49 protein-coding genes (1 of these 49 cut by a window edge) are annotated in these 54,631 nt (G+C 33.6%); 4 read left to right on the plus strand and 45 right to left on the minus strand.

Annotated elements, in window-relative coordinates; genetic code table 11:
• Together rfbB and ROY99_15265 are read right to left on the minus strand one after the other, a co-directional pair.
• Nucleotides 1-284: the beginning of a dTDP-glucose 4,6-dehydratase gene (rfbB, locus tag ROY99_15260; GenBank protein ID MDT3697732.1), read on the minus strand. Its footprint begins 733 nt before the window's first position; only the first 284 of its 1,017 coding nucleotides appear in the window; it begins with the start codon at nt 282-284; the stop codon falls past the left edge of the window.
• A gap of 2 nt (nt 285-286) precedes the next feature.
• The gene (locus ROY99_15265) at nt 287-1,012 is read right to left on the minus strand and encodes a hypothetical protein (protein ID MDT3697733.1); all 726 of its coding nucleotides are present in this window, start codon (nt 1,010-1,012) and stop codon (nt 287-289) included.
• A 127-nt stretch (nt 1,013-1,139) separates the two neighbouring features.
• Here ROY99_15265 and ROY99_15270 point away from each other — a divergent pair, with 127 nt between their 5' ends.
• Nucleotides 1,140-2,009 carry an NAD(P)-dependent oxidoreductase gene (locus ROY99_15270; protein MDT3697734.1) on the plus strand — a complete coding sequence of 290 codons (870 nt, stop codon included), beginning with the start codon at nt 1,140-1,142 and terminating at the stop codon, nt 2,007-2,009.
• Nucleotides 2,010-2,240: 231 nt separating this feature from the next.
• Here ROY99_15270 and ROY99_15275 read toward each other — a convergent pair whose 3' ends face one another.
• From ROY99_15275 to ROY99_15335, 13 genes are all read right to left on the minus strand, one after another.
• On the minus strand, nt 2,241-3,785 hold the full coding sequence (locus tag ROY99_15275; GenBank protein ID MDT3697735.1) for a choice-of-anchor Q domain-containing protein: 1,545 nt from the start codon (nt 3,783-3,785) through the stop codon (nt 2,241-2,243).
• Nucleotides 3,786-3,796: 11 nt separating this feature from the next.
• Nucleotides 3,797-5,359 (minus strand): right-handed parallel beta-helix repeat-containing protein, encoded by a 1,563-nt coding sequence (locus ROY99_15280; protein ID MDT3697736.1) that lies wholly within the window; start codon nt 5,357-5,359, stop codon nt 3,797-3,799.
• 247 nt (nt 5,360-5,606) lie between these two features.
• Nucleotides 5,607-6,857, minus strand: a complete 1,251-nt coding sequence (locus ROY99_15285) for a YCF48-related protein (protein ID MDT3697737.1) — start codon at nt 6,855-6,857, stop codon at nt 5,607-5,609.
• A gap of 108 nt (nt 6,858-6,965) precedes the next feature.
• Nucleotides 6,966-8,693: a T9SS type A sorting domain-containing protein gene (locus ROY99_15290; GenBank protein ID MDT3697738.1), complete on the minus strand. Its 1,728-nt coding sequence runs from the start codon at nt 8,691-8,693 to the stop codon at nt 6,966-6,968.
• Nucleotides 8,694-8,739: 46 nt separating this feature from the next.
• Entirely contained in the window at nt 8,740-11,724 is a 2,985-nt protein-coding gene (locus tag ROY99_15295; protein ID MDT3697739.1) for a T9SS type A sorting domain-containing protein, read from the minus strand.
• Between the two features lie 327 nt (nt 11,725-12,051).
• Nucleotides 12,052-12,696, minus strand: a complete 645-nt coding sequence (locus ROY99_15300) for a response regulator transcription factor (GenBank protein ID MDT3697740.1) — start codon at nt 12,694-12,696, stop codon at nt 12,052-12,054.
• Nucleotides 12,697-12,750: 54 nt separating this feature from the next.
• Nucleotides 12,751-15,993, minus strand: a complete 3,243-nt coding sequence (locus ROY99_15305) for a two-component regulator propeller domain-containing protein (protein ID MDT3697741.1) — start codon at nt 15,991-15,993, stop codon at nt 12,751-12,753.
• Nucleotides 15,994-16,150: 157 nt separating this feature from the next.
• On the minus strand, nt 16,151-16,999 hold the full coding sequence (locus ROY99_15310) for a DUF1460 domain-containing protein (protein ID MDT3697742.1): 849 nt from the start codon (nt 16,997-16,999) through the stop codon (nt 16,151-16,153).
• Between the two features lie 18 nt (nt 17,000-17,017).
• Nucleotides 17,018-18,460, minus strand: coding sequence for a replicative DNA helicase (gene dnaB / locus ROY99_15315; protein ID MDT3697743.1), 1,443 nt, complete (start codon nt 18,458-18,460; stop codon nt 17,018-17,020).
• 720 nt (nt 18,461-19,180) lie between these two features.
• On the minus strand, nt 19,181-19,399 hold the full coding sequence (locus ROY99_15320) for a hypothetical protein (protein ID MDT3697744.1): 219 nt from the start codon (nt 19,397-19,399) through the stop codon (nt 19,181-19,183).
• A 267-nt stretch (nt 19,400-19,666) separates the two neighbouring features.
• Nucleotides 19,667-20,353, minus strand: coding sequence for a hypothetical protein (locus tag ROY99_15325; protein MDT3697745.1), 687 nt, complete (start codon nt 20,351-20,353; stop codon nt 19,667-19,669).
• A 243-nt stretch (nt 20,354-20,596) separates the two neighbouring features.
• Nucleotides 20,597-21,001 (minus strand): PIN domain nuclease, encoded by a 405-nt coding sequence (locus ROY99_15330; protein ID MDT3697746.1) that lies wholly within the window; start codon nt 20,999-21,001, stop codon nt 20,597-20,599.
• Nucleotides 20,998-21,192, minus strand: a complete 195-nt coding sequence (locus tag ROY99_15335) for a type II toxin-antitoxin system VapB family antitoxin (GenBank protein ID MDT3697747.1) — start codon at nt 21,190-21,192, stop codon at nt 20,998-21,000. Before ROY99_15335 ends, ROY99_15330 begins: the two co-directional genes overlap by 4 nt.
• 531 nt (nt 21,193-21,723) lie before the next feature.
• Here ROY99_15335 and ROY99_15340 point away from each other — a divergent pair.
• The gene (locus ROY99_15340; protein MDT3697748.1) at nt 21,724-22,296 is read left to right on the plus strand and encodes a hypothetical protein; all 573 of its coding nucleotides are present in this window, start codon (nt 21,724-21,726) and stop codon (nt 22,294-22,296) included.
• Between the two features lie 20 nt (nt 22,297-22,316).
• Here the strand turns inward: ROY99_15340 and ROY99_15345 are convergent, their stop codons facing one another.
• The 23 genes from ROY99_15345 to ROY99_15455 form a co-directional block, all read right to left on the minus strand.
• Complete coding sequence (locus ROY99_15345) at nt 22,317-22,661, minus strand: hypothetical protein (protein MDT3697749.1); 345 nt, start codon at nt 22,659-22,661, stop codon at nt 22,317-22,319.
• Nucleotide 22,662: 1 nt separating this feature from the next.
• Nucleotides 22,663-26,241 carry a RecQ family ATP-dependent DNA helicase gene (locus ROY99_15350; GenBank protein ID MDT3697750.1) on the minus strand — a complete coding sequence of 1,193 codons (3,579 nt, stop codon included), beginning with the start codon at nt 26,239-26,241 and terminating at the stop codon, nt 22,663-22,665.
• A 12-nt stretch (nt 26,242-26,253) separates the two neighbouring features.
• The gene (locus ROY99_15355; protein ID MDT3697751.1) at nt 26,254-26,400 is read right to left on the minus strand and encodes a hypothetical protein; all 147 of its coding nucleotides are present in this window, start codon (nt 26,398-26,400) and stop codon (nt 26,254-26,256) included.
• 120 nt (nt 26,401-26,520) lie between these two features.
• On the minus strand, nt 26,521-27,117 hold the full coding sequence (locus tag ROY99_15360) for a hypothetical protein (GenBank protein ID MDT3697752.1): 597 nt from the start codon (nt 27,115-27,117) through the stop codon (nt 26,521-26,523).
• A 15-nt stretch (nt 27,118-27,132) separates the two neighbouring features.
• Nucleotides 27,133-27,918, minus strand: coding sequence for a hypothetical protein (locus tag ROY99_15365; GenBank protein MDT3697753.1), 786 nt, complete (start codon nt 27,916-27,918; stop codon nt 27,133-27,135).
• A 35-nt stretch (nt 27,919-27,953) separates the two neighbouring features.
• Complete coding sequence (locus ROY99_15370; protein ID MDT3697754.1) at nt 27,954-28,373, minus strand: hypothetical protein; 420 nt, start codon at nt 28,371-28,373, stop codon at nt 27,954-27,956.
• Nucleotides 28,374-28,394: 21 nt separating this feature from the next.
• Nucleotides 28,395-28,703, minus strand: a complete 309-nt coding sequence (locus ROY99_15375) for a hypothetical protein (GenBank protein ID MDT3697755.1) — start codon at nt 28,701-28,703, stop codon at nt 28,395-28,397.
• A gap of 458 nt (nt 28,704-29,161) precedes the next feature.
• Nucleotides 29,162-29,572 carry a carboxypeptidase-like regulatory domain-containing protein gene (locus ROY99_15380; GenBank protein MDT3697756.1) on the minus strand — a complete coding sequence of 137 codons (411 nt, stop codon included), beginning with the start codon at nt 29,570-29,572 and terminating at the stop codon, nt 29,162-29,164.
• Nucleotides 29,573-30,116: 544 nt separating this feature from the next.
• Complete coding sequence (locus tag ROY99_15385; GenBank protein ID MDT3697757.1) at nt 30,117-30,542, minus strand: hypothetical protein; 426 nt, start codon at nt 30,540-30,542, stop codon at nt 30,117-30,119.
• Between the two features lie 107 nt (nt 30,543-30,649).
• Nucleotides 30,650-31,426, minus strand: coding sequence for a uracil-DNA glycosylase (locus ROY99_15390; protein ID MDT3697758.1), 777 nt, complete (start codon nt 31,424-31,426; stop codon nt 30,650-30,652).
• A 108-nt stretch (nt 31,427-31,534) separates the two neighbouring features.
• On the minus strand, nt 31,535-31,825 hold the full coding sequence (gene rpoZ / locus ROY99_15395; protein ID MDT3697759.1) for a DNA-directed RNA polymerase subunit omega: 291 nt from the start codon (nt 31,823-31,825) through the stop codon (nt 31,535-31,537).
• 5 nt (nt 31,826-31,830) lie between these two features.
• Entirely contained in the window at nt 31,831-32,403 is a 573-nt protein-coding gene (gene gmk, locus ROY99_15400; protein ID MDT3697760.1) for a guanylate kinase, read from the minus strand.
• A 2-nt stretch (nt 32,404-32,405) separates the two neighbouring features.
• Nucleotides 32,406-33,284: a YicC/YloC family endoribonuclease gene (locus ROY99_15405; GenBank protein MDT3697761.1), complete on the minus strand. Its 879-nt coding sequence runs from the start codon at nt 33,282-33,284 to the stop codon at nt 32,406-32,408.
• Nucleotides 33,285-33,370: 86 nt separating this feature from the next.
• Nucleotides 33,371-35,410, minus strand: coding sequence for a BamA/TamA family outer membrane protein (locus tag ROY99_15410; GenBank protein ID MDT3697762.1), 2,040 nt, complete (start codon nt 35,408-35,410; stop codon nt 33,371-33,373).
• A gap of 68 nt (nt 35,411-35,478) precedes the next feature.
• A complete protein-coding gene (locus ROY99_15415; protein ID MDT3697763.1) occupies nt 35,479-36,093 on the minus strand; it encodes a hypothetical protein in 615 nt (204 codons plus the stop codon).
• Complete coding sequence (locus tag ROY99_15420) at nt 36,080-36,760, minus strand: L,D-transpeptidase (GenBank protein MDT3697764.1); 681 nt, start codon at nt 36,758-36,760, stop codon at nt 36,080-36,082. Before ROY99_15420 ends, ROY99_15415 begins: the two co-directional genes overlap by 14 nt.
• Nucleotides 36,761-36,869: 109 nt before the next feature.
• Nucleotides 36,870-37,424 (minus strand): ribosome recycling factor, encoded by a 555-nt coding sequence (gene frr, locus ROY99_15425; protein MDT3697765.1) that lies wholly within the window; start codon nt 37,422-37,424, stop codon nt 36,870-36,872.
• Nucleotides 37,425-37,453: 29 nt separating this feature from the next.
• Nucleotides 37,454-38,170, minus strand: a complete 717-nt coding sequence (gene pyrH, locus ROY99_15430; GenBank protein MDT3697766.1) for a UMP kinase — start codon at nt 38,168-38,170, stop codon at nt 37,454-37,456.
• Nucleotides 38,171-38,238: 68 nt separating this feature from the next.
• Nucleotides 38,239-39,102, minus strand: a complete 864-nt coding sequence (gene tsf, locus ROY99_15435; protein ID MDT3697767.1) for a translation elongation factor Ts — start codon at nt 39,100-39,102, stop codon at nt 38,239-38,241.
• Between the two features lie 40 nt (nt 39,103-39,142).
• A complete protein-coding gene (gene rpsB / locus ROY99_15440) occupies nt 39,143-39,979 on the minus strand; it encodes a 30S ribosomal protein S2 (protein ID MDT3697768.1) in 837 nt (278 codons plus the stop codon).
• Nucleotides 39,980-40,141: 162 nt separating this feature from the next.
• Nucleotides 40,142-40,528 (minus strand): 30S ribosomal protein S9, encoded by a 387-nt coding sequence (gene rpsI, locus ROY99_15445; GenBank protein MDT3697769.1) that lies wholly within the window; start codon nt 40,526-40,528, stop codon nt 40,142-40,144.
• Nucleotides 40,528-40,977, minus strand: a complete 450-nt coding sequence (gene rplM / locus ROY99_15450; GenBank protein ID MDT3697770.1) for a 50S ribosomal protein L13 — start codon at nt 40,975-40,977, stop codon at nt 40,528-40,530. Before rplM ends, rpsI begins: the two co-directional genes overlap by 1 nt.
• 142 nt (nt 40,978-41,119) lie before the next feature.
• On the minus strand, nt 41,120-41,836 hold the full coding sequence (locus tag ROY99_15455) for a hypothetical protein (GenBank protein ID MDT3697771.1): 717 nt from the start codon (nt 41,834-41,836) through the stop codon (nt 41,120-41,122).
• A gap of 70 nt (nt 41,837-41,906) precedes the next feature.
• Between ROY99_15455 and ROY99_15460 the strand changes: the two genes are divergently transcribed.
• A complete protein-coding gene (locus ROY99_15460; GenBank protein ID MDT3697772.1) occupies nt 41,907-42,944 on the plus strand; it encodes an NAD-dependent epimerase/dehydratase family protein in 1,038 nt (345 codons plus the stop codon).
• Between the two features lie 72 nt (nt 42,945-43,016).
• Nucleotides 43,017-44,060, plus strand: a complete 1,044-nt coding sequence (locus tag ROY99_15465; protein ID MDT3697773.1) for a deoxyhypusine synthase — start codon at nt 43,017-43,019, stop codon at nt 44,058-44,060.
• A 33-nt stretch (nt 44,061-44,093) separates the two neighbouring features.
• Here ROY99_15465 and ROY99_15470 read toward each other — a convergent pair whose 3' ends face one another.
• From ROY99_15470 to ROY99_15500, 7 genes are all read right to left on the minus strand, one after another.
• The gene (locus ROY99_15470) at nt 44,094-44,720 is read right to left on the minus strand and encodes a T9SS type A sorting domain-containing protein (protein ID MDT3697774.1); all 627 of its coding nucleotides are present in this window, start codon (nt 44,718-44,720) and stop codon (nt 44,094-44,096) included.
• 135 nt (nt 44,721-44,855) lie between these two features.
• Entirely contained in the window at nt 44,856-47,021 is a 2,166-nt protein-coding gene (locus tag ROY99_15475; GenBank protein ID MDT3697775.1) for a hypothetical protein, read from the minus strand.
• 28 nt (nt 47,022-47,049) lie between these two features.
• Nucleotides 47,050-49,401, minus strand: a complete 2,352-nt coding sequence (locus ROY99_15480) for a hypothetical protein (GenBank protein MDT3697776.1) — start codon at nt 49,399-49,401, stop codon at nt 47,050-47,052.
• Nucleotides 49,402-49,794: 393 nt separating this feature from the next.
• The gene (locus ROY99_15485) at nt 49,795-50,421 is read right to left on the minus strand and encodes a T9SS type A sorting domain-containing protein (GenBank protein MDT3697777.1); all 627 of its coding nucleotides are present in this window, start codon (nt 50,419-50,421) and stop codon (nt 49,795-49,797) included.
• A 135-nt stretch (nt 50,422-50,556) separates the two neighbouring features.
• Complete coding sequence (locus tag ROY99_15490; GenBank protein MDT3697778.1) at nt 50,557-52,455, minus strand: hypothetical protein; 1,899 nt, start codon at nt 52,453-52,455, stop codon at nt 50,557-50,559.
• A 19-nt stretch (nt 52,456-52,474) separates the two neighbouring features.
• Nucleotides 52,475-53,926, minus strand: a complete 1,452-nt coding sequence (locus ROY99_15495; GenBank protein MDT3697779.1) for a hypothetical protein — start codon at nt 53,924-53,926, stop codon at nt 52,475-52,477.
• A gap of 264 nt (nt 53,927-54,190) precedes the next feature.
• Nucleotides 54,191-54,631 (minus strand): hypothetical protein (locus ROY99_15500; GenBank protein MDT3697780.1); only part of this gene is annotated, 441 nt, incomplete at its 5' end.

Consider the following 54,631-nt stretch of genomic DNA (forward strand, 5'->3'; position numbering starts at 1 on the left):
GAACCCAAGATACTTCTATCAACATGTGATTCGGCAGCAAAATTAATTACGTATTTGATTTTATACTTTTCAAAGATGAAATTAATTAATTCAGCATTTACTATATCACCTTTGACAAAAGTATAATTTTTTTTTGATTCAACTTCTTTTAGGTTCTCAAGGTTTCCGGCATAAGTAAGTTTATCAAGATTGACGATAAAATAATCGTCTCTTTTATTAAGAATGTAATTAATAAAATTACTGCCAATAAATCCTGCTCCGCCTGTTACTAAAATATTTTTCATAATTAAAACGCAAAAAATCCGGCAAGGATGCCAGCCTGAATAAAAAATCCATCTGATTTCAGATCAGAAGGGATACCAGATATTGATTGGTCATTTTCAGTTTTCCAGGAATTTCCAATTGATAATTGATAACCGGTACCTATCCGAAAAGCTAAAAATCTATAGAATGGAATTTCAACATTGAGCGTTGGTGAAAAGATCCAAAAATGATTTTCTAATCTTCTTGAAACATTTGAGGTAGATCCATTATTGATCTCATTCCAGATATTACTCCAGCTAAAATTTCCATCGTTATGATAAAGTTCAATACTCAAACTTCCGGCAGCTAATGTTCCGCCGATTGATACACCAATATTTTTAACAAATGGAAGTGTATATTCAATTGTTATTCCACCCCCTCCAATAGAATAGATTACTTCCCTATTAATACCATTTATTGAGGAGGACTTTGAAGTTGAACCGCCAAATCCCATTCCACCAACTCTAAGATTTTTCACAAATCCAATATAGAGAAATCCTGCTCCACCAGTTGTAAATAACCCGCCGGAAGAAAATTCTGGAATACCAACCTCTTTTAGCTTTGTATTAAGTTGGTCAACATTTGGAATTTGCCAACCTGCAATAAATCCGCCGCCTCCACCAAAAGGTGCATCAAAATATCTATTAGTCTGAGAATAAGAAAAAACACTAATTGTAAATATTAAAACAAGAGTTAAAAAATATTTCATAATTCTTTCATAATTTCTTGATAAATTTACCAAAGTAAGTAAGATTTTCAAAAGGATACTATATGATGAATGTGAAAATAAAAAGCAAATAGAAATATTTTAGTGTAATTATAAATCAATAAAATTTATGAAGATATTAATTACTGGTGGAAGCGGATTACTTGGGCAATATCTTAATGTTCAATTGTCGAAACAGCATAATATTTTTACAATTTACAACTCAAATTCGGGCAATTGTAAAAAATATAATTCAGCTAGGATAAACATTTTAAACTACGATGAGCTTAAAAATATTTTTGAAATTCAAAAACCTGATATTGTTGTTCATACAGCAGCTATAACATCAACAACTCCCAATAAAAATATATCTACAAAATTATTTTACAACCTTAATGTTAATGCAACTGCAAAAATTGCCGAGTTCTGTGATACTTATAAAGCAAAACTAATTTATACATCAACAGATTTGGTTTATGCAGGCTATCGTGGTTCAATGCTGAAAGAAGATGCAAAACTTATCCCTGTTTCTATTTACGCAGAAACAAAACTGATGGGCGAAGTAAAGATTCAGCAAACTTTTGATAATTATTTAATACTTCGGACGGCTTTGTTATTTGGAATTGGACTGAACCATTCACAAAATTACTTTCATAAAATGCTTAATGATTTAAAAGACAAAAAAAGAGTAAAGCTGTTTACTGATCAGTATCGCACTCCTCTTTCTCTTAAAGAAGCTGCAAGAATTATTAGTGAGTTGATAGCTAAAGGTATTAAATCGGAAACAATAAACTTCGGCGGACCTGAAAGAGTATCTCGTTATGAGCTTGGAATAAGACTGTGTGAGCTTTACAATCTTGATAAAAGATTATTAGTTAAAATTACATTGGATGATGTACCCGGTTTACCAAAAGTTGAAGATGTGTCTATGAATACAGATAAGCTGAAATCTTTTAAGATAAATCATAAAGGATTAGATGAGATGATTTTAGAGATCTAACCTGAGCCTCAAATATTTCACCAATTCTTCAATTAGAATTTACATTGAGTATTATTTTTTTTTAAACAGATCTGCATTCTTTAGTAATAGCAGTCTTTTCAGTTTTCTTTTGATAACTAATTCTGAGGTTTTGTACATAAACCAATATAACACAGAATTTAACTCATCAGAATTTTTGTTTAATCTAAAATTAGATTTTGTATTACTGTAAAAACTCCTATAATTCTGTTCTTACTTTATTAATAACATCTTCTTCGTTTGAATAAATTTTCCCGCTTTCAACTGATAAAAATAAATTCCGGTTGCCGGATATTTGATACTGGATTCTGGTGAAAATTCAACTTCATAACTTCCTGCAGGTAAATATTCATCAACTAAAGTTGCAATCTCGTTTCCGAGTATATCATATACTTTAAGAGATACATGCGAGATGCTGGATACTTGGTACTGAATTATGGTAGAAGGATTAAACGGATTTGGATAATTCTGAAATAACTGAAATGATTCCGGATTATTTGTTTCAGTAACTCCTGAAGCATTGTTGAATTCATAACACCCAATATCAAAATCATTTCCTTGCGGACGGACAACACCATCTTTATCAATATTCGGAGCTTCATCCCCAATTCCTGCATCAATTGCCGGACTTGTAGCATTCAGGTGATAATCACCGTTACCTCCTGTTGTATTTACAAAGTAAGTTGAAGCATTGTTCATTGTGATCTCAATATTATGATCTGCTGTATATCCGCCGGTGAGTGAGAAATCAGTAGCAATATTGTTTCTAACAATTACTCCCGATGAAGGTGTACCGTTTTTATGATTATTCACCATAATCCAGGGATCCGGATTGGGGCTATTATTATTATCAATAACCGTATTATTAATTATTTTACAATTGATAGCTCCATAAAATGAAATTCCATGCCAGTGATCAGTGATGATTAAATTATTTTCAACAACCCAGTTCTCAAACATACCATCGAACAATCCGATTCCCTGCAAATTACCTCTATAAGGTTGATTGGGATCTTCAAAATTTATAATTGTATTCCCGCGAAGTGTTACATTTTTCACTGTTCCTGTTCCAACTCCACCGCTGCCATAAGACCACGACTGGAATCCATCATCATGATTTTCATCAACATCATACTCATTCTTGATTGTGTTATACTCATAAACATTATCATCACCTAATCCTCGAATACCATCGCCGCGAAAATTTACAATGAGATTGTGAGATACTAATGAATTATTTGCGCTGCAAGCTATCCCATGATCGATGGCAGTAATTGTATTATTAAGTGCTTTTATATTCGATCCATCCATAATAATTCCATTGCCCGTTCGCTCCACCCAATCTATTGCTGTCCAGCCTGAAATATCATCAGAATAATTTATGGTACAATTCTCAACTGTAAGATAACTGCCATCCAGATCAACAGCTTCTGTACCGTCTGCACCACTGGAATATCTTGGTTTAATATCAAATCCAAATAATCGCCAATAGCTGCTGTTATGAATACTTACACTCGAAAAAACAGGTATCGCTCCAGGGTAAGCACGAATTGTAACTAAAGAATTATTATTTTTACCGGAGATTGTAAGATTACCATAACTACCACTAAGCAGACTAATTGTATCTCCACCTTGAACATTATTTATTGCATTTTGTAATTCTGTTGAATTGGATACAATGATTTCAGTAGCAGCAGCTGACTGCAAAAAGACAAAGATTATAATTCCGATAAAGTAAATTATTACTGATTTTTTCATCTTCATTCCTCCTATTTAATCAATATCATTGATTTTGTCTGTGCATAGTTTCCAGCTTGTAATCTGTAAAAATAAATTCCGGATGCTGGATACTTGATACTGGATCCTGGTGAAAATTCAACTTCATAACTTCCCGCTGGAAGATATTCATTAACCAATGTTGCAATTTCATTTCCCAGCACATCATATACTTTAAGAGATACTTGCGAGATGATGGATATCTGATACTGGATTCTGGTAGAAGGATTAAACGGATTTGGATAGTTCTGATGCAAATGAAATAATTGCGGAATAACTTTTTCATCAACTGAGACTGCATTCGTGAATTCATAACATCCAATATCGAATCCACTTCCCTGCGGTCGTGAAATATTGTCAAGATCTTCATAAACTATTGGAAGGACTAAATTTGTTCCGGCATTAACCGTCTGTGCATTTTGCAGAAGATGATAATTGTTATTCGTGTAATCAACAAAAATTTGTTCCTCAGGATTAGCTACCATCGAATGTAAATCATAACCAAGTGACTGCCATTGAGCTAAACTCATATTAGAATTTCCATCATCATTACTTAACCGGTTTACAAGAATATTGTAATCGCTGACAAATCCATTTGCTGAAGCAGCATCAATAGAAATGCTTCCACGAAAACCGTGATGATTAATTAAAATATTATTATAAATAGTATTCCCGGTTGAACCGTCAACAGAAATTATGCACCATCTCCCATCAGATGGCTGTATAATCGTGTTGTTGAAAACTTTATTATTCTTTGATGCATCACCACCATCGATCTGAAACATTGCAATTCCGGTTGCATGATTGTTATAAATAAGGTTGTTATATATATCAGAATTTTGAACACCATCCATATTTATTGCTGAACCACCGCCATAACCATTATCGTGTAAAATATTTCCTTCAACCGAAGCTTTGCTGATAATTCCATCACTGCCCATTGAAATGTCTCCATTCATATGAATTCCACATCCATTATTGTTGAATGAATGATTGTTTCTTATGATTGGTCTATCACTGCTATTGGATACATAAATTCCGTGCTCATCGGCACTAAACGAACAGGTATTATTTTCGACAATTAAATCATCTGTAAATCCAGTGAAGATTCCCCACCGCTGATTGTTATGGCAGTAATTGTTTTTTATAGTTACAAAATCAGATACAGCAGCACGAATTCCGGCACGAGGCTGATCTTTAACTTCAAATCCATCAATCACAATCCAGGAAGCATTCTCGATATTGATTCCATCAGGTGTAACAGAATTCCGTTCATCAATTACAACATTATTTTCTATTGCTTTAAAGACTATTGGGAGAATTTGAGTTCCATTGGTACGGATATCAAACCCGGCATAATTTCCAGCAAGAACTAAAACCGAATCTCCTGCTGCAACAATATCAGCTGCATGCTGAAGAGTGGCAAAAGCAGTTTGAGCTGTTAAACCATTATTGCCATTGTTCCCTGTTTCGGAAACATAGTAAGTTGTTTGTGCAGTTATTTGAAAACAGAATATTAATCCAACCAAAGTTAAAAGAGTAAGAAGTTTTATCATTTCATTTACTCCTGAAATATTTTTTATGTTACGTTTTTTTGCTGCAATTAAAATACCAGCGAAATGAAGATATGAAATGCATTTAACATCAGTAATGACATAGTTGAAGTGTTTAAATGTGAAAATTCTGACAGTCAACAGGTAATTTTTGGCTTTAGGGATCTTGCCCTAGATGACGGAATTATTAAAATAAAAAACTCCCAACTCATTTTATTGCCGGGAGTTTTTTGAAAAGATAAATGAAAAATTATTTCATAAGTATCATCTTCTTTGTTTCAACAAAAAAACCAGCGGTTAGTTTATAGATATAAATTCCACTAGAGAGATTCCGACCTTCGCCGGAATGACTGCTGAATTCTGTTTCATAAGTTCCTGCTGGTAAATATTCATCAACTAAAGCTGCAACTTCATTCCCAAGCACATCATAAATCTTTAATGTTTGCCAACTGCTTACTGGTGACTGCCAACTGATCTTTGTTGTTGGGTTAAATGGATTGGGGTAGTTTTGTGCCAAATTATAATCATCAGGATTGATTTCATTTTTATTTTCCTCAACAAATGTAACCCCACCGTTTGTTGTTTTTAGAATTGTTCCTTGATAGCCCACAGCCCAACCAGTTAGTTCATCTGTGAAAAAAACTGAGCTTAATGTATTTATAATTCCGGCTATTTGTGTGAACCAATCTGTTCCTCCGTTTGTTGTTTTTAAAATTTTCCCATAGATCCCCGCTGCTTGACCCACTGCATAGCCTATATTGGAACTGGTAAAAAAAATTGATTCCAGGCTCGCCGCCTGACTGATTGACTGCGTAAACCAGTCTGATCCTCCATCTGCTGTTTTAATAATTGTTCCATACTGTCCTGCTGCCCAGCCAATATTTTCGTCGATAAAGAAGACTGAATTCAGCCTGCCTATGGTATCACTTGTCGTAGAAGTCCAATCTGTTCCGCCATTGGTTGTTTTAAGGATTGTTCCTGGATCATATATTTGTCCGCCTACAACCCAGCCTGTGTTTTCATCGATAAAATAAACTTCCATCAGATCAACCAAAGTACCGCTTGACTGTGGCGACCAATAGTTCCCATTTGTTGTCTTTATAATTCTTCCTCCAGATCCAACAGCCCAGCCGGTGCTATCACTGATAAAAAAGACTGAATACAAAGAATACCCTCCACCCGATGAAACCCAATTTTCTCCACCGTTAGTTGTCTTTAGAATTTGCCCACCCTCTCCTACAATCCACCCGGCATTTTCATCAATAAAATGAACGGATGCTAAATGGTTCATTGTTCCACTAATTTGTGGATTCCAGGTTGTTCCTCCGTCTCCGGTTTTAAGAATTGTTCCAAAAGTCCCCACAACCCAGCCGATACTGCCGTTAATAAAATAAACATCAGTTAAAGAATTTGTGGTCCCGCTGTTTCGCGGTATCCATTGTGCCTGATTTGCCTGCACTAAGATTAAAGAAGCAGCAATTAATAGCAAGATCTTTTGCATAATTTATTACTCCTTTTATTCATTTCAAGGTGGAATTCATCAGTTAAAAAAATTTTTGTTTAGCGTACACCTTAATCATAAAATTTTTTAGATTTTATTAAATTGAAATTATCGGATAAGCATCATCTTCTTTGTTTGAACAAAATTTCCTGTCCGTAAAATGTAGAAATATACGCCGGAGGCGTATCCGTCTCTGGCGGAAATTCCGCTAGAGAGATTCTGACCTCCGTCAGAATGACTGCTGAATTCTGTTTCATAAGTTCCTGCTGGTAAATATTCATCAACTAAAGCTGCAACTTCATTCCCAAGCACATCATAAATCTTTAATGTTTGCCAACTGCTTACTGGTGACTGCCAACTGATCATTGTTGTTGGATTAAACGGATTGGGATAATTTTGAAAAAGCTCAAATGTTTCAGGAAGATTTTTCTGAGTATCAACATAAACAGATGTACCTACCAATCTGCCGCTTGTGTCAACCATGGAAGCATAAATATCATAGTCTCCTGTCCGGCGGTCCTGCCAGGTAGTAATAATATTATTATTGACAGTAAAAATTAATTGTGGTAAAGTTTGGCTTAATGCAGGTACACTGATAGGAACTCCATTTGGTGTCCAGTTTAAATTTCCATTACTCATAACTCGCTGAGCATAAATATCATCTTGAGAACCGATACGATGATCCTGCCAAACTATAATAGCACCACCTGTTCCATCGCTTACAATGTCAGGTTCCTTCTGTTCATTAACAGCTTCACACACGCTTACACCATTCAACGCCCAAAGAGCGTTTCCGTTTGAACTGATACGCTGGGAATAAATATCAGCATCTCCGCTAACATTACGATAATCCCTCCAGCAAATAATCGCACCGCCATTCAAATCGGAAGTTATCTGAGGAAAAACCTGATCCTCAGCTGACTGACAAACAGCAACTCCACTTGTATCCCATAATCTGAATCCATCCTCATTAATTCTTTGAGCATAAATATCCACATTACTTGCATTACGGATATCGTGCCAGACGAGTATCGCCCCGTTTGCATTATCATTTATTAATTGACAATTCAATTGGTCGTTGGCTTCCGTACAAACCCGTACGCCGTTGTTAGCCCAAAGTATGTTACCATTATTGTCTATCTTTTGAGCATAGATGTCAAATGCACTATATCTTTTATCCTGCCATGCAATGATTGCTCCTTCACTGCTGTCAGCAATTATCTGAGGATAAGACTGTTCATTTACAGCCGAACAAATTGCAATGCCATCAACAGCCCAGATAATATTACCATTCGCATCAACACGTTGTGCATAAATATCATAGCCCAGACCACTGCGATAATCTTTCCAGACTATTATTCCTCCACCGTTTCCATCGCTGATAATTTTGGGCTCAAACTGTTGGTTAGTTGCTGTACAAATTGGTATTCCATCTGCCGTCCATTGGTTAATGCCGTTGTTATCAATTCTCTGCGCATATATATCAGCATTACCTGTACGATGATCCTGCCATACAACAATAGCACCGCCGCTTCCATCAATTGCAATTTGAGGAGTAACCTGATCATCTGTAGCAGAACACACCGCGACACCATCAATCGTCCAGGCTGGATATCCATCTGAACTAATTAACTGTGCATAAATATTGTCATCATTAAAGAAACGGCTGTCTTCCCACACAATAATAGCTCCACCACTACCGTCATCAACAAGCTGAGGAGCCTGTTGATAACCGGAAGCGGTACAGATCGGATTATTGATAGTCGAATCAGATGACCACTGTGCCTGTAAATTTGTTATAAACAACAATATCAGAATCATTAATAAAGTTTTCATTATTTCACTTTTAAGAAAAATATTTTCATTTTCTATTTCATCAAGGCTATCTGACTAAAACCATTTTTTTAGTCTGGTAAAATGATCCGGTACTGATGCTATAAAAGTAAATTCCGCTTGCAAGATTATTAGCATTAAACTGATACTCATGCTGCCCGGCTTTAAGTTCGGTATCTACCAGCGTACTAACTTCTTCACCAATTATGTTGAAAATCTTCAGAGTAACATTAGCTTCTTCAGGTAATTCAAACCGTATAGTTGTTGATGGATTAAACGGATTAGGATAATTCTGTGAGAGAGAAAAATTCTCAGGAATTTGCTGGAAAGTTTCCTCACCGATAGCAGAGATGTTTCCTGTACTATAAAGAACAAACAGAGAGTCATTACCACTATTATCTGTTGCTATAATCGCAAGATCTGTTTTTCCATCAAGGTCAAAATCTGATGAAACAACACCACGCGGTATTCCTGTTGCAATTGATTGGAAACAATTTAGTTCAGGAGTAAAATTACCTGTACCATCGTTAAGGAAAACAGTCAATCCATGATTTTCTAAAGCCCAATTAACACTTGCAAAATCCAGGTCATCATCATTGTCGTAGTCAAGTCTAGCAAATCCTCTTCCATTTTCAACAGCCATAGGTTCAGGCTGGAAGTTGAAGTTTCCTTCATTGCGTAAAAGGTTACATTCATTATCCGAAAAGCCCGTTGTAATAAGATCATTGTCTGAATCATCGTCAAAATCACCTAAGATCACACTGTTTTGATATAAATAATTCCCTCCTACTCCATCTATTTGATGAAATGGGTTCCAACGTTCAAAGTAATAATGATCGCAGGCACTCGGGAAGACAGTAAATATGTTGAAAAACTCCCAACTCGTGAACCGTCCTGTTGGGTGTAAGCCTGCAATATCCACCAAATTATCTCCACCGATATCGTCAACAACAATCGACCAGGGACCCCAGGGAATAGTGTCAATCTCATTGCCGTAATGCTGGTAGTCATAACAGAGTTGTCTGTCTCCAAGATTCATAACAACTCCTATGAATGATGAATAATAAGGAGAAGCATTAGGATGAGCGACAAAGATAACTTTGAGACTATCATATAGCTGATAAGGCTCGGGGACAAGATGATATGTTCGTCCTTGAGTAATAATTTCACTTGATTCAGGAAATCCTCCTACTCCATCACCCCAATAGACTTTAACCAGCGCAGAGTCACCACCAACGATCAGGTCAAGATAACCATCATCATCAAAGTTGCAGAAGGCGAGAGTTGTTGGTTTGAAGCCGACATTCAGAATTCCTGATTGAAGGAAAGATCTTGACTCGGGAAGATTATGGAATAAAAGAACCTGTTCATTTTCATAATCTGCAATTGCTAATCCATCAGCCATAAGATTATCAAACTTGCCGTATGCAATTGAATTACAAATGCTGGGAAGAGAAGTCCTGAAAACATCTTCAAACATTGGATTTGAACGCAGATTTCCTTCATCAGCTCCTCTTGTTGGTTTTGTTAAACTGCGCAAGTCGCCATCAACATCATCCACAATTCCGGGATAAGGAATTCCAACAATTTCCGGATCCTGCGCCTGGCAGTCAGAGAGATGAGGATATTCTTCACCTATGTCAAAATATAATTCCTTGAAAATTGAATTGGAATCCAGACCTGTTGCAGCTTGGTATGAACTAAGACTTGTGTACCGATTAGATCCGACTGCAGCAAGGTACACGGAGCCAGGTTGATTATAATCATAGTAGAATACATTGTAATCAGAAATCACTCCCGATATATTTCCATTTTGTTTGAAGACTACTACAGCTTCAACGATAGGTAAACCTTCGCCGCTGCCGTAATCAAAAACAATGTTGTTCAAGACTTTAGATGAGTCAGAGCCTTGGCCTAGATAAATTCCATAACTTATTTGTACGCGATAAGGGTGCACAATAGTGTTGTGTATAATAGTTGCTTTTGTATTTGCTATGATTCCATAACGTCCTATAACTGGTAATCCCCAGCCTCCAACTGAAGCGCTTCCCGAGATCATGTTGTTCACAATCAACATTGATAATGGGTTACTGCTTAAATTGTCCACTTTGATTGCCCGGAAAGTAACGACTTGACCACTAGAGCCTCCTCCATTCTTGATGATGTTACTCTCGATAAGACCGGAATCGGCATAGACGATTATGCCATTTAGGCTTCCATAACCATTTGCATTATCCAGATAATTACGACGGACAATAGTTTTATGTGCTTTAATATTAATCCAATTTCCATAAGAACTACCGTGGTGATGAGCATCGAGAAATTGATTATCCTCTATAATTACACCGCCACTGCTACCTCCTGCACCACCTATTTCAACAGAATTCATTAATTGTAAGAAAATATTTTGCCGTATTATTATTTCAGCAGTATTAGTACTTCCATTAACACCAGAATCAGTTCCGCGTGTAGCTCCTCCACCTGAATTTGAATTTCCGATAAATCTGCATCCCTCAATAATAATGTCTTCAGTAATCGGATTATAGGAGAAAAATGCATCAATACGAAGAAGGAAATCAGCTCCGAACCCTGTCGAGTCATTATCCTCAAGCGTGATGTTTCGAATCGTAACGTGGTCGATTCTAACAAGCACAAGCGCCGTACTCGAAGAACTTGTCAGGTCAATTCGCAGTATGACATTCTCAACATTACCACCGGCATTTTGATCCGGTTGAAATGTTATGCGATTATCTGCAGAAAGACCGGCAACTGCACTATCAAGAATCATAACTGAACTTACTCCACCATCACGCATATAAATTCCCGGACGAATGTTCATAAAAACCGGACCGGAAACACCTCTTGCATTAAGTGCATCAGCAGCATTTTGCAGTGTGAGAAAATCTGGTGAAGAACCACCAACAGTGTAATTACCGTTTAACGGTTGGGCATTAAGTACGCAAATTGGTATGAGGAAGAAAAGAAGAAATAAATATTTCTTAACTCTCCATTTGAAATTTAAACTGTATTTCATTGCTTAGCCTCCTTGTTTATAGTCAAATTTTTTAATTGAAAAAGGTTCAACAGAGTCAAGAGCAGAGTTAATTATCATCCGCTCTGAATTTCTCTTCAATGTTTTCATAAATACTTCCTTGTTTTGGATTAGATACCCGGTTACTTATTAAATTATTATCAAGTGATTTATTTCAGATTTTATTGTCTGATTTTTATATACGGCTTTTCGTAACAATTGACACCTCTCGAATAATTTAATTGAAATAACTCCGGATAATTTATTTTTTAAGGAATCTGTTTTCAATCACGCAATTGCGTGATTTTTAAAGATAGAGGCTTGAATATTTTAAAGAAGCTTTTCTCTTATTGCTTTGGAAATTGCACTGCTGCGGGAATGAACTTCCAGCTTTGCGTAGATGTTGCGGATATGTGAATCGACAGTATGATGGCTGAGAAATATTTTATCTGCAATTAATTTTTTACTTAAGCCCTCAACCAACAGACTTAAGATTTCTTTTTCTCTTTCAGAAAGACCATAACCATCAGATTTTATATTATGGTCACGGAACATATTAAGCACTTTCTTAGCGATGTGAGAATTCATTGGTGCGCCGCCGTTCATAACTTCACTGATAGAAGATACAATTTTATCTGATGACAGATCTTTCAGCAGATAGCCGGAAGCACCAGCACAAATTGCATTAAATACATTCTCATCATCATCGTGAATAGTTATGATAATTATTTTTGATGATGGAGACAATTTTCTAAGCTCAGGTATTACTTCAATGCCATTCATTCCCGGAAGACCAATATCAAGCAGAATTATATCGGGAACTAACTCTTCCTTTTCAATAAAATCAAGAGCGGCTTCACCAGAACCAAACGAATGCCTGCAGCTGATCTGACCGCTCTTGTTGATAGCCTCCTTAAGCGAATCTCTTAACAGCTCATTATCTTCAATAATAATTACATCGGTTAATGATTTCATTTTATAATTTCTGTATTAATTGTGGTTTGAAAATAATGATTGTTTAAAACGTGTTCAATCACGCAAATGCGTGATATTAGTTATTAATTCAAGCAGCGAACCTATGCCCTGATTACTTTCAATTTTCAATTGTGCATTTATTTCTTTTGCCCGCGATTTTATGTTTTTCAATCCATTACCTGAGCTAATCAGCTCAGTATTAAATCCTTTACCATCATCTTTCATTGAGAGTAAAATAGAATTGCTTTCAATATGGAATTTAATTTCCACACTTTTAGCATCAGCATGTTTTATGATATTGTTCAGAGCTTCTCTGTAGATGAAGAAAATATTTCTTTTTGTTTCGGGTAAAAGATTGATTTCAACCACTTCCTGCGGATAATCAAATTTTAAATTAAATTTTCCAAGAGTATTGTCAGCAACTTCTTTCATTTTAGCAATTAGCTCTTTCAAACTATCGGAAGAAGGATTCGTCAGCCAGACAATATCCCGAATTGATTGAGTTGATCCTTTTGCTACTTTGTGAATACGTTTTATTTTTTCCGAAACTTCCTGATTTATCTTTTCATCAATCTGGATAAGCTCGCTCATCAAGGAGATGCTGCTAAGGTTACTGCCGATTTCATCGTGAAGGTCTTGTGCAATTCTGTTCCTGATTTTTTGATTTTCTAATTCCTTTTCCTGCTCAATATTTTTTGCTTTTAATTCCGCTTCACGTAATCTCGCCTCCTCGCGCTCTCTTCTTAATCTGTCTTCCTCCTTCTTTTCTCTTCTTTTAATTTCTGTAGATCTTATGAAAGTCATAGTACCAAGAAATACGATCGTATAAATTGAATATGCCCACCAGGTTTTCCAGAAAGGTGGATTGATCGTAATAAAAATTTCAGCTACTTGATTACTCCAGACACCATCACTGTTGGTTGCTTTTACCTTAAAAACATATTCACCAGGGTCCAGATTGGTATATGTAACAAATCTCCGCTTGCCACTGTAAATCCAATCCCTGTCAAATCCTTCCATAAAATATGCATACTTATTTTCATCAGGTGCATTGTAATCAAGAGAAGCAAACTGAAAGGATAAATCATTTTGATAATATGAAAGATCAACCGATTCATTATTTAATTCATTCACCACAATTTCAGGGCTGGTATTATTCTCTACAGGCTGATTAAGTATTTCGAAATCAGTTATAATTACCGGAGGATAATAATCTGATTTCGTGATTCTATTCGGGTTGAAAATATTGAGCCCTGCTGTACAGCCCAAAAGTATAATTTCATCAGATAATTTAATTGCTGCACCCGAATTAAAAGAGCTGCCGCTCAAACCATCTGCAGTAGTGTAATTTATAAATTGTTCTTTTCTAATATCAAAAAACGAAACAGCTGAGCTTGTTCCAATCCATAAGTTTCCGTTTTTATCTTCAAGAATACTTTCAACTGAGTTATCATGTAATCCATCTTCTACTGTGTAATATTTAATCTTTACATTCAGCTCAGAACCATTTCTGCTGCCTGAGTCATTAGTTACTTCAAATTTATTCAAACCATTTGCTGTTCCTATCCATAAAATCGAATGATCTTTTTTCTTATTACCTTCAACTGATTCATAAATTGTGAAGATGTTGTTGCTGCTAAGATTCTGTTTACTGCCTTCATCAGCACTCCAGTTGTAAAAATTCTTTTTATCTTCACCTTGATATAAATCCAAACCGCCTCCATTTGTCCCAATCCATATTCTTCCAAATTTATCTTTAAACGTAACCCAAACATCATTATAACTTAAACTTGATGAATTATTTTGTTCATTCCGCCAATGATCAACCTTTGAAGTCTGAGGATTCAGCCTTGATAATCCGGCTCCCCAAAATCCCAACCATATCATTCCATCATTATCTTCAAGAACTGTTTTAACATAGCCAAAAGCAGAAATATTAAAATTCGGATTATTGACTTTCCAGGATTTGATTCGGTTAGTATTAAGATTTAATTCTTTTAAACCTTGTCCGTAAGTGCCAATCCATAGTTTGTCATTATTACTATTATACAAACACCAAACATTTAATGCACTCAGCTCAGCGCTCTTAATTATTGATGATTTTGAATTACTTGTTTGTACGCCAATTAGCCCGACATCTGTTCCAAACCAGATTGATTTATCTTTTGTTTGTGCAATTGCTCTTATATTATTCTCTGATAATTGAGAAACTATTTTTAAAAAATGTTCTGCTGAAATAAGATTATTAAACTTAGAGCGTTTGGGACAATAAAAATTTACAGCATTATCAGTAGCTATCCATATAACACCAGATCTATCAATAAGTAAATCATGAATCTGATTGCTTAGTAACTCCCGCTTCCCCTCATTATTATAAGTGATTCTTTCTGAGTAATCATTTGTTAAATTTATTCTGATAATACCGCCATACGTGCCAACCCATAAAATCTTTTCTCCATAAGCAGCTCCTTCAACAATTGCACTTACACTGTAGCCATATTGCAGATCAAAATTCTGAGGCAGAGGTATCTGAAGAAATATTTCGTCTTCTGTATTAAATTTTATTAAACCGTTTAAAGTGCCAATCCAGATAGTATTGTCATAAAAATCTGATTCGGTAAGATGCCAAACAGAGGTATTGATATGATCAGTAAATCTTTTGAAAGGATTGTCTGGCTGATCAGGAATAAATTTATTTAATCCCTTGTAAGTAGCAATCCAGATATTGAATTTTTTATCTTCAATAATCGAGGTTATATAATTTTCGGAAAGGGATTTAGGATTACCGGGAATATTCTGCCAATGCTCAAATTTATTTTCAGAAGGATTAAATCTATAGACTCCGTTTTTATAAGTCCCGATCCAGATCAAATTTTTACTATCCACATAAAGACATGTTATACTTATTTCTTCTGCATCATTGGAATCAATAGTCCAGTTTTCAAATTTATCAGTCTCAGGATTGTATTTGTTTAATCCGCCGGTTTTTGTTCCAATCCACAAATTTCCCGCATGATCTTCCGCCATTGCCCAGATAATATTTTCTGAAATTGAAAATCTGTCAGCAGGATTATTACGGTAAACTTTAACTTCATATCCATCGAATCTGTTTAATCCGTCATCGGTACCAAACCAGATAAAACCTGTATGATCTTGTATCAGACAATTTATAAAGTTGTTCGATAAACCGTTCATTGCAGTAAACGAACTGAACTTCATTTCCTGTGCAAAGACATCCCTGCAAAAAGAAACGCATAGTAAAACTGATAACAAAAGTTTACAAATTTTCATCTTCATTATAATTGAATCAGATTAGCTCCTGAATAAAATATATATCTCCGATTAAAAAAGAAAAGATACTTTAAAAAATTAATTTCAAAGAAAGCTTAAAAATGAACAGAATTCCTATTCACGGAAAAAACCGTTAAAAGTATTTACAAATTAAGGTATGATTTTAGTTTATTGCCCGTAGAACAATAATACCTGTATGCTTTTTAATTTTCTGTAAGTAATCGTGTAAAGTTTCAGGAGTAATCTGAACTTTAGCACCAACTAAAGGAGCATGCAAAAAATGAATTTTACCATCATCCATTTTAACTGCAATACCAACATGGTTAATATCCAATCCTTTTACAGAAGAGGTGATAGCAATTAAGTCGCCTGTCTTAATTTTATTTTCTACAGATTCAACTTTTGTTTTTGGGATGTAATAATAATTTCTTTTATTTATATCTATTTCCTGTTTACGTATAACTGGTATAAAATCAGGGTTCTCTTCCAGTTGTTTATAGTATTCAGGATTCTCTGTCATAAAACTCAGATCAAACTTTATCTGTTTACCGCCGATTTCTTTTGTTACATCTTTTACAATGTTTTTTTGTTGATTATTAAAAATCCAATCTGAAAAGTAATGTAAACGGGAAGGATATTTATCAATTTTTCCATCCCGGTATCTGACAAAAGTTAATTCGTTCTGATAATCCTGCAGTTTGGTTTTACCCTTTTCAATACAGCGTGCAAGCGTTAATGTAGTTTCTAAAAAAGTAGTGCAGTCAAGTTCTGAAAAATTAATTACCAGTTGTTCATCGCCATCTTTTTCAAGAGTATGGGCAACATATTCTGTTCCTATAAAACTTTTACCGATTTCTGCTATTATTTCATTAATTGGTTTTTTGCCAAGTTCATTTTCATCAGCAAGAGAAATTTTACTGTTAAATATTTTTATATCGTTTTCAGAAAATACCTGGGACTGGATATCCGATGAAATAAAAATAAAAGAAATCAAAATCAAAAATATTTTCATTATATTTTTCAGCATAAGCTATATAATATCTTCCTCAAAATTTGATGCGGCTGCTTGTGAATACTCCTCAAATTGCCTTGCATGTGCAAGATTTTCAAACCGTGCATATTCTTTAATGAATGCGAGTTTTATAGTTCCTGTTGGACCGTTACGCTGCTTGCCGATAATGATTTCAGCAACACCTTCATTTGATTCTCCGTTCTCATCTTTTTCAATTCCATAATATTCAGGACGATTTAAAAATATTACAACATCAGCATCCTGTTCAATGGAGCCTGATTCACGAAGATCAGAAAGCTGCGGGCGTTTATCAGATCTTGTTTCAACAGCGCGGTTTAGCTGAGCAAGTGCAATAACTGGAATGTTCAATTCTTTTGCAAGTGCTTTTAACGATCTTGATATATGTGAGATTTCTCTTTCCCGGCTTTCAGCTCTTGGAGGACCTTGCATTAATTGCAGATAGTCTATAATAATCATTCCAATACTTTTTTCTGCTTTTAATCTTCTGGCCTTTGCACGGATTTCCAGCACCGTTTGTGAAGGTGAATCATCAACATATAAAGGTGCTTCAATTAGTTTGTGTGCATTCTTACTAAGTTTAACACCTTCTTCACTAGGCAATTTTCCGGTTCTTACAAGATGAGCATTTAATCTCCCTTCAGCACAAAGCATACGGATTACTAATTGCATTGTGGACATCTCAAGACTAAAAATACCAATCGGTATTTTGTGATCAATTGCTGCATTGCGTGCTAAAGTCAGCGCAAATGCAGTTTTACCCATTGATGGTCTTGCGGCTACAATTACAAGATCAGATTTCTGAAAACCGCCAAGAATTTCATCAAGTTCATAAAAGCCAGTTGGAACTGAAAACTTTCTTTCTTTTTGAGAGTGAATTGCTTCAATATATTCAAGAGCTTCTTTTACAGCTTTATCCATAGATCGAAAAGATCTTTTAAGATGAGTTTCAGTTATCTCAAATATTTTCTGTTCAGCTTCATCAAGAATTTCAAATGCATCAAGATTTGCCTCATAAGCATTTTGCGCTATTTGATGTGATGATGAGATTAAGCCCCGTAAGATTTGTTTCTCAATCAAAAGTTTGCAATGAAATTCAACATTAGCTGCTGATGTTATATCCTGAGAAAGTTTGCTTAGATAGACAGCTCCGCCAATTTCTTCAACCTGATTGCGTTTTTTTAACTCTTCGTAAACCGTAACAGTATCAATCGGCTCACTAGAATCGAACAAAGATTTCATCGCTTCAAAAATCAGCTGATGCTGGTGAGAATAAAAACTATCTTGAGTTAAAAATTCAATTACTTTTGGAACAGCTTCTTTTTCAATAAGCATGGCACCAAGAACAGCAGCTTCGATTTCGGGTGCTGATGGTGGTTTTACTGCATTTTGTGTAAATGAAGAACTATTTATTGTTTTAGTATTTGCTTTTGTTTTTGCCATTTTTTAATCACTATCCCAAATATTTATCGGGGATGTAAAAGTAACTTTCTTACAGATTATTTACAAGGTTGGATTTAAAGAGTTATTAACTTCAACGGCTGTCATTTTGTTGAGAGAGATTGCGTTGAGTCTATAAGATAATGGCTGAGTGCTTGTTAAAATACACAATTTAATGTTTGCTTACTTTACTTTTATTATTTCTCATTTTTTCTTGATGCTCTATTGAAAAATTAAATTTTTCAACAATTTTTTATAAGCACCAGTTTATCTATCAATTCTGTTTTTGATAATCTTTGCTGATTCAGAAATTGGTAAGAACTGAACAGCTTTTTCTAATTCGGGTAAGATTCAAAGAACTTATTTTACAATCCATAAAATGGATTGAACAATATTTCTATATCCTCTTGACTTTCTACTTATTAAAGAGGTTATATGCGCTTATTAGTTTTTATTAACCACCAATACTACCGAACTTAAAATTAAGAGGAATTGGTAAAACCGTTTCTAATCCAAAATCGGTATAAAAATAATTTTAGTAATCATTGTTGCTTTAATGAACGCACCATATCCAATGAACGCGGATGCTCTGAACGAAATAGGACTGCTTTGCTGATTTAGATGTAGATTAATTCCAATACCACCACCAGTAAATAATTGTAATTTTCTAAACTCTATTGGTTTTGATAAAACCCCAAATTGAGTTTCAAAATAATAATACGGTTACACTCTATTGTTTGAACTGGAAGCTCTCCCAATTGTAATATTATAAAACTTTCCATTTTCTAAATAACCCACGCTAAATTTTGGACTAAAAATAAAATTGCTGTTTAAGTCCCACGAAATACCCATCCCGGGACTCAAATAAACAGATCCATCTTGTGAATAAAATTCTGTAGAAGAAAGTATAAAAACTGTAGTTATTAATAGAACTGTTTTCATAATTATTTAAGCATATAACGACGTTGCTGATAAGCAGCCTCCGAGAACAGCAATGCAGATTAAAATGATAAAGCCAAAGACCTGCCTGCCGGCAGGCAGGTTTAGCAAACTGCATTATCTTTCTTTGCAGCAGAGTTTAAAAGTTAATAAAATAAATAAGAACACTTAGAACAACAAACTTGTAACGGAGTAACCAACCCAAATATTTTATAAAACCCGAATGCTAAAAGGTGGCTGGGTTGAGGCGCTGGTTAGGTGTTATTACTTTTACATTTCATACTTATTTCTTGGTTCAAATCTAAGTGTATCATTTTTGAATATCAGAAATCTTGAATCATATAAGAAATTTTTGTAGTAAAACAATAGTGAATCATCTTTAACAATTGCTAATTCTTTGCCAGTGTAGTCGAAAAGATTTAATAAATATTTCCAAAGAAATAAATCATTTTTATCAATTATGGATTTAGTTAGTTCTGCTGTTGTATCGGAGTTGAATATTAAAGTCTCATTAATCAAGCCAGGATTGCTAAAAACACTTCTAAATCTAGTGTCTGTACGTCTACTCCAAGAAACCTTTTTATAGTCTTTATCCATTTGAGTTATGGGTTCATAAATAAATGGATCATTTACAAGTTTTAGGTAAATATGTTCGTTAGCGTAGTGATTTGCAAAGAAACCAAAAAATAGTGTAAAGAATAAAACGCTAGCTATTACTGAAGGTTTATTATTTGCCTTAATAATTCTGAGCTTATAAATAATTAAAAAGATTAATCGAATAATTAAAAAGAAAAAATATGGAATAAAAAAAATGAGAAATCGACTTAAGTAGTTCCAAAAACCTTGTTCATATTTTTTCTTTGGTAAGAATGGAAAATTAAAATATTGAGAAAAAACAAAAGCAAAAATTAATCCAAAGAAAAACCAGAGTATAAAGTATTTTAATTCTCTTGTCATCATAACATATAACGACGTTGTTTTTAACCCGCCTCAAAGAACAGCAATGCAGATTAAAATGATAAAGCCAAAGACCTGCCTGCCGGCAGGCAGGTTTAGCAAACTGCACTTATATTTCTTTGCAAGTGCAGTTTGCAACAATGTTATTTAATAGAACAACCTTGAACAAAAAACTTTTCACATAACTAACTCGAAAATCTCATAACTGCCGAGTGCGAACTCGCAGACAGCTTCAACCTTTTGTTAGCTGCTTTTTAGAACTAAAGATTGTAATCCTAAATGTTTTTCTAAAGCGAAGAAATCTTTATCATTGTGCAATAGTTGTAGTTCATTCTCAATACAAAATGTAGCTATTACTACATCAATTGTTTTTCGGACTGTTACTCCTTTTTTTCTTAACACTCTATAATTATTAGCAGATTTTATTGCTATTTCTTCTCCACAAATATTCAAACAAGGGAATGATTTAAGTACACCTTTAGCAATATTATAATCATTATCATTTCGAAATCCCTGCAATACTTCGACTAAAACATAATCACCTATTACCACAATCTCTTTTCCTAATATCTCATCAAGCTTTTCGACTTGCCAATTCTTTTTCCCATTAAAGTAGTCTATTAATACCGAAGAATCGACAAATATCATTTATCTTTTCTCATTTCATTCAGGTTGCCTTCCCATTTTAATTTTCCTCTCAATAGCTTGAGCTTTTTTTGATTCTTTACTTTTACTAATAGTTGTAAAGCTTCTTCAACAACTTCTTTTTTGGTAGTCAATCCAGAAGTCTTAAGAGCAATCGACATAAGTTTATCGTCAATTACAATATTTGTTCTCATTTTTTCATTCCTCTTATGTTGTGTATAATTTAGAGCTAATATACACACAATTTATCTTTATTGCATACCTACATACTTAGCGGCTAACGGCGTTGCCGATAACATCAATGCAAATTAAAAAGACAAAGCTAATGTTTTAGTAAACTGCACTTATCTTTCTTTGCAAGAGCAGTTTGCAACAATGTTAATTAATAGAACTACCTTGAACAACAAACTTAAAACGGAACAACCAACCCCATAATCTGAAAACTGCCGAATGCGAAAAGGCGGTCGGGTTGAGTCCACAATGATGGCGTTGCCATCAAGTTTTTATTTAATGAACTTTCGGGTGCACTTAACAAGTAAATGTGACAGACCAGCGCATTGGTGCTTTCCATTGCCCGTGCTTGAGTCTTGTTCCGAAGCTCGTGTAGTTTTTATTGGTGGTAGAAATAGGTTTCTTTCTATTTCTAACCCCGCTTAGCAGCTTACTCTATTTACACCTTCGGACTTGTTAAGACTTTTTATAATTCATTAAAAGGAGTTAACCCGATGGCAAAGCCAAAGAACAAACTTTCTGTTGTTAACAACAATACTGCCGGTATTGATATCGGCTCCAGAAAAATCTTTATAGCAATTGCTGATAAACCCGTTATCTCATTCGGTACTTTTACCAATGATTTTCTCGATGCTGTAACTTACCTAAAAGAAAACAATATTTCATCCGTTGCTATGGAAGCCACGGGTGTTTACTGGGTTTCTCTTTATGACATACTCGATCAATCCGGCTTAACAAACAAAAAGAAAAGATTTAAGCGACATACTTCCGCTGGGCAGGTCTTTCGTCTTGCCGCTCAAGCTATTGCTCAAAGTAAACATCTTGCTCTTACTTCTTTTTATCACAGGATTAAAGCACGGAAAGGTTCTCTTACTGCTATTAAAGCCACTGCAAGAAAAATTGCCGTTATCTTTTATAATGTTATGACCAAAGGGATAGAGTTTGTTGAACAAGGCATCAAACAATACGAACAAAAAATCAAAGAACGACAGTTAAAGTATTTACATAAACAAGCTAAACGTTTCGGACTCACTCTTACTCCTCAACTACAAGAATGTGTTCATTAGCATTGGCTTGTTAGTTGGCGTTACATAAATTTTAAAATAATTACAAAAGCCAAAACGATAATTTGTAATACAATTACAGTAATGAGCAATGTAGTATTTTTTGAAGAAATCTCTTTATTTTCTCTTAATTGTTCTAAAATGGATTTTAGGTTGACCTCAAGTTTTGCCTTCTCAATTTGATCAAAAATACTTTTCCCGCGAGCAATTAATTGTAAAGAATTATTGTTTGCATTGTCAGCAATTTTAGCTGTCTCATTTGATATTTTCTCAAGTTTATCTATCTGTTCATTTGCGGTTCTAATCTTAGATAGCTCATTTAAAAGATTACTTATAGTTTCCTCTACTTTCAAAAAATCATCTGGCATTTTATTTACCTATATAATGTTTGTTATAATTTATCGTGTTTTTTAAGAGAATGGATAATAATATCATTTTGCTATGCTTTGGTAATGAAGGATAAATTAGGCGGGCAATTTTTCTTGATGAGATTAAATCAAGCAACAACTTGCCAAACTCAACATTTATCTGTCCAATTTTTCTTTGATAGATATCAATAATATTGGCAATTATATTCTCTTGAATTTCAAAATCATATTGTTGTCGAATAAAATTAATTCCGGTTCTAAAGTCTTGATTTACAAGTTCAATTTCGTGATTGGGTATTGATAATCTGGCAAATGCACTAAGAATATATAAACCAGAATATTCAGGATAACTTTCCATTGTTCTGCGACAGCCGCCTAGTAGTTGTCTTGCTAAGTCAATGTCTGTTACTTGTTCGAGAACCTCCCACCATTTTGTATGGTCATCAGACTGAACAATTTCTAAAAGAAGATCTGTGAAAATTGATTTTTCCAAATAAGTTAATAATTGCTCACGTATATAATTATTTCTATTATTTGGTGGCATTTGTGAGGAACTTCTTGAAACTTCTAAAATAGTTTTTAAAGCGGTTCTTCGTTTTTTCTCAATTTCATTGTAAGCAAAACGTACAATGTAGCCAAGACAACGTTCAAGCATATTTGCTCCATTTGCGTTAAATATTTGTGTCTCCGCTGTACGAATATAATCGGGAGTTTTATAACGACTTAAATAAGTTTTTAAATTTGTCAAACATTCTTCATCCGATAATCGATTTAAAGTAACACTGTATTGGTTTGCATTCCAATCGATGGTATAATCTGAAATAATTCCAAGAATTGAAAGTCGATAAATCGATTTGTCTAAGTTATCATTTCGTGGAATTATTATTTGATGTGTTTGTCCAAGTTGCAAATTATTGTAAACTGGGTAAATGCTATTTGTTAGCAAGTTGTGAAGATTATTAATTTCGATATCAACCCCTTGAAAAGCATTCATATGAAAAAATAACATTCTATGAATATCGCCTTCTTGTCCAAATTGGGGCCATTGACCTTGTTGTTTTAGAATTCTCAAATCTTGTGCTGAAAGATTAATGTCTAAAAACTGATCTGCAATTGTAGAATTATCGTCAGAAAAAATTATTATACAATAAGAATTATTCCTATCCCTTCCGGCTCTACCAGCTTCTTGATAAAAAGCTTCTAGTGAAGCAGGGATTCCAAAATGTACAGTATATCTAACATTTGGTTTATCAATACCCATTCCGAATGCTTTTGTAGAAACTAAGACAGAAAATTCATTATTCTTAAAATCATTCTGAATTCTTCTTTTTTCTTTATTCCACTCTATTTCGCGTTGAACACGATGCAAATTCGGTTGAAAATATTTTGGTACTGAACCACTAAAAAATCCAACTTGTATATTTAACCTATTTTGTAAATCGTCTCGTACTTGTGAACCGAACACATTGTTTGTCCAAGGGACAAAGACCAAACCAGATTTGGTGTTATTTCGATTCGGTTGAAATAATTCATTTTCATTAGTATTAAGGACTTGCGGAATCGTATTCTGTAACAATCCTAATAAAATGTCTTTTTTGTTTGTGCTTGGTGTAGAATAAATATCGAATTGTAATTCATCTCTGTTAAATGTAGATGGATATATTTTAGCTTCTTCTTCGTCTATTCCAATTTCTCTTTGAACGTCAGTTAAGACAGAATAAGAAGCTGTTCCAGTTAAAGCTAATACAGTAGGTACATAGTTTTGGTATTTGCAATATATTTTTGCGGTCTTAGCTAAATTTAAATAGGACGTTCTGAAATCGTGACCCCACTCTGATACACAATGTGCCTCATCAATTACAAGATAAGGTATAGAAAAAGAAACAGTCATCTGAATTAAGGAATTTCTAAAGTTGTTATCTTGAAATCTTTCGGGTGCAATAAATACTAAATGATATTTCCCATTCGACATTTCATTAACAACTTGCACTCTTTCTTCACTCGTTAATTCGCTATTGATAAAGCTAATATTATCAATAAGGTAATTGTTCATATTATCAGCTTGATCAAACATTAATGATCTTAGGGGATCAACGACTAATGATACGCCAGGCTGTAAAAGTGCAGAAAGTTGGTAAGTTAGAGATTTACCAGCACCAGTAGGCAACAATCCAATAACTGGTTTTAATGCCAGAGAACGTTTAAGGATTTCAATCTGACCTTCCCAATAGTCTTCTTTTCTGAAAATACTTTGCAGTAAAAATAAAAGATTCTTTTCCTTGCTTTCATTTATCTCATAAGGAAAAGGAGTTATAGAATTCACTTTAAAATTATTATCAAAATAGAATCTAGATGTAACGACAAACGCTAAGCAATTAACTTTCTCACGGATTTTTTGTTTTTCTTGAATTGCCCATTTCTTTTTTAATGAGATATAAAACAATATCTCATTGTTACTGTTGGAATTGAAGTCTTCAAGTGATTTTGCAGTTCTATATTGAATTTCTGGTAAAGGTATATTATAAAGTGAACAAAAATTAGACAACCATACTTTTGAATCCTCAACTGCAAATTTTGCGTATGACACATCATCTTCAATGAAACAGAAATTCCAACATTCTTGATTAAAATTTAAGTAGCCTTTTTTTAAAGCCCATAATAACACTTTTTGGAATCTTGCTACAAGTAACGGAATTTGGATTAACTGATCTGAAAGAGATGAAAAAGCAATTGATTGATCTTGATTTAATCGACCCAAATATTCACTATCAAATACTATTTGTTTCAGCGCATTAAGATTTTGATCATTCAAGCCCTCATTAATTTCCAATGCAGTAATTTCAATAACTTTCCATCCATTGTTTCGTAATGAATTCCTTCTCTGATTGTCAAGATTCATTTGAACTTGATCTTGGAAATGTTGTAAGCCATCAATTTCAATAACAACTTTGATATCTACGGTCTCAATTGCAAAATCAACTCTTTGACCAAAATAATTTTGAGCTTCATTAGCCGGAAGCATAGTTTCAATTTTTCTTTGTGGTTCAAAAAGTTGCGAACTATTCAGTCCGATAATATTGGGTAGTATTTGGCAATAAAATTTTTTCTCTTCTTGGCTGACAGTAATATTATTTTCAGAATTATACTTCTTTTCAATTTCTTCAAATACTTTATTGGGATCAAACATTTGATCGGATAATATTAACGAGCCAGTAATGGATTTTATCCATTCAGCTTTATCCCGATTGTTAGAGATGCTATCATTAAACTTTATTGCTCCTTGAACGGTCGATTCTTGAATATCAAAATCATTTCTAATAATTCTTGATAAATCTCTTTCTAAATTAGTTGAACAAAAGGTTGGGAATCCTCTACTTAGCAAATTTTCTAAAACATAGACTAATTGTCTTTCCTTTTGCGATAGATTATTTGTTGGAGAATATGAAGATATTGTTTCTAATTCGAATGCAGATAAGGAACGAAATATATCTTTGTTTTTATAGTGGCTATAATTATCCATTTCTGGCAGTAAATCTTTTATATAGCTTGTTATATAGCCACATTCTAATTTTTCAATCATAAAAATACTATCCTATTTTACAAAGCCAACTAACGGCGTTGCCGATAACCCGCCGCCCATAACAGCAATGCAGATTAAAACGACAAAGCCAAAGACCTGCCTGCCGGCAGGCAGGTTTAGCAAACTGCACTTATCTTTCTTTGCAAGTGCAGTTTGCAACAATGTTAATTAATAGAACAACTTTGAACAACAAACTTAAAACGTAACAACCAACCCATAAATTTTATAAAACCCGAATGCGAAAAGGCAGTCGGGTTGATTGGCTTGTTAGGTAACATTTTAAAACAAATTTGGCAAAGGTTTATAAAACATACTTGATGCTTGACCAAAAAAGTTAAGCAATGATTGATACGAACCATAATCTACACCACCCATTACCATTCCAGTAAGTTGCATAAAAGCAGATTCTTGATCAGTGCCAAGATAACCTAATGCAGACCAGGCATAAATAAGTTCAATACCACAAGTATAAAAATAGTATGCTAATTCAATTTCTTGCACTTCTTTATTATCACCGGTTTGAGCTTTCAATACACGATTGCGAGTAGAAGCCCAATTAAAACCAGCAATTGAATCTATAGATTTGTATTTATTCTCAACAATTGGATGAATATCGCTTCTTGCTATAATATTGCTACGGTCTATTACATATTTATGAGCATCTTGGAAATTATTAAAACTCTTCTTCCCGACATTGAAGAATGATTTCTTATAGGGGCTTTGAATTTCATTCCACATTTTTTCAACAACTAACATTTCATAAAGTAAATTAAAGGCAACTTTGTATGGGTATTCTTGTTTAGAATATCTATCACGCCAAGTAAAAAGTTTTTTTATTTTTATTCCGCTGAGTGTTTCTGAATATCTTTGTTCCATTTTGTCTCCAGATTTTTATGATGGTATCGGTTGGAAAAATGAAGGTCTATGAATAGGGTTTCCAAGCATTTTATTAAAAATCTCTGTCTCCTTTACGATTGCACCAAGTCTTTCTTTATCCATAATACTATTAACTAGGATAAATACATTTTCATTTTTTACAACTTCATAAGCACAATCATAAGAACAATAATTTACTTTTTTTGCTTTGTCATTAGCTGTTTCGTAGCCATACCAATCACCGTTTTGTTGCTTTTGGGAAAGACCGCTTAAAACAAGTTTGTACTTCATCAGATTAATATTTGGGCGTTGATTAAAATTACCATTTATCTTTGTAGTGCTTATAACTGGGATTTTAGTCCAGTTTCTACCATTGCTCTTATATTGTTGATTGCAATACTCACATTTACGATTCTCTCCACCAATTCGGTTAGAAGGAATCGCTATAGGATTAAATACATTCATTTGCTTGAAATTATAAAGCGGATGTTGACCACGAACGAAAACAGATGAATATTCTTGCAAAAATTTATCTTCACAACTTTCGGAGCAAAGGAGATGTTCTGTTGCATTTTCTGCATAAGCAAAAAGATTTGGTTCAACTTCAAAGGTATATTCTAGGCGTTGACCGTTTGATAAAATTGCGATTTGGTTATTTCTATCTACTTTAGAGATCTGAAAGTTTGTCGCATCAATAGAATAAATTATAGAAAATATTACCGAGTAGTATGGTGAAATAACTGAATCACCACAGCGCTCACAATATTTTTTTACTTCTTTGCTTTTATTAAAACCAAACATAAGAAAAGCCCTTCCTTTATGTTTATATAATTTTCTTAATTCATAGCTGCAATTTTTTGAGCAAGAATATCTCTTTCAACATTTTGATTAATACTATCTACAACAATTTTAACTAACTTATCAACAATTGAAGGAGGATAGCCTAAACTTGGGGCTAATGTTTTACATAAATCCATTTCGCTTTCTCTAATCTTTTCATCTATCATCATCATAAAGACTAAATCAAGGAGCTGATAAGCCCTATCTTGATTATTTGTTGGGGGAGTAAATTTAACTTTATGGGGGTTTTTTAGTAAATCTTGAAATTCATTTGGAGAAAGCCCCCAACGAGAAGCAATGTCAAATAACAAATCTTGTTCACGCTTGTCTATGTGTCCATCAGATATAGCCAATGTCATTAAATTAATGATATGACTTTTTCGAATTTTTGTTTTTTCACTATCGAACCAACTCATAATTATACTCCATTTTTTTTATTAAAATTTGCCATAAAAGTTAGTGATGTCAAAAAATATTTTCTTAGAGATTCCGTTTGAAAGTTTAATTTCCATTATATCATAGCTTCTTGAATTTTTATCATATTGCATTTGTTGTTCCAATTCCCAATCACGTCCCTTTGCCCCAAATTTCGATTGGATAAATTCATATTCAGCAGGAATTCCAACTAAAGAACTTGAAGCGTTAATTATTACTGCGTTTTGTTCTGTAGAACCATCGCCACCACCGAACATTTTTGAGTTTAGAGATACTGAATTTTTCTTTTTGAAGAAATCTAATATGCTCATATTATACCTTTCTAATTTTGTTGCCTAACTATTAATTAACCCGCCGATTACAACATTTGTTTGGAATGATATCTACCGGCAAATTGTTTATTTATTTTGTAAAAACTCATTTCTATGCTTGCTATAAACCTAATCTAAATTAAGTTATCTATCGGACTTTTTACACCCATTACTGTTTTCAATGTTCTTGCATAATCCATTGCAATATCAATTAATTGTAAACTTAGAACAATTACAATTGATAATCAATCGTTAATTAGCAAGCATTCGCTTATCTACTCAGCCTTAGGCGGATAATTTTTATATTTGCACAACATCAAACAATACGAACGGAAAATCAAAGAACGACAGTTAAATTATTTACATAAACAAGCCAAACGCTTCGGACTCACTCTTACTCCTCAACTACAAGAATGAGTTCATTAGCAGGCGCTGGTTAGGCTGAACATATAAAAAAATTAAAGAGATATTCCTTTTTGCTCATTTATTAAAGGACCAAATGATCCTTCTTGTAAAAAGAAATCAATTAAATATTGATGTCCTTCCTCAATTTTAATATTAAATAGTATTGCATTATCAAATCCTATATAAGAAGCTTTAATATTATAAGTGCCAGGTAGTATTTTTGAAATTTTATAATTTCCATTAGAATCTGTTACAGTTCCGATCAAAGCTGAATCAATAATTATATTAGCATTAATAAGCGGTTCGTTAGTGTCTTTATAAACAACCCTTCCAAATATTACTGAGTAATCATCAAGATTTACATCAAGCTTACCAGAATAAAGTAAAACTGCTTCAGAATTATTTGCACAACTTGATAAAAATAATAAGCTTGATGTTATTATGAATAAATAAAATTTGATCATCTCTTAGAATGAAATTATTTCTTCAACCTAACGGCTTTGCCGATAACCCGCCGCCAAGAACAGCGATGCAGATTAAATAGGCTACACCAAAGATTTAGCAAACTGCACTTAACTTGCTTTCGCAAGTGCAGTTTGTAAGTTAATTAAATAAATAAGAACACTTAGAACAAAATCCTTAACAAAAAACAACACCTCAATAAATTGTTTAACAAAATTAGAGCGCTAACTAATACCTATCAGCGATTTCGCTCACTTGTTAATGCGTAGAGCCTGAAGCTTTTGATCAAAATATTATTTTTATGTAATAAGATTTTACAAGAACTGTATCTAATATTAACACCGGTTTCATCTTGTCTAAGCATCACCCATCATATAACAAGACCCCCACTCCGATATCACGCCAGTAAATGCTGGAGGGTTAACATAAGTGCGGAAGAAAACTAAACAATTTAGAACTCAAACTCAAGAAAAACTCTGATTATAATAATTCACTTTGGGCAAATAAAACTTACTTCAATAGACTTAAAACTTTATGTTCAGTTTTTTATAACAGGTGAAATCCTAAAGAAAATCCAATGCCCAAATATCCTGTCTTTTCTATGAATGATTTTGCACCTTTAAATAAAACTGCAATTTCATAGTCTGTTAAATTATATCTTAATTCAAATCCTGCTCTGGGAACAAAATGAGTTACAGTTTCATTGTAATCTTTTTGTTTTTGAACTGATGCCCCAACTAAAAAACTAAACCAAAAAACAGATCCCTTTACTGTGTGTTTTGCATAAATATTATAATTGGAAACAGCTTCACTTGAACCGCCGCCGCCTGCATCTAAACTGAGTATTTTAGAATATTCAAAACTAAATCTAACACCTAAATTATAATATTTATTTGCAGATGAATATAAATCAAAATCAGCAAGTCCGCCTATTTCATTTACTACAAGAAAAGATACAGCTTCTGCCTGCACTCCGGTAAATCTTGGATTGAATCTTAAATCATTATCATTATAATTTATTGAATCAGATTGAGGCTGTACAATTATTGGACAAAGTATTACCGTAAAAAAAAGTAATTTTAATTAATTGTCTCATCATAAAGTTTTCTGAATTTCTGAACATCAGCCCAGCAGTCTTTTTTCCAGTTAGGATTACGCAATAAAGCAGCGGGATGGAAAGTAACCATTACTTTAATTCCGTTATAATCAAAAATCTGTCCGCGCAAAGCAGTTAAACTTTCCTTTTTCCTCAACAGACCTTTTGCCGCAGTTAAACCCAAACATAAAATCAGTTTTGGTTTAATCAATTCAATCTGTTTATTTAAATATGGTATGCAGGCATCCATTTCATCAGGCAGCGGTGCGCGGTTATTCGGCGGACGGCATTTTACAATGTTGCCAATATAAACTTCTTCTCTGCTGAATTTGATCGCTTTAAGAATATCGGTTAAAAGCTGTCCGGCTCTTCCAACGAAAGGCAGTCCTTGTTTATCCTCTTCAGCACCGGGTCCTTCGCCAATCACCATTACTTTGGCATTTGGATTTCCAGAGCCAAAAACAAAATTTGTTCTCCCTTTATGCAAGTCGCACTTAGTACAATTACATATCATATTATTTAATTGTTCAAGCGACTCAGCGTCTTCCCAATCAGATTTAGCTTTGTCAAAAAGTTGAGCTGGGTTTTTAACAGGTTCTTTAACTACGGTAACTTTTTTTTCAGGCAGATTATATTCTTTGGGGTGTTGAGAAGGTTTGACAGTTTTATTTTCAATTACAGATTCATCAAACAGATCGTCACCAAAAATGTCCTGCTGATCTTTGAGTGCTTCGATTATTTTTTTCTTTGTTGAATCCATTAGAAATTGAATAATTTAAAAAAACTATAAAATGCTATTTGCTCTGATAAAAAAAGAAATGTCATCCTGCTGCTGCAAGATGACATATAATCCGGTTAAAACAGGGATTTATTTTTTATACTTAAATTTAATCTGACCATCAAGCAATTCATCAAGCGCCTGAAGATGGGGTTTTGGTCTCTTTTCATATTCAAGAGCCATCTTTAACTGAGCCGGGTTTGTTACATCTTCAGCTTCATCGTCGCTGCCTGTAACAGGTATTGTATTTAGAAGAGCATTAAACTCGATTTTATTTTCTGAGTTTATTTGTCTTGCTCTTCTAGCGGCAACAATAATAGCTTCGTAAACATTTTCTGCCCGCTCATCAATTTCTCTTAAATCAATTGGTGATAAGTTCATTATTATTACTCCTTACTTAATATTTTTTTAATTAAACTCTCAACGCTTTTATAAACTTTATTTAATTCATCATTAATGAAAATATAATCAAATTGTGTCTTGTAACTCAATTCCATTTTTGCCCTGTCAATTCTTTTTTGCAAATCTTCTTCACTCTCAGTTTTACGGTTTTTAAGCCGTTTAACCAATTCTTCAAAAGAAGGCGGATCAATATAAATTAAACAGCTGTTATCAGGATATATCTTTTTTAGTGACAAGGCACCTTTAACATCAACCTCAAAAAGTACTGATTTACCTGAAGCAATATTATTATCAACAAAGCTTTTTAAAGTACCGTAATAGTAATCATAAAATCTTTCCCATTCGATAAACTCGTTATTCTTAATTCTTCGTTCAAATTCCTTATCATCAACAAAAAAATAATCTACGCCATCAACTTCATTTTTCCTTTTAGGGCGTGTAGTAACTGAAACAGAAAATATAATCTCAGGAAAATTCTTTAACACCTGTCTTACAACCGAGGTCTTTCCGCCTCCGCTGGGTGATGAGATTGCAATTATCTTTCCTGTTTTCTCCAACTTTATTCAATATTTTGTATTTGTTCTCTGATTCGCTCTATCTCTTCTTTAATATAAACCGAACTGTGCGAAATTGATGTAGAAAGTGTTTTGGCTGAAATCGTATTTGCTTCCCGATTCATCTCCTGACATAGAAAATTTAACTTTCTCCCGGGATCATCATCTTTAGTAATACTTTCGAGAAAAAATTTAATGTGACTTCTCAGCCGCACACATTCTTCGGTGATATCTGCCCGTTCAGCAATCATTGCCAGTTCAGTCTCAAGTCTTTCGTTATTAATTTTTGCATTTTCATCAAGCAGGTTCTTTATTTTTTCTTTATACTTTTTAAAATGCTCACTTACCTCTGATTCAGCTTGTTCTTCAATTGAAGCAAGATATTTGCTGATTGATTTTATTCTTTTCTTCAAATCTTTTTCAAGTACACTGCCTTCAGCTTTTTTCATCTTTATAAGGGAATCAAGTGAAATATTTAATGAGCTTTTTACACTTTCAAATTCTTTTTCGGATATCTCTTCAAGTGGCGCAATTAATATTTCTTTGCTCGTCAGAATATGATCCAGCTTGATCTTATCAGATAATTTAGCTGTCTTTTTAATTTTTTTAATAAGTGCTAAATATTCTTTTAATTTTTCTTCATTGAAAGAAACAGTTTCATTCTCAAAACCGTTTTTCTTAATCTGAATATTAAGATTGAGCTTACCTCTTTTAATTTTAGATTTTACTAATTCCCTGATTTCATATTCTTTTGTTGCCAGAACTGGCGGATATTTAATAAAAACTTCAAGGTATCTGCTGTTTATACTTTTAACTTCGGTATCAACACTCCACTTACTATTTGAAGCAGTGCCTTTACCGTAACCGGTCATACTTAAAATCATAATAATCTTTAATAAAAGGGGTTGAAAGATAGCGATTTACTGAATCCTATAAAAGAATTGATTTTCTAAAAAATTCACAAAAATGCTTAAAATGCTTCACCTATGCCAAACTGGATTGATAAATTATCCCATAGATTTTTTTTAAATATCATTCTTCTATCCGATGGATCAAAAAACTTAGTTCCAAAATCTAATCTGAAAGGTGCAATCGGAGTATATACTCTGATTCCAAGTCCGATAGCTAAAGCAATATCATTAATCTGAATTTCTTTCCAGCCGTTCCAGGTATTACCATAATCAGCAAAAACAGCATATCCAAAAAAATCATTAAGTTTTTTTCTAAACTCAACCGAACCTTCAAACCAAGTAGTGCCTCCGCGAAAATCCTGAGTATTAGTTGTATATCCGGCATAGTTTATTTTGTTAGTTGGAATCAATTCCCGGGCTTTCCATCCTCTAATTGAATTGCTTCCGCCGGCATAAAAAGTTTTATTTGGCGGGATTAATTCTTCTGATGAAAAATCTTCATTATGTGAAGAAGTAAAAGGTTGTGCATAACCAATTCTTATTTTACCGGCAAGCACTGTCATCTTATCGTTTGATATTGAAAGATATGATGAAAACCCTGTTTGAATTCTATAAAAATAGGTATTGCCGATTGATACTGTATCATTCAAACTGACTTCGCTATTAGTTAAGTATTCAGTAATACGATATTCTGTCTGAGAATAAAATAATTCAGGAGTAATGAAAAAGAAATTTCCTTTTGTCGGAAATAATATATCATCTGTTTTAGAAGAGCCCAGTTCAATACCAATACCGGGAGTAAAACTGCTAACTTTAATAGATATTTCATTTGAAGTTGTTAAAGGTACAAATCTTGCTTTTCTTTCAGCAATATCAAATCCGATAAAAGGTCGTAATAAGGTAACGAAAGTATAATACGGCATTTCAAAATCAAATCTTTGTGTACCGCCGTAAGCATTTTCATCCTGTGGAATTGTTTGCGATCTTAAATATAACTCAGTTGATGTTAGTATTGGACTGCCAAACAAAAATGGCTGTTCCATTTTCAGGTTAAGGTCAATAATACCATGGTTTGAATCAAAGATTTTATTAAAATCATAATTTGTTACATCTAATAATCTAAAGGATGTTGATATGGTCAGCTTTCTTGCATCGCCAAAAAAGTTTTTACGTGTGTAGCTTATACCCAAACCTGTATTAAATGTATTGAACTCGTTATCAGCTTTAACCTCTGGTGCTAATTGATTAAGTGAAGTTATAACAGCATTAATTTCAATCGGAATAGTTTTGTTAACAGTATCGGAAATCAATGGATTTATATCGAGAGAGGAAAACAATTCTGTTTTTAGTAATCTCAGTTCGCTTCTGTCAATCTGTGCCTGATCATAATTTTTTCCGGGTTTAAGATCAGCAATTTCTCCAATAAGCCTATTACTTATCTGCTCGATTGATTTGCCGGTTTTGTTAATAATAGTTTCTTTAATTGTATATCTGTCATGCGGATCAAAAAATATTTTGATATTAGTTTTATTAAGCACAGTATCTATTGACACAACAGTGCTGTCATAACTTCCAAAAATATAGCCATGGTTTGAAAGAAATCTTTTAATCGAAGTTATATTTGATTCTATTTCTGTTTCTGAAAACTGCTTAGTAGTATCCAGTTCGATAAGTTCTTTGTTCAAAAGATCTATTTCAAAATCAGGAAGCTTATTCAAGCCAGCATAATCAATCGTGCCATAATAAAACGGTTTGTTTTCATTTATTGTATAATTTAATGTTATTGTTTTATCTGATGTATCGGGACTAAATGAATGCTCAACCTCAGTCAAAAAAAATCCATTTGAATGATAAAGCTCTTTGATTGCCATAATATCAATTGAAATCTTTGAAGAATCAAAGTATATCGGTTCATCTCCAAAGGGTGTAAATGAATTAAGAAAAATCCAAAACCACATTGGTGATTCTTTGCTTTCAATATTTTGTTTTAGGTCGGATTCTGAAAAAAAGGAATTACCTGAAAAATTTATTTTCTTTAATTCATAGTCATAATAAGACTGTGCAATTACAGTCTTGCAGCTTAGTAAGAGTATGATCATCAGGGAAATACTTATTCGGTAATTCATATTAATTTATTATAAGAAAAAGTCGGATATGTAGTAATACACTAATCAAGTATAACATCATCTGTAACTATTTGTAAACCAGGATAATCTTTTTTAAAACTTAATGTAAAGAAATTAACCAACTCTTTACTTTCAGTATTATCAGAGATATAAAGAAAAATAGCTGAGGTAGATTCAACTACAAGATGAGCATAGTAAACCTGTTTCTTTTCCATATCTATCAGGTAAGAAAAAATCTCACCGCCGCCGCTTCCCATAAAATATCCCTGCGAATTATAATAAAGAAGATCATAATCATCAGACACTAATTTTATTTTATCAACAAGACTTTCTTTAAAGGAGCCTTCAAGTAAATCAGTTTCATAAATCAGATTAAACTCTTCTCCGGATTTTTCTACAAACGAAAACCTTATTCCCCATTCTTCTGAATTTTCAAATTCAACTCCATAAGCAATATATTGCTTTCCTCTTTCATCAAACATACCGCCTACAGCAATTGCTGCCTGACTATTGCAATATCTCTGAACAACATCAAGTACTTCTTTTTTACTTTCATAATTTATTGCTGGAATTTTTTCCTGCTTATCTGAGCAGGATGCCACAATAAGAGTTAGTAGAAACAGAAATACAGGTTTTAAAATTTTATTTGATAACAATTTGTGTTCCTGGTTTAATTACTTTAATTATTTCATCAAGATCCTCATTGCTTAATGCAATTGATCCATCGGTCCAATTATAAACAAAGGGCAGATTTTTAAATATAATATTTAATCTTCCAATCCCCTGGATACCAACATTCCCGCCCAGTACTTGATTATAACTGACACATTCTTCATAATAAAATTCAAATTTTATCTGGTTAAATTCTTTTTGCGTAATAAATGATTTTCTTAAAGCATCTGATGCATCATCAAGATTAGGGTAATTAATTTTAACGAACTTATAATAATTTTTATCATCAGATATGCTGCAGATTTTGTATGTACCAACAGGTGTAGCGCCATCATTAAATCTTTTTTTCTTATCTGTCAGATTTCTTCCAAAACTTGCCCGATATGATTTTATCAGTACAGTATCTTCATAAACGCTTAAAGTATAATTCTTCCTTTCGACAACAATGTTTACATCTGCTAATTTTCTGAATCCTTTATTTAACATAGCTTCCTTTAAAGGTATCTCACGAATATTTAAAATAACACCGTAAACAAGAACTCCCGAAAAAAACAGAACAATAGCTCCGATAGTTAACAGGACATTTCTTACAAGAACGCTCTTAAAAATGCCAAGTAAAGCTTTATTATTGTTTTCTTTGTTTGGTTCCATCAAAATAAAATAAATATACCATGCAAAATAATAAATTAAAGAGGCATATATATAATGACAAAAAAAAACCCAACTCATCGGGAGTTGGGCAAAATCAGTATTTCCCTACTTAAACTTCCAAAATTTCTTTTTCTTTATGCTTAAGAATTTCATCTATTTGTTTAATATGCTGATCAGTTAATTTCTGAACTTCATCCTCTGAACTCTTTAATTCATCTTCGGACATTTTTTTATTTTTTTCTTCACGTTTTAAATGATCATTAGCATCGCGTCTGACATTTCTTATTGCAACTTTAGAATCTTCACCAAATTTTTTAACCAATTTAACAAAATCTTTTCGCCTCTCTTCAGTAAGAGCAGGAATCGGAATTTTCAAATTAGTGCCGTCGCTTATAGGGTTAAATCCAAGGTTAGCCTCAAGTATTGCTTTATCAATAACCTGAACCATCGACTTATCCCAGGGCGTTATTGATAATGTATGCGGATCAAGTACAGTTATATTGCCAACCTGATTTATAGGAGTCATAACCCCGTAGTAATCTACTTTTACACTATCAAGCAGAGCGGTTGTAGCTTTTCCGGTTCTTACTTTAGCAAGCTCTAATCTCAATGCTTCAATAGTTTTATCCATTCTGCTATTTGCGTCTTTAATTATTTGATGCATAACAACTCACTTATTATTTAAAAATATTTTTAATTACTAATAGAAGTTCCAACAGCTTCGCCCATAACAAGTTTTAACAGGTTACCCGGAACATCCATATTAAAAACCATCATAGGCAAATTATTTTCCTGACATAAACTGACCGCCGTTAAATCCATAACACGTAAATCTTTTGTAAGAATATCCAGATAAGAAATTTTTTCAAACTTTACAGCGTCTGTGTTTTTTTCAGGATCAGAATCATAAACGCCGTCAACTCTTGTTCCTTTTACAATAATGTCGGCACCAATTTCAACAGCTCTTAAAGAAGCAGCAGTATCAGTGCTAAAATACGGATGACCGGTTCCGGCACCTAAAATAACAACTCTTCCTTTTTCAAGATGTCTTATTGCTCGTCTTCTGATATAAGGCTCGGCTATTTCTTCCATTTTTATTGCACTCATCAATCTTGTTTGTATATCTTTCTTCTCAATAGCATTCTGAAGTGCAAGTGAATTGATCATTGTTGCAAGCATTCCCATTTGATCGCCTGTTGCTCTATCGATACCCTGTTTACTGGCACTTAAACCGCGATAAATATTTCCGCCGCCTATAACAATGCCCAATTGAACTCCGGCATCATGAACTTTTTTAACTTCTTCGGCAAAAAAATCCAGAACTTCGGAAGATATACCAAAACCCTGATCACCTTCTAACGATTCGCCGCTCAATTTTAAAAGTACTCTCTTATATTTTACTTTATTCATTATTCTCCTAAAAAATACGTTTAAATATAAAAAAAGGTCTTAAGAAACTTAAGACCTTAAGAACAAATTCATTTATTCTCATCGCCAAGATGGAAGCGTTTGAACATACTAATTTTAGTTTGTGTACCATTTTTCTTGTTGTAATCATCCATAAGATTTGAAATGGTTTTTGAGCTGGTACTATCCTTAATATAAGTTTGTTCAAACAGACAATTCTCAGCAAAAAATTTATTCAGTTTTCCGGTTGCAATTTTTTCAAGAATATTTTCCGGTTTACCTTCTTTTCTTGCAAGCTCTTTATAGATGTCTATTTCTTTTTCTATTGTGGCAGATGGAACTTCATCTCTATAAACACACATTGGATTCATAGCAGCAACCTGCATCGCAAGATTTTTTCCCAGCTCAATCAACTCATCATTTTTTGCAGGTACATTATCAAACTTAATAATTACGCCAAGTTTGGAACCCATATGTATATAATCTACAATTAATCCATTTTCAGCTTTAACAGTCAAAGTCCGTGATACTTCTATCTTTTCACCAACTTTACCCATTACATCAACTAACATATCATTTAAAGCTTTATCAGAATCCAATAATTGTTTAGCATCAACAGATTCGGAGCTATAAGCAGACTCAAGAACAGCTTTAGCTAATTTTATAAAGTCATCACTTTTTGCAACAAAATCAGTTTCACAATTCACTTCAATAATAACAGCTTTCTTATTATCATCCGAAATCTTTGTAACAACAATTCCTTCATTAGCAGATTTCTCAGCACGTTTGCTGGCAACCGATGCACCTTTTTTTCTCAAGATTTCAATTGCTTTTTCAAAATCACCGTTTGCTTCGGTAAGTGCTTTTTTACAATCCATCATACCAGCACCGGTTTTTTGTCTAAGTTCATTTACTTGTGCAGCTGTAATAGCCATTTATTATTCACTTCCTTTCAAAATTAAATTTATCAGAATACTATTCTTCTGTTTTTTCGTTTGTATCTGTTTGTTCCTTAGCTTCTTTTTTTGCTTTGGACTCCGATTTTTTCTTTGCTTCTTCCTTTCTTTCAGCTTCTTTTTCTTTCTTTACACGCTCTTTTTCTGCAACTTCTTCGGCTTTCTTTTCTTTAAACTTCGATTCTCCTTCAATAACTGCGTCAGCCATAAACTGAGTAATTATTTCAACTGTTTTAACTGCATCATCATTGGCAGGAATTAAATAATCCACTTCATCCGGATCACAATTTGTATCTACAATTGCAAATACAGGAATATTTAATCTATGAGCTTCCTGAACAGCGATAGCTTCTTTTTTAATATCAACAATAAATAAAGCTCCGGGCAATTTATTCATTGACTCAACACCCTCAAGAACTTTTTTCAGTTTATCTTTCTCTCTTGTCAGAAAAAGTCTTTCTTTTTTGGTTATCTTATCAAACGTACCATCAGTTTCCTGCTTTTCGATATTACTCAATCTTTTAACACTTTTTCTAATCGTAGCAAAATTAGTTAGCATACCACCAAGCCATCTTTCGCTAACCCAATTTTGATTACTTCTTCTGGCTTCTGTTTCAATTACATTTTTAGCTTGTTTTTTGGTTCCAACGAAAAGAATTTTTTTACCTTCAGAAGCAAACTTTGATAATTCATCAGCAGCTTCAATCAGATATTTTTGTGTTTTTTTAAGATCAATTATATGAATCCCGTTTTTTTCCATAAAAATATATGGCTTCATCTTAGGATTCCATCGGCGGGTTAAATGACCGAAATGCGCACCAGCTTCTACAAGCTGAGTTAAATCAACTTTTCTCATATATCTCCTGTTTTTCTTCTACTTTCTTCTACTTTACCTTTCCATCCCTTTTTTTGTGGGACACAGGCGGCAAATCAGAAAGTATGATTGATTATTTAATTATATAAAAACAAGTTCAGTAAAAACTGAGCTTGACCGCTATATGCGGATTGAATAAAAAAATTATCTCTTTGAAAATTGAAATCTTTTACGAGCTTTTGGCTGACCATATTTCTTTCTTTCAACCATTCTCGGATCTCTTGTTAAAAGTCCTTCAGTTTTAAGCTTTGCTCTGTAATCAGGATTGATTTCTACTAATGCTCTTGCAATACCTAATCTTACAGATTGAGCCTGACCTGTAGTGCCGCCGCCTTTAACATTAACCTGAACATCATATTTGCCTTCTGTCTCAGTAAGCTTGAATGGTAGTAAGATATCTTCTCTGCTTAAAAGCTGAGGAAAGAATTCCTCAAACTCTTTATTGTTAACAGTAATTTTACCGTTACCATTTTTTAAAATAACTCGTGCAACAGATGTCTTTCTTCTTCCAACAAAAATTTTCTCAGCCATTATTTCTCCGTTAAACTAATTGTTTCAGGTTTTTGTGCAGCATGAGGATGCTCAGTACCGGAATATACTTTAAGTTTTTTTATCAGTTTGTTTCCTAATTTAGTTTTCGGAAGCATTCCTCTTACAGCATTTTCAACCACAAATTCTGGTTTTTTAGCGAGCATCTCTTTAAAAGAAGTTACTGTCTGACCGCCCGGATAACCTGAATGTCTTTTATAATCTTTTAAGTGTTCGCGTTTACCTGTCAATTTTACTTTTTCAGCATTGATAACAACAACAAAATCGCCAGTGTCAGTATTAGGCGTAAAGATTGGTTTATTCTTACCTCGAATAATCTTAGCAATTTTGGAAGCCATTCTGCCCAAAGTCTGACCTTCTGCATCTACAAGATACCATTTATGTTCGGCATCCTCAGTTTTAACAAATTTTGTTAATTTTTCTTGTTTCACGTAATTTTCCTCCGAAAACCTTAAGTCGTTTCAAATAAAGGCTTGAAAAATATAGCTAAGTACTTGAAAAGTCAAGAATTATAGAATGTATTAATCAAAGTGAGTAATGAAAAGTACATTTATTTGCAAAAATAGGATGATGTTAAAATAATGTTCCGCCAAAATCAAAGGATTTTAAGATTGCCCAGAACCTCGGCTTAAATAATTCAAATTCGCTCTCCCCTTTTATCATCAGCTTTAATCTGAAATCTTCATCATCATTGGTTCTTAAATAAATAATCTGAGTAAAATAACCTTGTAATTCTTCCGGATCGTTATAGTAAGCAATGTATTTGTTAAAATCAGTTTTGTATTTAAATCGCTTTTCGATAAAATAATCTCTATCAACAACTTCAAGATGAAAATACGGCGGCGGATTGACCGAACCATCATTTAACCAGAATGTAACCCCTTCAAGTTTTTTATTTTTCTTTTGATCTATGAACGTCCAGCCGCGTGGATAATTTATTTTAACATTTAATGTAGGCTCAGTATAAAGTTGCTCTAAATTTGTAGTGTCAGCTACTATGTCTGTAAAACTTACTGTTCTGATTTCATCAGCATTTACATCTGATGGCTCTGGTATTTCATCAATATCCTTTGGGTTACTTTCCTTTTCGGAAAATGAATTTTCCGGCTGATATTCTTTTGAATCAAGTGAAAATATAACTGAGTTAATTCTTGATGTATCTGAAGTTAAATCAAAAAAATAAATTAGTATTACAAAAAGTATTAAGTGAAACAAAATTGAAAAGGAATAATTCCTTAACCAGATTCTTTTTTCGTTATTCTGATTTATGTCGTTAGAATTTATGTTCACAAGTTTAATTTGATGCCTGAACCAAAATTACTAATTTTGTATCCACATTATTAATAAATTATCAGGTAAAATGAAGTATTTAATTACAGGCGGTGCGGGATTTTTAGGAATTAATCTCGTAAGATATCTGCATTCACGCGGACACGAAGTCACCTCTCTTGATATCGTTCAATTCGATTATCCCGATATGAATGACAAAATTAATATCATTACCGGTGATATCAGAGATAAACAAAAAGTTAAAGAAGCTGTTGCCGGACAGGATATAGTTGTTCATACTGCTGCAGCACTGCCGCTTTATAAACCTGAAGATATTTATTCTACAGATATTGACGGAACAAGAAATCTGATTGAAGAATCTTTTAATCAAAAAGTAAAAAGATTTATTCATATTTCATCAACAGCTGTTTATGGAATTCCGGATCATCATCCTTTATTAGAAAATGATAAACTTGATGGAGTTGGTCCTTATGGTAAGGCAAAAATTTTAGCAGAAGAAGAATGCATTAAGTTTAGGCAAAAAGGAATGTGTGTTCCTATTCTGCGTCCAAAATCTTTTATCGGACCGGAAAGACTTGGAGTATTTGATCTGCTTTATGATTGGGCACAGGATGGGAAAGGTTTTCCAATGATCGGCAACGGAAAAAATCGTTACCAGCTTTTAGATGTTGAAGATCTCTGCGAATCAATTTATCTAGCAGCAACTCTTGATGAAAAAATTGTTAACGATACTTTTAACATTGGGGCAAAAGAATTCACAACAATGCGCGAAGATTACCAGGCAGTTTTAGATTATGCTGGTTTTGGTAAAAAAATAGTTGGGCTGCCGGAAAAGCCAATCATTTACACTTTAAAATTTTTAGAAGCGCTTAAACTTTCTCCGCTTTACAAGTGGGTTTACGAAACTGCCTCTAAAGATTCATTCGTTTCAATTGAAAAGGCAGAAAAAGTTCTAGGATACAAACCAAAATTTTCTAACAAAGATGCTTTAATAAGAAATTATAAATGGTACATTGAGCATCGGGATGAGTTTATTAACAAAGACGGTGTTTCTCATCGTGTACCATGGAAACAGGGAATTTTAAGATTTGCTAAAATCTTTTTCTAATTAATTGGATTGTATATAAAGTAAATGATATATTCTTACAGTAACTAAAAAGAAAACAGATAAGGAGAAAAAATGGCAGAAAAAAAAGATTATCTAAAAGATATTGTTAAACATATTGATATTAAACAGCATAACGTTGTATCGCTTGTTGATGCAATGGAAGATATGGCATTTACTGCAAGAGACCTGAACCGTGCAGCAAATATTTTTGATATGATGATAAAAGATGAAAATTGCGGAATAATATTAACTCTTGCCGGAAGTCTTTTCAGCGCAGGTTTAAAAAAAGTTGTTTATGATATGATTATGAATAATATGGTTGATGCAATTGTTTCAACCGGTGCAATTATAGTTGATCAGGACTTCTTTGAAGCATTAGGTTTTAAACATTATAAAGGAACCAAATGGGTAGATGATAACGAAATGAGAGAGCTGCATATAGATAGGATTTATGATACTTTCATTGATGAAGACGAACTTAGAATTTGTGATGATACTACTGCTGCAATTTTTGATTCAATGAAACCGGGTGCTTATTCATCAAGAGAGTTTATTTGGGAGTTTGGAAAATATCTTGAGGAAAATGGCGGACCTAAAGTTGACGATTCTGTTATATGGGCAGCATACAAAAAGAATGTTCCGATTTTTGTTCCTGCTTTTTCAGACTGCTCTGCCGGATTCGGATTTGTAATGCATCAACATAAAAATCAGGATAATTATGTTAGCTGTGATTCAGGAAAAGATTTTTATGAACTGACAAAAATTAAATTACACAGCAAAGAAACCGGAATATTTATGATAGGCGGCGGCGTTCCGAAAAATTTTACACAGGATATTGTTGTAGCAGCAGATATTCTTCAGGAAGAAGCAGATATGCACAAATATGCAATCCAAATTACTGTTGCTGATGAACGCGATGGTGCACTTTCCGGTTCAACTTTAAAAGAAGCAAGCTCTTGGGGTAAGGTTTCTACAAGTTTTGAACAAATGGTTTACTCGGAAGCAACAGTTGCAATGCCTTTAATTGCCGGTTATGCTTACCACAAAGGCAATTGGAAAAGAAGAAAAGCAAGAGAGTTTCAAAAGATTTATCAAAAAGAAAAAGCTGAAGCTTAGTTAAAAAAGCGCCTCCTTTGAGGCGTTTTTTATTTATCTCAACAACATCATCTTTTTTGTTGATATAAATGAACCAGCCTGCAAACGATAGATATAAACTCCGCTTGCAAGGTTTGATGCATCCCAGCTTACTTCATAATATCCCGGCTCTTGTTTTTCGTTTACAAGTGTTGCTGCTTCACTGCCGAGTATGCCATAAACTTTTAAGCTAACTTCTGAGAGGCTGGATACCTGATAACGGATTCTGGTTGTTGGATTAAATGGATTTGGATAGTTCTGCTCAAGCTTAAATTCTTTTGGACCTGTGTAGCTGAAGATAAAACTTTTCATCATCATCAGTCCGTTTGAATCTGATATCATAAAATCAATTGTATCTTTTTTATTGATTGGTGCGTTTCTGTTTACATCAAATGTAAAGATTGCATTTGCCTCCGCCTTTGCCTCAATCAATTCTATTGTCTCCATCTCTTTGCTGAAACTAAGTGCTGAAGATTTCCTGGTGAGAACGATGTTCACATTCGTTGCAGGACTTGTCTCCGAGATGTTTGAGACGGTTAGGGTTATTTCATTTCCTTTCGTTCCCGGTGGTATTTCGTAAATGGTTTGTGCGAATGAATAATATGTTATTGCCGATGCGATAATTAAAATTTTTATTAGCATTTTTTACCTCTGCATCTATATCGTCCCTGACGGGACTTTTATTCTTTTATTCTTTTCTGTTTCTATAAATATTTTACTCCTAACGGAGTTTATTATTTCTTTTTGCTTATTGCCTACTGATTACTGCCTGCTGTTCTACGGAACATTTAACTGAATCTCAACCAAATTATTTACAGAAATGTCCTGCTGTTTATCCTGACTTACACTTCCGGATGTTGCTCTGAAGTTCAGGCTTTTTGGCAGAAGTTCTTTTGTTGTTTCTCCATTTGTATTCGTTAAACCAATATCTCTCCACGCACCTGAATAATATTTTGTGCCTGCACCTGATAATGGCTGTCCATTTGCCTTTGTTACTTTGACTGTGCACAATACTGTTGAGAAAGTTACAGTACTGTTTGTGCTTATATCCTGCTGTTTGTCAAGCGAAACATACTCGTAAGTCATTCTAAAACTGTAGTTGATTGGTAGAAGCTCTTTGTGTGTAACTCCATTCTGAGTTGTTCCGAATGTTCGCCACGCACCTGCATAATATTGTACTGTTCCCTGGTCTATCAAAGTACCTGTGCTGTTATGCAATTCTACTGCTGCATTCACTGTCTGGAAAACCACAGTTGGATTAACAGAAATATCCTGCTGTTTGTCCTGGTTTCCATATTCGTAAGTCATTCTAAAGCTGTAATTGATTGGAAGAAGTTCTTTGTTTGCTACTCCGTTTTGTGTTGTTCCGAATGTTCTCCACGCACCTGCATAATATTGAACTGTTCCTTGATCTATTAAATTACCTGAACTGTTACGCAGCTCTACCGAAGCATTAACTGTATGAAAAGTGTATGTGTTGTTATGTGCAGTAATGTTATGCACAGTCTGGTTTGCATACTCGTAGAACATTCTGATGCTTACTGTTGGTTTTGTTGTTGTTATTGTGAATGTTCCATCTCCATTGTTAACTGCATCTTTCCATTTGCTCTCATAGTACATTACATTACTTGCAGGTATTTGGTTACCCAAACTGTTTTTTAAACTTACAACAAGATTTGGATTTGCTGGCGGCTCTGGCAGTCTGTCTAAAATATACTGTGCATTCCAGTAAAGAAATTTCCAGCCTTCTATTGTTACAAAACGAGGGTCTGTGTTTAGTGAGTCTTTATAAACATTATCTACTAAATCCTGGAATTCTTTTACCTGAACTCTGCAAGCAAGTGAGTCGCCATTTTGTAAGTTGGTTTTAGCTATTGTTAAAATGTTTTTTAGTTCGTTGGAGAAAGTTAAATCGCCGAGCCAGGTGTAGTTAAAAACGCTATCAACATAATTATTTAAGTTATCTAATAAATCGATAGTCGGTTTCAACGAATCTGGTTGAGCTGGTACGAACAATAAAAGAAATTGCTTTTTCGAGCGATATGTTAGTGAGTTTGTATCAGATATACTCAATTGTTTTAATAAATTAATAAAACTTGGTTCAATATACCTTTTAGATTCAAAACCATAATTCAATACTTCGAATGGATTAGGCAAATATTTCGCTCTCAGCGTGTCATTGTTTTCATTCTGTAATGCGAAGATACTTCTTTCTGGTTGACCATCTTTATCTATTATACCCAATTCAAAAAAGTAGTCATATCTTTGTTCACCTAAATTGTTTTCAAAGTAAGTATCTAATAAAATCGTTCCCTCATTAGAAAAAATATTTAGATCATATGCAAGCATAATTACCTGTGAGGTTGTACTTGATGAAACAATTTTGTTCATTATTATTGATTTAACCTCTTCTTTATATCTGCTATCATTCCCATACCAAGCAAGCAAGTTAATGAATAACTCAGGGGAATCATTATATCCAGCAATAACAAAACTATAGTTATCGTAAATTCCAATTTCTGCAAGTGTTCGTATTGCAAGTAAGCGCGTTAAATAAGTTGCATGATTTGCTATGATTTTCATTTTTTCAACTGCCATATTATCCCCAAGTAACCCTCTAAAGAAAATATTTGTATATACTTTATACCAGTATGCAGAATTTTCACTTACCGATAAGGATGTATCGATCTCAGAGTTTAAATTATCTAATAGAAATTCTGCATCTGATTGAATATAATATAAATACTTAACGGAAGCAGGATAAAGAAGATTTTGAGATTCAAGGTCAACAGTAACGATAATCTGTTTTATGCTATCAACAGAAAGATTACTCATCATATGTAAACTTCCAAGATCTATTTTGCCTCTCAACCACATATTTTGTCCATAGGAAATTGTTGAGATCAATGTTATTAATAATATCATTTTAATTATAATTTTCATTTTTATCTCCGTTATCAAATTTTATTTGTTAAGGATTACACGGAACGAACTTACAGTCATAATAATATGGAGGACCATACAAACCAATAATTCTAAGATCACACCACCAACTTTGTTTACTTGCCCAAAGTATAATTCTTTCTTTTATTTTCTCATATTCTAATGATGCAACTCTATCTGCTTCTATTTCAGCTTTAGAATGACCTCCGACATCGTATCCCATTAAATGCGACATATTATTAAAATAATATTCCAAGTCAAATTTTAAATTATCTCTAATATCAAGTTCATTTTTAATTAATGCATCTTCAGGGCATTGATAAATTTCACTCTTTTCGATTTTTTTAGATTTCAACCTTCCAAATCCTCCCACACCATTCCAGAAAAATGGTAAGAGTCTTTTAATTTGCTCAACATGTACATTTTCGTGAGCGACAATGCCTGTCGAAAAATAATATTTGTATAAAGGTTTCATTCCTATTCTTTCAGGTCCAATAATCCAGTAATTGAGCGTTATCATAACTTTGTTATAATCAGAACAATCCTTGATATGTTGAGTTAACAGTGTAGGATTCGACCCATCACCTAAATCAATGTAACCACATTGTTGCGGTTGGTTAGGACAGTGAGAAGAAAATAAAGGAACACGAAAATTTTCAAGACTAAAATTCCAGTAATGATGGCCTGGGTCATTTTTATCAAGACAAACCGTCACTTTCATATCATCAAGCAAATTATATACAGGTGGTGCACCGATACTTGGCATAATATAGGTCTGGCCAAATATAACCGTGTCACAACCTGATGGTAACTCATAATTACATACAGCACCTGTATTTGCTGTGTGGGGAGTTCCTTGTTTATCTACCCATTGCCATGGATCGTTTTCACCTAAAACAGATATGGTCCCAACATTTTCAAAAATTGGTGGGCTATAATTATTACACACCACTATCTCCTCATCACACTCATCTTGTATAACCACAACATCACCGTAACCTTCAATCTCCTGTCCCGGATTACCGATTGAAGCATCAGGAATAATTGTTTGGATATAATCATCAATTTCAACTGTAATGCTTTCTTTATATTCTGATTTTAGAATTTGATTAGTGATTGTTCTTGAGGCACTATTACCACCAACAGATGTATTTACTTTTATTCTTATTACAACACTATCATAAGGTACTGATGCCGCTGTTATAACTTTAAATCCATTGCTTACTCCCTGTAAATTATCTGCTATATTGCCTGTGCTTGGATCAAGTAGAATTCCAAATTCATTTCCACCTGTTATCTCAACATTAAACAACTGTTCTGCAGGAAAATCCAGAAGTTCATTATAAGCTGTCAACCATTTACAGTTTATTGTTGCTGTATCTCCAGGCTCGTAAATCTGTTTATCCATCCCTACTATTATATAACCTCCTTCATCTGGCGGGTCTTCATTATATTTAACAGAAAAACTTACTTCTACGGGTGCAATATCAAAATCATTTGAAGAACATCTTATCGTTACTATACCAGGAGTTAAACTATCTGGCTGCAATCCATCAGCCTTATACTTAATTGAATAATTAGTAATTCCTACTCCATCTTCATCATAAAGATTTGTTATTGATGTTCCATATTGTTCAGGCTCTGCAACTGTTCCAGGATAATATAAATTTCCGTATTCCTGTCCCTGAACTATTGCAACATTGAATTTAATCCCTTCAGGATACGCACCACCATATTTATCTAATTGACAATTACCAGAACTTTCCTGAAAGTCTAATACAAACTCTATCTCTCTGCTATGGTAATGTAGAAGTGTATCCTCTTCTGTTATGGAAGTTATGATGAAAGTTCGGATCTCTATTCTTGAATGATAATTAATGGTTTCTTGTCCATCAAATACTGACATTATTATTTCTGTTCCTGCGGGGACATCCCTACTTATTCTCATTAAATACTTTGAATTATTGTGATATAAACCATTTGGGTAATCCTGTACATAATTATACCAACCTGTTGCACCAAGATCTGAGCCAGTGACGCCACTTAAAGAACTGCCCATATATTGTATCGGCACATAACTTCCAGTGGAGTTATCATAAAATCCTCCATATGTAAAATATGCATATTCATCTGACTGTTGAATTGTTAAATTGTAGCTTTTGTTTGGATCAAGTATATATGTTCTTCGCTGTAATCCAGGACCATATCTGTTATCCTGAAAGTTGAACATCTGTTGATAGGGGTCGGGTGCGAAGTACATATTATTCCAGATTATCTGCCAGGGATTTAGTCTATCATAAGAACTAATCCATGGACCACAGGGTGTATATTGAGGTGCAGGATAGTAGTAAGGAAGATTTTTTTGCGGATTTATCTCCACTTTTTCTTTGATTATTACTTGGGCGTTAATGTGAGACGAGAAAATAAAAACGAAAAACGTAAAAGCGAGAAGCGAGAAACGAGAAACGAGAAACGAAAGCTATTGCTTTTTGTGTGCTTGTCAAGTGATTTTTTTTCTAAACTTTTTCCCATAAAGTTTTACTCCACTGGTTAAAGCTGATTGATCTTTTTTCTTTGGAATTTTATCCGCAGTGCTTGGAGGTTTTTATTCCCGCTGATAACCTAAAATTATTTTTCCCTTTTGTCAATAGCTGTTGTTAATTATTTTAGTTGCGCGTAGTTAAGTGTTGACTTTCCTTGGTGGGCTTAGTGGTTAAATGTCGTTTTTTATACCAAAGGACAAAGGTTTTTACAAAGATTACCGGCTTTTAGTTTATCTCAACAACATCATCTTTTTTGTTGATATAAATGAACCAGCCTGCAAACGATAGATATAAACTCCGCTTGCAAGGTTTGATGCATCCCAGCTTACTTCATAATATCCCGGCTCTTGTTTTTCGTTTACAAGTGTTGCTGCTTCACTGCCGAGTATGCCATAAACTTTTAAGCTAACATCTGAGAGGCTGGATACCTGATACCGGATTCTGGTTGTTGGATTAAATGGATTTGGATAGTTCTGCTCAAGCTTAAATTCTTTTGGACCTGTGTAGCTGAAGATAAAACTTTTCATCATCATCAGTCCGTTTGAATCTGATATCATAAAATCAATTGTATCTTTTTTATTGATTGGTGCGTTTCTGTTTACATCAAATGTAAAGATTGCATTTGCCTCCGCCTTTGCCTCAATCAATTCTATTGTCTCCATCTCTTTGCTGAAACTAAGTGCTGAAGATTTCCTGGTGAGAACGATGTTCACATTCGTTGCAGGACTTGTCTCCGAGATGTTTGAGACGGTTAGGGTTATTTCATTTCCTTTCGTTCCCGGTGGTATTTCGTAAATGGTTTGTGCGAATGAATAATATGTTATTGCCGATGCGATAATTAAAATTTTTATTAGCATTTTTTACCTCTGCATCTATATCGTCCCTGACGGGACTTTTATTCCTTTATTCTGTTCTGTTTCTATAAATATTTCACTCCTAACGGAGTTTATTATTTCTTTTTGCTTATTGCCTACTGATTACTGCCTACTGTTCTACGGAACATTTAACTGAATCTCAACCAAACTATTTAATCCAATGTCCTGCTGTTTATCCTTATTTACATTTCCCGATGTTGCTCTGAAGTTCAGGCTTTTTGGCAGAAGTTCTTTTGTTGCTTCGCCGTTTGTATTCGTTAAACCAATGTCTCTCCACGCACCTGAATAATATTTTGTGCCTGCACCTGATAATGGCTGTCCATTTGCTTTTGTTACTTTTAATGTACAAAGAACTGTTGAGAATGTTACTGTGCTGTTTGTGCTTATATCCTGCTGTTTGTCAAGTGGTACATACTCGTAAGTCATTCTAAAACTGTAATTGATTGGGAGAAGCTCTTTGTGTGCAACTCCATTTTGTGTTGTTCCGAATGTTCTCCACGCACCTGCATAATATTGAACTGTTCCTGCATCCATTAAATTGCCTGAACTGTTACGCAGCTCTACCGAAGCATTAACTGTATGAAAAGTGTATGTGTTGTTATGTGCAGTAATATTATGCACAGTCTGGTTTGCATACTCGTAGAACATTCTGATGCTTACTGTTGGTTTTGTTGTTATTACTGTAAATGTTCCATCTCCATTGTTAACTGCATCTTTCCAGCTCCCCTCATAATACTTTACATTACTTGCAGGTATTTGGTTTCCTAAACTATTTTTTAGGTTTACTAATAAGTTTGGGTTTGCTGGCGGTTCCGGCAGTCTGTCTAAAATGTACTGTGCATTCCAGTAAAGAAATTTCCAGCCTTCTATTGTTACAAAACGTGGGTCTGAGTTGAGTGAGTCCTTGTAAACATTATCCACTAAATCCTGGAATGCTTTTACCTGAACTCTGCACGCGAGTGAATCTCCGTTTTGCAAGTTTGTTTTGGCAGTTGTTAAAATGTTTTTTATTTCGTTGGAGAAAGATAAATCGCCGAGCCAATAATACATTATCGATTGACTAACATACGAACTTGTAGTGTCTATTATTTCTTTAATTGATATGGTTGAATCTGGCTGAAAAGGGGTCCCTGGGCAAATATATTCTTCATACACTTTATTTAACCTCTTAAATTCAGAATAACTACCTTCATCATTCAACCAGGATATTACATAAACATAATTTGATGGTGTTCTATATTCAGTCAGTAATTTTTCATATGCAATTTGTTTACAAATTGTATCTGTGTCGTTTACCAAAATATATTTTAGCAGATTAGCTACTGTTTCAAAATCTCCATAGTGGGTATATTTTCTAATGATATTGAATTTGATTACATCATTATCTTCTTGATGATATCTGTTAATCATTAGTTGAGATAATTCAGCCATATAATAATCTTCAAGCCAACTCATAGCCTTATATCTTACTTCCCAATATCTGTCAAGTTGAATGAATTCAAGTAGTCTATTTTTTGCCAGGAGAGAATAATTTGGAAAACTAAGTAAACGACTCCATAATTGAATGCATAATTCCAAATTGCTTTTACTCATTGAATTATTTGCACAATAATCTAAATAATCAATTTTTGAAAAATCGCCTAAATCAAATAATTCATCAATCAAATAAAGTTTTTTGTAAACTGTATCTATTCCTTGATAAGTTTTGATCTGAAGCGTATCAAAGAGTGCAAGGCTATAACTTAAAGTTTCTTGCGATTGCAATACTTTCATTGCTTCTAAATATGAAATCCTAGAATTAAGGCTTTGATTCCAGAAATTATCTCTTAGAATTGGTAAAGCTTCGGTTATATTATTATAAATAATATCTATTGTTGCATTATCTACAACAGTCCAATCATCAGAATATAAATCATTGATAATTGAATCAATTTCAGTTTGGTTTAAATTTTGAGCCAATATAATCCCAGTTAATTGAGTGATAATAAAAATTATCATTTGAATTTTATTTTTCATATTAAAGACCTTCTCAAAATTATTTCGGTAAGCTTAATATTAATTTTTTAATCTCAGTTTTATATTTATCGATAACTTTTTTTGCTATCGCATTATGAGTATTTATTTCATTTTTCCTATAGTTTTCAATTTCTTTTGGTGTGCCATCCTTTTTACCCCATACTTTAAATTGAAACTTTATACTTTCTTTTTCAAAATATGAGAACCTTTTTTCAAAATTACTTTTCATCTCATTTACGACATCATTTAATTCACTATATTTGTTACACGTAACATCCAACTTTGAATAATCTAAATAATCAAAATCTTTATTCACAACGTTAAAAATCTCATTGACATAATTTCTCTTATGTTGAAACTCATGTTCCCACGCAAGTTCAATCGGATAAAAAGGTGAACTTGGGTTTTCATTTGTAAAATAGTCTAAGAATATATCAAGATCAGAATATAATTGTAACAATGCACGTAAATTTTGTGGTACTTTGGTTTTTAATTCTGTGGTATTGTATAAAATTGTATATCCTTGATCAACAATCACATCTTCACAAGCTGTTACAATGGCTCTAAGTGTCATTAAATCATTTTTAATTCCAAATTGTATCACATTAGCATTCTCATCGCAACAATTTTCGATTTCTATTGGTAAGAAAAGTTTTTTCTCGTTTTCACTCCATAGCATATAAGTAATACCAGATACATTGTTGCATTTATTTTTACCGTCCGTTCCATCTGGAAAGTCCATTATTTCAATGTTCGGTTTTTTACCTGCATTGTTTTCAGTACACTTTGGCAATGTCGCACAAACATTCCCCACCACCACATTGGCATCTCCAGTAACTACGGAGTATAAATCACCCAGAAAACAATATTCGCCAATAACACCGCCATCAATAAAACTTTTAGCTTCTCTACGGTTATCACTTGCAGAAGATTTTTTTATCTGGTTTTCACTTTTTCTACTCTTAAAATTATTATTTAACAAACTACTTGATGACATTCCTTCAATAACTCCAACTCTTAACTTAACAGTTCCCTCAACTGCTCCTGTATCTGCAATAAAGTAAAAAGGCTGCAATGCTGCATCAACATAAACCCCGCTGTCTGTTGCAGTTTTTATCATTCCAAGAGCACAACCATCAAGCATCCCAATCTCAAAAGTCTGCTCAATAGGAAAATCACTTAAGCTGCCATCCGGGTTTTTCAGTTTTGGAATTATCTGGGCTGTATCTCCTGGTGCAATTGTTTCAGGGACAATGTTTACAACCAATAAGTTTGTAAAAGTCATTTCAATTGGTTCTATTGACGGGTCAGATGTGCTAACACGAATCTTAATCTCACTATCAGCCTGAATCTGATCATTAGTTCTTAAAATAATTTGGTCCAAACATCCGTAATTATGTGGCAGATCGTTTAATACTTGTCCAGAATCACTTGTTGTGTTATTTACTAAATTACCAAAATCATACCCCATAATAATCTCAACACTGTATTTAGTAGTATCTGGTAGATTTAGAGAATAACCGAATTGTGGAGAAGCACATACGTCTAGTATAATTTCATTATTTCTTTTTAGATTATGATCATATGTATAGTCAAATAATGTAAAAACTGGATTTACAACAAATACATTAAAAGTATAAACTTCGTCAGAGTAATCTGTAACAATTATTTTTACAAATGCTGTATCCGTTGGTTTTGTCTCATTAAATTTTATATATGTACATTCACCATCAGGCTACAAAAACAAATTATCAGTTGTAAGGAAGTATTCAGTACAATCAGAACAACTGCCTGTTTCAGAAGTTGGAGGAACATAACCTAAATATATCTGAACATAATCACTGCCTTCTACAACATTTATTGATTTTGTAACAGTTGGCAAAAAACAAAAGTTGTAAAAATCTTCACCATACCATACGACACTAGTATCACAAAACGCACGTAGACACTGCATTTCACCAAAAGTCTGTTGATAATAGTAAGGATAATAAATATGATTGCAGTAATAAGAGTTAACCGGGTCATCAGAGATAACAATTGTTTGCGGATTTATCTCCACTTTTTCTTTTATTAATACTTGTGCGTTAACGTTAAACGAAAGAAGAAAAGCGCAAAAAGTAAAAGCGAGAAGCGAGAAACGAGAAACGAGAAACGAGAAACGAGAAACGAGAAACGA

This window comes from Ignavibacterium sp., assembly GCA_032027145.1.
Taxonomy (GTDB): domain Bacteria; phylum Bacteroidota; class Ignavibacteria; order Ignavibacteriales; family Ignavibacteriaceae; genus IGN3.

What these genes read in the sequence shown, in the direction of transcription:
- ROY99_15265 (MDT3697733.1), bottom strand. Translation starts at nt 1,012, where the DNA reads ATGAAATATTTTTTAACTCTTGTTTTAATATTTACAATTAGTGTTTTT.
- ROY99_15270 (MDT3697734.1), top strand. Translation starts at nt 1,140, where the DNA reads ATGAAGATATTAATTACTGGTGGAAGCGGATTACTTGGGCAATATCTT.
- ROY99_15275 (MDT3697735.1), bottom strand. Translation starts at nt 3,785, where the DNA reads ATGAAAAAATCAGTAATAATTTACTTTATCGGAATTATAATCTTTGTC.
- ROY99_15280 (MDT3697736.1), bottom strand. Translation starts at nt 5,359, where the DNA reads ATGATAAAACTTCTTACTCTTTTAACTTTGGTTGGATTAATATTCTGT.
- ROY99_15285 (MDT3697737.1), bottom strand. Translation starts at nt 6,857, where the DNA reads ATGCAAAAGATCTTGCTATTAATTGCTGCTTCTTTAATCTTAGTGCAG.
- ROY99_15290 (MDT3697738.1), bottom strand. Translation starts at nt 8,693, where the DNA reads ATGAAAACTTTATTAATGATTCTGATATTGTTGTTTATAACAAATTTA.
- ROY99_15295 (MDT3697739.1), bottom strand. Translation starts at nt 11,724, where the DNA reads ATGAAATACAGTTTAAATTTCAAATGGAGAGTTAAGAAATATTTATTT.
- ROY99_15300 (MDT3697740.1), bottom strand. Translation starts at nt 12,696, where the DNA reads ATGAAATCATTAACCGATGTAATTATTATTGAAGATAATGAGCTGTTA.
- ROY99_15305 (MDT3697741.1), bottom strand. Translation starts at nt 15,993, where the DNA reads ATGAAGATGAAAATTTGTAAACTTTTGTTATCAGTTTTACTATGCGTT.
- ROY99_15310 (MDT3697742.1), bottom strand. Translation starts at nt 16,999, where the DNA reads ATGAAAATATTTTTGATTTTGATTTCTTTTATTTTTATTTCATCGGAT.
- dnaB (MDT3697743.1), bottom strand. Translation starts at nt 18,460, where the DNA reads ATGGCAAAAACAAAAGCAAATACTAAAACAATAAATAGTTCTTCATTT.
- ROY99_15320 (MDT3697744.1), bottom strand. Translation starts at nt 19,399, where the DNA reads ATGAAAACAGTTCTATTAATAACTACAGTTTTTATACTTTCTTCTACA.
- ROY99_15325 (MDT3697745.1), bottom strand. Translation starts at nt 20,353, where the DNA reads ATGACAAGAGAATTAAAATACTTTATACTCTGGTTTTTCTTTGGATTA.
- ROY99_15330 (MDT3697746.1), bottom strand. Translation starts at nt 21,001, where the DNA reads ATGATATTTGTCGATTCTTCGGTATTAATAGACTACTTTAATGGGAAA.
- ROY99_15335 (MDT3697747.1), bottom strand. Translation starts at nt 21,192, where the DNA reads ATGAGAACAAATATTGTAATTGACGATAAACTTATGTCGATTGCTCTT.
- ROY99_15340 (MDT3697748.1), top strand. Translation starts at nt 21,724, where the DNA reads ATGGCAAAGCCAAAGAACAAACTTTCTGTTGTTAACAACAATACTGCC.
- ROY99_15345 (MDT3697749.1), bottom strand. Translation starts at nt 22,661, where the DNA reads ATGCCAGATGATTTTTTGAAAGTAGAGGAAACTATAAGTAATCTTTTA.
- ROY99_15350 (MDT3697750.1), bottom strand. Translation starts at nt 26,241, where the DNA reads ATGATTGAAAAATTAGAATGTGGCTATATAACAAGCTATATAAAAGAT.
- ROY99_15360 (MDT3697752.1), bottom strand. Translation starts at nt 27,117, where the DNA reads ATGGAACAAAGATATTCAGAAACACTCAGCGGAATAAAAATAAAAAAA.
- ROY99_15365 (MDT3697753.1), bottom strand. Translation starts at nt 27,918, where the DNA reads ATGTTTGGTTTTAATAAAAGCAAAGAAGTAAAAAAATATTGTGAGCGC.
- ROY99_15370 (MDT3697754.1), bottom strand. Translation starts at nt 28,373, where the DNA reads ATGAGTTGGTTCGATAGTGAAAAAACAAAAATTCGAAAAAGTCATATC.
- ROY99_15375 (MDT3697755.1), bottom strand. Translation starts at nt 28,703, where the DNA reads ATGAGCATATTAGATTTCTTCAAAAAGAAAAATTCAGTATCTCTAAAC.
- ROY99_15380 (MDT3697756.1), bottom strand. Translation starts at nt 29,572, where the DNA reads ATGATCAAATTTTATTTATTCATAATAACATCAAGCTTATTATTTTTA.
- ROY99_15390 (MDT3697758.1), bottom strand. Translation starts at nt 31,426, where the DNA reads ATGGATTCAACAAAGAAAAAAATAATCGAAGCACTCAAAGATCAGCAG.
- rpoZ (MDT3697759.1), bottom strand. Translation starts at nt 31,825, where the DNA reads ATGAACTTATCACCAATTGATTTAAGAGAAATTGATGAGCGGGCAGAA.
- ROY99_15405 (MDT3697761.1), bottom strand. Translation starts at nt 33,284, where the DNA reads ATGATTTTAAGTATGACCGGTTACGGTAAAGGCACTGCTTCAAATAGT.
- ROY99_15410 (MDT3697762.1), bottom strand. Translation starts at nt 35,410, where the DNA reads ATGATCATACTCTTACTAAGCTGCAAGACTGTAATTGCACAGTCTTAT.
- ROY99_15420 (MDT3697764.1), bottom strand. Translation starts at nt 36,760, where the DNA reads ATGGAACCAAACAAAGAAAACAATAATAAAGCTTTACTTGGCATTTTT.
- frr (MDT3697765.1), bottom strand. Translation starts at nt 37,424, where the DNA reads ATGCATCAAATAATTAAAGACGCAAATAGCAGAATGGATAAAACTATT.
- pyrH (MDT3697766.1), bottom strand. Translation starts at nt 38,170, where the DNA reads ATGAATAAAGTAAAATATAAGAGAGTACTTTTAAAATTGAGCGGCGAA.
- tsf (MDT3697767.1), bottom strand. Translation starts at nt 39,102, where the DNA reads ATGGCTATTACAGCTGCACAAGTAAATGAACTTAGACAAAAAACCGGT.
- rpsB (MDT3697768.1), bottom strand. Translation starts at nt 39,979, where the DNA reads ATGAGAAAAGTTGATTTAACTCAGCTTGTAGAAGCTGGTGCGCATTTC.
- rpsI (MDT3697769.1), bottom strand. Translation starts at nt 40,528, where the DNA reads ATGGCTGAGAAAATTTTTGTTGGAAGAAGAAAGACATCTGTTGCACGA.
- ROY99_15460 (MDT3697772.1), top strand. Translation starts at nt 41,907, where the DNA reads ATGAAGTATTTAATTACAGGCGGTGCGGGATTTTTAGGAATTAATCTC.
- ROY99_15465 (MDT3697773.1), top strand. Translation starts at nt 43,017, where the DNA reads ATGGCAGAAAAAAAAGATTATCTAAAAGATATTGTTAAACATATTGAT.
- ROY99_15470 (MDT3697774.1), bottom strand. Translation starts at nt 44,720, where the DNA reads ATGCTAATAAAAATTTTAATTATCGCATCGGCAATAACATATTATTCA.
- ROY99_15475 (MDT3697775.1), bottom strand. Translation starts at nt 47,021, where the DNA reads ATGAAAATTATAATTAAAATGATATTATTAATAACATTGATCTCAACA.
- ROY99_15485 (MDT3697777.1), bottom strand. Translation starts at nt 50,421, where the DNA reads ATGCTAATAAAAATTTTAATTATCGCATCGGCAATAACATATTATTCA.
- ROY99_15490 (MDT3697778.1), bottom strand. Translation starts at nt 52,455, where the DNA reads ATGAAAAATAAAATTCAAATGATAATTTTTATTATCACTCAATTAACT.
- ROY99_15495 (MDT3697779.1), bottom strand. Translation starts at nt 53,926, where the DNA reads ATGGGGTATGATTTTGGTAATTTAGTAAATAACACAACAAGTGATTCT.